This window comes from Desulfosporosinus fructosivorans, from assembly GCF_004766045.1.
Lineage (GTDB): Bacteria > Bacillota > Desulfitobacteriia > Desulfitobacteriales > Desulfitobacteriaceae > Desulfosporosinus > Desulfosporosinus fructosivorans.
In genome coordinates, this window is record NZ_SPQQ01000009.1 from 1 (window position 1) to 57671 (window position 57671).

Sequence of the window (57671 nt, forward strand, 5' to 3'; positions counted from 1 at the left end):
GTTACCTTTTAATAGTATTCCCTACCTAACATGCTACTGCTAGCCAATACCGTTCAGAATTAATGTCGCTAAATCCCTTGATGTCTGCTTCAACGATGTAGCTATACTTTCCAAAGTTTAGTTCATGGGTTAAATCTATTACTGCCTTTTGTGCTCCTGTATGCGGTCGGTATCCATAGCTATGGTCACTGAACTCCTGTTCATAGATTGCCTCTAGAATCTTCGCCGCCGCGCGTTGAATGATCTTGTCTGAGACCGTAGGTATACCCAGCGGTCTTTTCTTTCCGTTGCCTTTGTCGATATACACTCTGCGTACTAGCTTCGCACGGTATTGTTTGCTTTTTAACTGCTCTACTGCCTTGCCAAGGTTGGATTCCAATTCCTCTGTATATTCCTTGACCGTTATGTTGTCTATTCCTGCAGAGGCTTTCTTCTTTAGATCATGGAATGCTTCGCGCAGTGCTTCGACGGTAAACAGTTTATATAAGTTTCCAAACCGGTGAGTTTTGTTTTCTGTTGCCTTCTTTGCTATTCCCCGCAGGGAGGTTTGCCAGCATATTTCCGATCCGACATGTCCGGTGCTGGTTTCCTTTACAGGCTGCATACTCTTGTTAACCCCTTCCCCATGTAGCCGGCTCTCCCGACCTCAGAGTACTGTGAATTAATCCACTCCCTGCTGGTCTTCAGTCTTCCTCTTTTTCGATTGGTAAGTCTTACCGGTCTTTGCCGGAACCAACTGGGTCTCCCAAGTTCCTGATACTTCTCTCCATACATGCCATGTTCTCTGACCCCGACAGGCCCTCCGGAATCTCACCTTTAATGATTCTTTTGTATTGACTTCCGTGACGTTAAACACGTGGTCACCTGCACTTTGTCCGTTTCCGAACACACGTTAACGAGGCTGAATGTGCTTCAGGAGTTATGGTCCTCCTTATGGCCTATATGGTTCTCTGTGTACACTTCACCTTGCTGTTACCAGTTTTGGCGCAACACTCGATATGGGTGGCTGGTTAGGCCTTGCCCAACAAGGACTTTCACCTTGTAAGAAATACCAAGCTTACTTGGCGTACTAACGTCCCGAGAATTCCCGACGCGCCATTCCGCTTTCATCTTGGCAAAGTGTTGGGAATTCTCTGTTGTACGCCGTACGGCAGATACTGCATGTTATTAATAACCCAAAGCCAAAACCAAATGGTATTTGCATTCAATTATCTTACAAAAAAAGAGTTATAGCCTCTTTAATAATGATTTGATAATGATTTGGTGAAATGGCTTTACTGGTAAAAAATATATTTTACCCCAAATATTATTAAACCTTACAATCGTGGTCAAATAAATAAAACAATTTTGCTCACTTTTCTTTTTCATAACAGCTGTTCTAAAGTTTAAATGTTTATCATTTTCAGCCATAACAATTTCATTTTCGTTTCTGTCAATAACTGCAAAATAACCTGCTTTCGTTCCAATTGGATAATAAATTGATTCAGTAATATCCTTCTTTTTTCCAGTATTTAATCCAAACAACCTAACTAAAGAACCTCTAATCCTCATTAAAAAGTCAACCCATTTGGGAATCCTAAATATTTCTGTTGTGAGATTATCAATCGTCTCATCCGTGCTTTTTACGATTTGATATGAATCACAGTAATCGATTCTACCAAAATCTTTATTAATTAGTGATTGTTCAGGAGATACATGATATTTATATACTTTTGGCATATATGCTGCCTCCTTCAATTATTACCTAACGTCGTTTTATCTTGTCGATAAACTTTAGTCTAAGTCTTGTTAGTATTTCTAATCAATCTAATGCCTTTTTCCAATATTACATCCAAACCGAGTATGGCGTATAACAGTTTTTTTACGAACTTCGCTAATTATCTGTCTAATTGACTTAATACGAACCTGTTCGTATATTTTTCCTTTGGTTGACCAATGTCTAATCTTAATTTTCTCATCTTCAATCTAAATATATTCTTCATTAACTTCCAATTGGTAATATAAAAGCAACAAGTAAACGATCCCTACGGGTTGGGGGCGAGGATGCTACCCTAAATCAGGGGATGGGGCTTACCCAAAAGGAATACATACTATGAGCCACAGCCCTCGACCCATTGAAGCATCCGATGCAGGGTCCCATGTCAAGTCTTAACCCAGAGTGCTTGTGATATTGAAATGATTTTCTATAATATTTTTCTCAAATTATGGTTGATTTTTATTAGCAGGATTATCCTACCAATGCGTCACAGTATAAGAATTAGTGGAACTTGACTTGGGACGCTATAAAAGAAGATTGCGAAACAGACAAACATCTAACAACTTTGATAAAGAATACGGTCAACTACTTGAATCAATAGAATAAAATACATGCCTCCTCAGAGGACTGCCCTCAATAATATTCGGATGTTCAAATTCCATAACTTTTACCATGCCAATCTTTTTCATTACATTTTCAGATTGAACATTTATTTTCGAAGTGAAGCTATATATTTTATTGAATTCTAGTCTTTCTATTCCATATGTTAAACATGCCTTTGCCCCTTCTGTTGCAAATCCATTACCCCATGCTTCATATTTAAGTCTCCAACCTATTTCAATACAAGGAGTAAATTGAGAGTTGAAGTTTGCCCAATGGTATCCTATAAAGCCAATGAAACTATTACTATGACTCGATTCAACTGCATAAAGGCCATACCCATAATTTCTGAATTCATCTTTAATTATGTTGTAAAATCTATCTGTTTCCTCATCAGCAAGCGTTTTAGTAAAATATTTCATTACCCTGGTATCCTTATTCATTATCCGAAATTCATATAGGTCTTGTTCATTCCAATCTCGAAATACCAACCTTTGTGTTTCAAAATAAACCATGCTTTACCTCTTCTGAAAGGGCGATATCTAACGGTCTTTATATGAAGTTATAATAATTTTACAGAAATCAAAATAAGGCCTTACTTCGCAACATCCTACTGATGCCGTCAACACTGATTTTGTGGAACGCTTTCATACCTGCTGGGTTTAGACATTATTAATACTTATAATCTATTGACTCCACTTTTATCAAAATCAGGATTCATTGTCTAGTTGGTAATTGTAAACCTACCTTCGAGTAATTGTTACACCCTTTAAAATCTCCATATTTACCCTTTCTCGTGAGTAACTCCCCACCACATTTGGGATAACTATTAGCGCCAATTTGGTTCGCTAAGCTTCCTTTTTATGTATTCCTTCAACATGCTGAGTTCTGACTTTTTTATTACGTGGGTCACCCGTGAGCGGAAAATCTGGCATCCTATTTCTAATAGCGCATATAACTGCAAACACTTTCTATAGCCTAAATTCTTCATTATTCTGTTAAACCCTGCCAACAACTGTTCCTTTTTACAATATTCTTTATATTTTACCCTATTAACACGGACCTTCTGCTTGATAGTCTATCATGCATAGCTTACTCTGCTTAAAGCATAACGCTCAGCTCAGACAATTCTATGTTAAAAAAGGAGCGAAGCCTAAGATTCTTAGTTTCGCTCCTTTTCCCTGCATAGACTTTTTCACATCACACCACCAGTCACTTAGAATCCCTTCTTGATAACCCGCTAGACCAGTTTTAAGAAGATTTTCTTTGAGAGGAGCCTCTGTCGAGTTGTTTCAAGCGCTGAGGACTTAGGACCTGATCCGAGCGCGAAAGCAGATAATCTTCGAGGGTAATGCCAAGCTTTTGCTTGCCTGGGGTAGATCCGATTTCAAGACAGTCTCTTCCCTTCCGTCTAGCCATGACTATAGCTTATGCTTACTTGCCCTATTGCTTAGCCTATCAAGTGTCGAACTTTACCATCCCAACTATAGCGGATCACGGTCACGTAGGAGGCATTCTTAGGCCGCACCAGTTCTGCGATGGCAAATGAGATATGGTATCATAGTCACCCCAGAGGGCCTGGGAGTTCTTTATCGTCATAGTCGTTCATAACAAGAACATCACTCCGCTGAAAGCTCTTTCCGCTCCTTTTTCTGTCGTGCCTTATCCAGGCGTTCTTGATACATCTCTTGAATCCAAACGAAGATGATTTCATTGGGCGCATGTCCGAACTAGACTTCAATTATTTAGTGGGTGAAATCGAACGAATATATAATGATTGATAGACCTCCTTCACGGGGTCTTTTTCGTTATATCCACATTCAAAACGAGACGGAGCATGGCAGAAAGGGCATGTGCCACCTCTCGCTTCCTTACGGCGTATCTTCGCCAGGACGAGCTTGCCTGCTCCAGGTCTCATCCTTAAGCCACACATTCAAAAGCTCGTAAACTTTATTCTTATAAGTGATATACGTCTCCTTGTCATTGGGGGCGATTTGGAGCAGCTCATGCTTTACTTCCTTAATGGTTTTATCCAAGTTTTCACCGAGGAAGGCAATATGGTTGGCCTTGACCTTGAGCGACGTATTAATGAAGTTCGTTTTCATCCTCTCATAGCCCTTGGCGGATGAACTTTGTTGGAGCGACTCCAGCGAATCCTTCAACTGCCTGGCCGTTTTAACGAGTTCCGCTTTGGACGTCTTGACGTTCTCCAATTGGACCTTCAGATTGGCAAACTCCGTAGTCAGCTCGGTGATGATACCGCTTTGGTCTTCCACTGTTTTCTGGAGGTCCGCGTTCTCCTGCAGGGCCTAAAAGAAGCACCGCCTGGCTGTAGTTCAAATTCGGATTAATCCGAATTTGAGGAGGTAAGCTGTGCCTTGTCGTTTTGTTCCCGAATACTACAGTATTCTGCTAAGGTTCTGAATAGCCGCTTTCTCATGGATTGGCAAAACTCATTCAGGTTTTCCCGATCAAATTCATCCTTGTGGTTCACCAAGTTAAAGCACTTGAGGCATAACCTGACTGCCCAACACTTCCTGCATGGCTCATTAAAAAAAGCGTTATATTCATTCAGAAAATCTGCAATGACCTTGGGATCCAGTCCATGGGATACAGATCCAATCGGAAGCCTTCATAATCTATTGAAAATTATATAACCGCTTCTTGCAATCCATACCCCTCCAAAGTGCGTAACTGTTTCGTCAGCCTTAAAAATTTGGAGGAGGTCATCCACCGTAATGGTTCGAAGACAGTGGTGCAAATTGTTGCAGGCCTTCGCTCTTAAAAAGAGCATCATCCTTATATTGACATCCGATAAGTTACTTGATACACTGGAAAAACAAAAGCAAATTGTAATGCGATGATCAGGAGGAGTACATACTCCCGCTATTCAAGAGAGAAGATGGTTGGTGCGAATCTTCATGGAGGAAGTATGGAAGTAGCCTTTGAGCAGTGAACCGAACGAGAGAAATCTCTAGTAGACTTCAACGGAGTTTTCCACCGTTACAAGGAAAGCGGTATCGATCACAGTATTCGTGCTGATTTATTCAGTACCCTATTTGTTTTCCGTACCGACAGAGTGCAGAGGTCTTTCCTCTGAATTTAGGTGGTAACACGGAAGTAGATTCGCCCTAAGCTAAAGCAAAATTTAGCTTAGGGCTTTTTGTTTGCTTTTATAAATTTTTAAGGAGGTAACAAGACTATGCAACAAGTCAAAGGAACCAGTTTATTAGTAAAAGCGTTACAGGAAGAAGGAGTAGATACAGTATTTGGTTATCCGGGAGGACTGGTAACGGATATTTTCGACGAACTCTATCACCAGGAGGCAATTAAGGTTGTATTGCCACGACATGAGCAGGCACTGGTTCATGAGGCAGACGGTTATGCACGTTCGACAGGTAAAGTGGGCGTATGCTTGGTGACCGGTGGTCCGGGTGCGACAAACATGGTCACCGGAATAGCAACCGCTTACTATGATAGTGTGCCGCTGGTTTGCTTGTCAGGGCAGGTTGCCTCTAGCTTGATCGGAGACGATGCCTTTCAAGAGGCTGACATCATTGGTATCACGAGAAGTATTTGTAAATATGGAGTCATTGTTAACGATCGAAAGAATCTCGGCAAAATAATCAAGGAAGCTTTCTATATTGCCAGAACCGGGAAACCCGGCCCGGTATTAATCGATTTACCTAAGGATATTATGCTTGAGTTAGGCAGTGATGACTATCCAGAAAAGGTGAATCTCAGAGGGTACAAGCCAAGTACGAAAGTACACATCGGACAGCTTAAAAAGGCGGTGGATTTATTAAAAGCTTCCCAAAAACCGATTTTCCTGATTGGTGGAGGGGTAAATATCGCCGGAGCCTACGCTGAACTCACGAAGCTTGTGGAACTAACAAAGATTCCTGTCGTGACAACCATGATGGGAAAAGGAAGTATTGACACTAACCATGCCTATTATCTCGGCAATGTTGGCATGCATGGAAGTTATGCCGCCAATATGGCAATTACGGAATGTGATCTGCTATTTTCCATCGGAACAAGATTTAGTGATCGAGTTACGAGTAAAATCAGTGAATTTGCACGCAAAGCTAAAATTGTGCATATCGATATTGATACAGCCTCCATCTCCAAGAATATCAAGGTGGATATTCCCATCGTTGCTGACGCAAAAGAAGCTATTGAAGCCATGCTTAACTATGTAAAAGAACATGACACAACGGAATGGCTGAAGCAGCTTGAAACCTGGAAAGCATCACATCCCCTTACTATGCAGAAGAACAAAGGGCTAACCGCCAAAAAGATTATTGACCATATCAATGAAAACTTCAAAGACGCAATCATCGTAACGGACGTCGGGCAACACCAAATGTGGACAACTCAGTTTTTAGAGTTAAATAAGAATATGAAGCTGTTAACCTCAGGTGGTATGGGAACAATGGGCTATGGTTTGCCTGCTGCCATCGGTGCAAAAATAGGCAATGAAGATAAATTAGTTATTTGTATTTCCGGTGACGGGGGAATGCAGATGAATATTCAAGAGATGGCTACTGCTGTGGCAGAGGAGCTTCCTGTGATTATTTGCATATTTAACAACAGCTCTTTAGGAATGGTCAGACAAGTTCAAACACTCTTTTACGAAAAGCATTATTCCAGTGTATGTACAAGACGCAGGAAAGCATGCGATTTAAGATGTAGTGGTACAAGTGATCAATGTCCTGTCTATTCACCGGATTTTGTTGCCTTGGCTAAGTCTTACGGAGCGGAAGGTATCCGTGTGACAAGAGAAGTGGAAATTGGGACCGCCTTCGAACAGGCATTAAAGAACACGAAAGGTCCTACGATCATCGAATTTATCATGGACAAAGATGAACTTGTTCTGCCCATGGTCCAAGGTGGAAAACCATTGTATGACATGATTTTGGAATATTAAGGGAGGAATTAACCATGGAGAAACGCTGGATTTCACTGTTTGTTGAAAATGATATCGGTGTTTTGGCGAAGATTTCAGGTCTATTTGCAGGAAAAGCCTATAATTTAGAAAGTCTGACGGTGGGAATGACAGAGGATGAAACCGTTTCAAGAATGACCATTAGATTAAAGAGTGATGATGAAACTTTTGAACAGATCAAGAAGCAATTAAATCGTTGTGTAGAAGTTATCAAAGTCATTGATCTTACTAATAGTCCGATTCATATGAAGGAACTGCTCTTTGTTAAAATAAGAAAATGCTCAAAAGGTGATCAGGAAGCATTGTTCAGAATTGCTGAGGTCTTTGGTGTTTCAATCATAGATTACGATAAAGAAAGTGTCTTGATGGAATGCGTTCAAACGGAAAGCAAGAACAACGATCTGATTAATCTCTTGAGTAGTAATTTTCAAAGCATTGAAGTGGTTAGAGGCGGAAGTGTTGCAATAGAATCTATCAGTATAACAGAGCGGTGATCACAGGTTGCAGCCTAATGCACTCATTTTAATAACTCTTCAATATTCACGCTGAATTAGAGGTTACAAGAAATAACCGCAATCCTTGGCAGGGGCGGTTATTTCTTCTTTACATACTAAATGAATCTTTCAAGTAATATGTCTTCAATATTTCTTCTTGCATCGATGACTGCAAGATAAAGCCCTATACCTTTCCTTTAGCTTAGCTCCCAGTTACATCGGATTCAGAGAGCTGGAGAAAAATTCGGCGTTTCTCTCAGCGATAGGGTTTTTTATTATTGGTCAGTCCCACCAGATTCAGACCAACCGATAAAGCCCCCACCTAGAATTAGATGAGGGCTATAGCTATTTAACTTCCTCTAACGACTAATTGAGGGAAGTACGGGTCACCAGGGAGTTAATTTTCTTTTACATAAGGTACTCCCAATTTAGCAGGTACACTAAAGGATTTTCTGGAAATTGTTAAAACAATCGTCATAATATAGGGCAGCGCAATAAATAATTCATTGGGAAATAAGGCACTGTTCCCTATAGACTGCATATAAATAGCAATTGCTTCAGCAAATCCGAAAGCCAGGGTACCGATAACTGCTCCCTTGGGATTCCAATTGCCTAAGAAGCAAATAGCAAAAGCAATCCAACCACGGCCACCAATAATATTCGTCGTAAACATGCCCAGAAAACCAATCGAATAAAAAGCACCGGCTACTCCGCCCATAACCCCTGCTAAAAGCACCGTAAGAAAGCGGACCCTAAGAACATTGATGCCTGCCACATCCACCGCTTCAGGATTTTCACCGGCAGACCGTATCGTTAAACCGATAGAAGTTTTATAGAGCATGAAATACGAGAGCGGCGCCAACAAATAGATAATGTAGGTCAATATATTTTGGTTAAACAGGATTGGCCCAAGCAGCGGAATTTCTGAAAGCAGTGGAATTGGAATCGTTGCTAAAGGATTAACGGTTAGCGGAGTTATGGGAACTCCAAAAATGACCCGGTACAAAAATGAACAAAGACCTACTACCAAAAGGTTGATGGCCACCCCGGTAACCACTTGATGTTGCTTTAAATAGATACAAATCCAGCCATATAAACTTGCCACCAATAAACCGGCCAGCATGGCCGATAAAAATCCCACGATCAAACTACCGCTTAAATACCCTCCCACAAAACCGGCCCAGGCTCCCATTAAAAAGATACCTTCAATAGCCGTTACCATCATCCCGGTTCGTTCGGCAATGACTTCTGCTAGAGCTCCAAACAGCAATGGCGTCCCCATCATGATTGTACTGCTTAACAAATTGATCATTTTGCCACCGCCTTTTGTAATTTGCGTTTTTCCCGGTTATTTTCCAACCAGGTCCGAACAAAATACGAGAGAATGACAAAGACCATCACAAAGCCTTGCATCAATTCAATGATACTTGAGGGGATCCCTGACATCTGCCCCATAATAGTACCACCAACCTTCAGCGCACCAAATAAAATAGCGGCAAAAATTATGCCTATGGGGTTGCCATTGGCTAAAATGGCAATGCCGATCCCAGCTGCTCCAAGGTCCGGATTAAAGCCCTGAACCAGCATATGTTGTACCCCGTTAACTTCCGTGAATCCTGCCACTCCGGCTAATGCCCCACTGATAAAAAATGCCAGAATATAAAGTTTCTTGGCATTAATGCCTGACATTTCCGCGGCTCCCGCATTATAACCAACGGCACGGATGCGATAACCAAGCGGAGTCTTGTAAAGCAGAACCCAAACACCAACACAGGCCAGCACTGCCAAAACAAAACCAATATGCAGCCTGGTACCGGGGATGATACGAGGCAGCCAGACAGACGCAGCCAGTGCATCCGTTTGAGGGTATTCAGCTTTCCCTTCCATGAGAAACGTTCGCAGCAAATAATTCATAATGGCCAAAGCCACATAGGTCGACATCATACTAACTAAAAATTCATTGGAATTGTACCTGGCCTTGACAAAGCCAATAAATGCCCCCCAAAGGCCACCGCCAACAATCGTTAGGAGCAAGGTAATAATCAGTACCAACCAACCAGGCAGGATGTTCTGAAGCAACAAGGAGCTGGCGGCTGCAATTACCGCACCGATGTAAAACTGCCCTTGGGCACCAATATTGTACAAATTGGCTTTGTAGGTAAAAGCAAAGGCTAAAGCCGTGAACATTAAGGGCGTTGCTTTCACAAATATGTCCGCAAAGGTATATCCGTCACGCACCACCGAGGTGATTAATACGCCATAGGCGCTAAGGGGATTTTTACCCAGAAACAGAAGCATTAACCCACTGGCAATGATTCCTAAGACAATCGCCAGAATATTGGTGATCAGGAGATCTCTTAGCTTAGCCTGCATCGTTGCTCACCTCCCCTTCGCGAAATCCGGCCATTAACAGACCAATCTTTTCCGTGGTAAGCTCGGCACTGTTAAATACCCCTTGTATTCCGCCCTTATACAAGATCGCAATTCTGTCAGAAAGCGCAAAAATCTCCGAAAGCTCAGTAGATACCAGTAAAACACTTTTTCCTTTGGCACGTTCCTTAAGAATAACTTGGTGAACGTGGTTAACCGCGCCCAGGTCTAACCCTCTGGTCGGTTGATCGAAGACGATGACCTTCTCTCCATTATCCACTTCCCTGGCCAAAACCACTTTTTGTTGGTTGCCCCCTGATAAACCACGAGCAATAGTCTCCGGTGAAGGAGCCTTAATTGAATACTCCCGGATCTCCTGCAAGGTGTATTGATTAAGCTTTTGCTTGTCAATAAATCCGCGCTTTTGCCATTTTTTATCGTAACTACTCTTCAGCAGCATATTCTCGGCAATGGACATATCCATAATCATGCCATCACTGCTTCTGTCCGCAGGAACATAGCCAATTCCTAAGTCTATCCTGGCTCTGATTTTCCGTTCAGTAATATCCTCCCCATCCAGCAAGATTCTCCCCTTTGTCGGCAAAATAGCACCACACACTATTTCGCAGAGTTCCTGCTGGCCATTGCCACTGACCCCTGCAATCCCCAGAATTTCTCCTTTGTGCAACGCCAAAGAAATATCGTTCAAGGCTGGAACCCCGGTTTTCTCCTGCAGGGTAACATGTTGGATTTCCAAGCGCACTTCCTGATCAATCGATTCCTGCCGGTCATCTTTAGTTACCCACTTTAAATCTCTGCCGATCATCAATTTGGATAATTCCAGTTCGTTTGTCTTAACCCGCTTTATGTCCCCACAAACCCTTCCGGCCCTCATGACAATAATCCGATCCGCAACACTCATGACCTCTTTTAACTTGTGAGTGATAAAAATGACCGAATTACCTTGGGCGGTAAAATCTCTGACAAATCCCATGAGGTTTTCAGCCTCTTGAGGAGTGAGAACTGCAGTTGGTTCATCCATAATTAAAAGATTGGTTTTTTGATACAGAGCCTTTAAGATTTCTACTTTTTGTTGAACACCGACTGCCAAGTCGCGGATATAGTCATTAGGATTAAGCTCAAAGCCATAAAGCTCAGCCAGCCTTTTGATTTCTTCCCCAAACAACTTCTGATCAATTGTGCCATGAACATTGCCTAAGATAATATTTTCTGTCACAGTGTGAGCAGGTACCAGAGAAAAATGCTGTTGGATCATGGAAATCCCAAGTTCCATGGCCTCCTTGGGCGAATCTATTTTTATCTCACTACCATCTTTAAATAGTTTCCCTTCGTCGGCCTTGTATAGACCGTAGAGGATCTTCATAATCGTACTTTTACCTGCTCCGTTTTCTCCCAACAAAGCTAAAACTTCACCTCTTTGAATGGAAAAGGAAACATCTTGATTAGCAATAACTTTGGCAAAGTATTTACTGATCCCCCTAAGTTCAAAAAAAGCTGTCTCCACAATTTCACCACCTATTCAAAAAAATAGAGGCACCTCTCGGAACCGCTATTTTTTTGCTTTATTGATTTATTCTAAGTACCTTTATATTTAAAATGAACTTCTATTTATTGACAAACATTGCGTTAAAATCAACTTCACCTTTTTTAGCTTTCTCCATGCCTGCAGCTACTTTGTCTTGAACATCTTTACTAATGTTGGCTGTATAGATCGGCTTAAAGATATTCTCAGCAATTCCTGCTTCATGGACTTTGTTGCCATCTAAACTGCCATCCAGGTATTTTTGAATAGCCCAGACGTAAAAGGTTTCAAAATCAAACACCACCGAGCCGACAACTGTATTGGGATCAATCGTTGTCTGATCGCCCGAGAAACCGATGAATTTAGCCCCTTTTTCTTTGGTGGCCTGGATAGAGCCTAACCCAACCTGATTTGCATAAACAAACATCACATCGGCGCCATTATCAATCATTGTAGCGGCCATTTGTTTGCCTAAAGCTACATCATCCCAGCTATTGGCATAGGCACGAACTGCTTTGGCATTGGAAATTCCGCGCGCTTTAGCGAGATCCACGGCAACCTTTTCATAGACATCCAGCAAATGTTCCATAGCCTTATTGGGGAAACCGCCAATTGTGGCAAATTGACCGTTTTTGCTGACTTCTCCCGCCATTAAGGCAGCTATATAACTTGCCTCATATTCTTTGGGGAAAATTGGAGCGACATTTGGACCCTTGCTAACCATACCATTGACGACGCAAAACGTTGTTTTAGGATAGTTCGCCGCAACCTTATTGGCCGCTTCATCAAATTGAGTACCTGCTGCCATAATTAGGTTATAACCACGCTCTGCATAATTTCTAAAGGTAGACTCATAATCAGCAGCCTGTACGTTTTCGACGTATTCCATTTTTGTGCCCAGGGTTTTATTGGACTTAACCAACCCGGCGTAGTTTGTGGCATTCCAGCTTTGATCGTTAATAGGTCCGGGTAATATAAGAACCATTTTGTAATCCCCTACACCTTTTTTGCCTGAATCTACGGTGGTGGTGCCACATGCTGTCAGCAAAAACAGCATTAATACGGCCAAGACAGTCGCTGTCAATTTGGACCTTTTCTTTAACATTTCTCTTCCCCCCAATAAAATCTAGTTGCCTTGCCCAAAGGATTCGGGTCAGCCCTTCAAATCTTAGCCCTATTGTAACAAAAATAACCCGCTCTGCTAGTAACTGTCATGTCGAGTTTCTAGCACTATCTTGATACAAGAGTCTAACGTTTGTCACTTTCTTAACATTTTGCACTATTTTGCTTTAGGGCTGTTTTTTCTCCGCTCATCCTCCGGAGTAATTCCCATATACTTCTTGTAAAGTCTGGAAAAATAACTTGGATTCTGATAGCCTACCCTATACGCAATATCTGTAATTTTAAAATCTGTATTGATTAATAGGCTTCTTGCTTGGGTCAACCGATAATTGATCAGGTAAATACTAAAGTTTTCGCCGGTTACCTCCTTAAACAAGCGGCTGAAATACTCAGGAGATCGATACACCTGGCTGGCAACGTCGGCCAGGGAAATGGTTTTATCGAAATGTTCATGAATATAAATTAAGGCCTTTTCGATAAATTGATTGTTGTTGTCAAGGTGATCGCCGGAATACTCTGTCAGAGTTTTTTGGGCTGCACGTTCCAACTGATCCGCGATTCTTGGTCTGTCATATTGCGTAGAGCGATCCTCTTCAATCTTTGCCAGTATTTCAATTAATTCCGAGCTTCTTAATTCAGACTTTAAGATGTATTCCTTAGCACCGCAGCTAATGGCTTGTTTGGCGTAGGAAAAATCAGCGTAATTTGTCAAGATAACAAATTCCGTCTGAGGCAGTACTTTCTTAATATTTTTCATCGCCGTAATTCCATCCATTTTGGGCATCCTGATATCCATGATCACCACATCAGGCTTCTCTTTGACAGCCAGCTCCTGGGCCTGCAAACCATCTGAGGCAATTCCGACAATCTCCAGCTTGGTATTTTTATCTTTCAGACAATAGTTCAGCCACTCCCGAATCGGCAGTTCATCATCTGCAATGACAATTCTTAACATAATTCCTCCTATGCATATCGTAATTTAAGGATTACTTTAGTTCCTTCCGGCTCATTCTGTTCAATGGTCAGACCGTAGGCGCCTCCGTAAAGAATTCTAATTCGTTCATGCACATTTAAAATTCCTACTCTGCTCATTTGAACCTCTTTATTAAAGATCTCGGTAATTTTCTCCTGGCTCATTCCGATTCCGTTGTCGGAAATCGTGATATATAAATCATGATCTGCTAACTCAGCTTCCACCTTAATCACAATCAATCTATTGACCTGCAAACCGTAAAAAATAGCATTTTCGATAATTGGCTGCAGGATAAAGGAGGGGATCTGAACATTTAAGATGTTTTCATCCAGTAAAAATTCTACGAGAAAGGCGTTGGAATATCTCATCTTTTGCAGGGCTACATAGTCCTCCAAATGCTTAACCTCATCCCTTATCAGTACGAATTCATCTGCTCGGGACAGCACCCTGCGCAACAGCTTAGAAAAATGATAAAGCATCTCCTCTGCTTCTTTGTTTTTCCCCATTTCCACATAAAAGCGAATGGAGCTTAAGGTGTTATAGATAAAATGCGGATTGATTTGAGCTCGCAAAAAATCAAGCTCCAGCAAGCGTTTTTGTCGTTCATTGTTGATGTTTTCTTTAAGCAAAAAATTCACCCGCTGAATCAGTTCATTAAAGGAAATGGAGATTTCCGAAAACTCCTTATAGGTACTATCCTGAATTTGAATGGAAAGATTGCCATGATTGAATTCAGTCATTTTGTTGGTGAGTAAACTTAAGGGTTCCGCAATCTTTCTTGCTACAACGCTTAGTACCACACCCGTCAGTAAAGTGCATAAAATCCCAAAAGCAATTAGAAAAAGCTCAATTTTTTTGAGAGGCAGCATGGCGCTTGCTAAAGAAACAGACTCGACTATGTACCAGCCGTAATCGCTAATCGGTTGAAAAATAAAGAGCTTATCATCTTGCAAATAATAGTTATTCAGCTTGTTTTTGCTATTGGCTTCCACAAAGCTATTCAGTTTTTCATTGATTTTGTCTTTATCCCTGTGAGAAATGATCAGCCCATTCTGGTCAACAATAAAGAAATCTTTTTCTTCATTCGTCAAACGAATATAATTATCACCCAGTAGTTTTTCATTGACATTTAACAAGAGCACCCCATAGTTTTGTTTGGAAATATAGTCTTCAACTTTTCTGGCTACCTGGAAATAACAATTATATCCCCCTGTGGCGGTAAAGTAAGACTTGATGGGGAAAATTTCACTATCCTTGCCATTTTGCAGTGCTTTGTCAAAGGTTGCTAAGTCAGCCTCCTGATTGGAGGACATAGAATAGGAGGTGGAATAAGTATTTCCGCGATTATCAATCAAATGGGCGTCGATGAGCATGGCCGTACTTCGATAAGACCAGATGTAACCCGACATTATTCCTTCAATTTTCAGAAGCTGTTCCTTGTTGGCACTCTCTCCGCCTGAGCTTTTCTTCAGTGATTCAATAATACTTGTATCATAGGCAATGCGGCTGGCCAGAACTTCAACATCCTTCAATTCCTGATTGATCCTGATGGCAATCTGCTGAAGCATGTTAGTGTTGAGCTGGATGACCTCTTTGAGAATAACTGATTCCGCATATTTATAGGTCGAAAAAGCCAAAAACGTAATGAGGCATTGGAGAATTATGAACAGCATAATAAATAACTGGAGAATTAAGCTTCTTTTTTTCATTAATAATTTTCCTTTAACCTGGAATTCTTTGCGCAATACTACTTAAGAAACAAATTCGACAAGGCTTAGAATTACCCTGCCCCCCTTGGGGAAAAGTTGCAACTATTTGTGATTCTTAATATAAACGGCATCTTGCTTTAGACGAGTCCTTCAGCTGCCTGGCCGTTTTATCGAGTTCCGCTTTGGACGTCTTGACGTTCTCCAATTGGACCTTCAGATTGGCAAGCTCCGTAGTCAGCTCGGTGATGATACCGCTTTGGTCTTCCACTGTTTTCTGGAGGTCCGCGTTCTCCTGCAGGGCCAGGTCTTTTTCCTGTAAGACCTGGTCTTTTTCTTGCCGGGTCTTCCTCCGTTCATTGACCGCTTGCCTAAGTTCCTGATTGGTCATTCCCTCAATATCCATATCGATGATGAATTGCGCCCGTTCCTCCTTTGGGATACCTAAAAGAAGCACCGCCTGGCTGTAGTTCAAATTCGGATCCGGATCCGAATTTGAGGAGGTAGGCTGTTCGGCTCCGTACTCTTTGAAGATACGCATCAGTTTATTGGCCCTGCTCTGGGAGAAATCGACCGACTCCTCCAGCCACTTGCCCCATTCTCCATACTTGAGCAGGGCCTTAACCTCCGTCAGCCGCCTTCCGATCTCGACGGCGGCGGCCAGGTAGATCCTCTCAACGAGTCAAGACATCTATGATGTTAGGCTATCAGTTGTATTGTTCCGTTAAGCGCTTACCTCTATTTACGTATTTTGGTCAACTTATCTATTTACTCTCAGGTAATTAACACCGTTAATCTATGGACAGTCCCCTTTGGCGGAAAAGCGAATTGCGGACAAAAAATCGCCCCACACTTCCATAGTGTAGGGGATAGCTTTTTCTGATTCGACAGGCACCAGTGCTCCTAGGGCCCCCTATAGGGAGCAGACCCCTCTCTCGACCAGTAGTCTCAATCTTTTAGCCCTTTAACTTCGTCTTCCGTCATACCTGTAGCTTTAACTACCTTTGAAATCTCCATTCCCAAGTCCAGAAGATTCTTCGCAACTTCTGCCTTTCCTTCTGCCCTTCCTTCTGCCATTCCCTTCTGGATTGCTTCCCTCAAGCGGAGTTCTGCTTCTCTGACGGCCGCCTTCTCATCTAAAACTGCCTTGCGTCTCGCAAAGTACTCTTCTCTCACATTAGGATCATCACTTGACTTTTCCCACGCAGCTATGGCCTGGTGCAAAACGGGATCTTGCATTGCAATCTCCTCCAGTGTTCTTAAAATTTCCTGATTTTCCGAACCCTCCAGAAGCAATAACCATCGAACTAAACCATTCTCCCAAGGGCTAACCTCTCTTCGTCGCCACTTCGAGACCAATTTAGGCAATTCCATGAAGTGCATTTCTAAGGCTTCCGTAAGCTGGAATCTCTCTTCGTCTTCGTAAAGATGAAATACACTATGGTAGTTCTTCGTCTGATTCAAATAGTTAAAATCTAAAATGTTAATCGTGACCGCCTTCGCCAGTTCCTTGTAGGCCATCCCTTCTCGCATCTGCCTAGAGTACATTTCCGCCCAATAAAACAGTGAGCGTTTCTCTATGTCGTATTGATTGCTTAATTGAATTTCTATGTTAATCTGCATTCCTTCAATCGTCACAGCACGAACATCTAAAATAGACTTCTTATCGTCATGGTATTCTTTGTTCAATTCCGAATTCATAATCGTTATGCCTTCAATCCTACTTTTCTGTGGCAACTGCAGAGCGGCATTAAGAAATGCAATGAGAATCGCTTCATTCCCCTCTTTGCCGAAAATAAGCTTAAAGGCGTAATCGATCTTAAGATTGATAAGCTCTTTCACATTTCTCTCTCCGTCCTAACTCACACTTCATGGTACTCTGATATTATAATAATTTTGCCCCCAACTACCAATTTAATTATAATTAGAGTCGGTCCTTAAGCTCTATAGCCATATTATACCATAGGTATTAAGGCCTTTAAACCAGTAATTAGATTTATTAACCTCGATTATATCCAACTAATTAAATTCGCGTCCTGTAACGACCACTGTACTAAACCGCTGCGCGGTGGCTCTTAAGCACGAATAAATAGGTTTATGGAAAGAGGGCTACCGTTGCTTATCGGACCCCAAAAGAGAGGTTCTTTGAGAACGTCTCTCGGCGATAGTCAATACTTTGTCCGGTACCAGCATAGCTGTCACAAAGGGCAAAATAGATTCCACTATTCAGGATGTTTTTTATAGACAGTACCGAGTTCCTTAATAAGTAACAGCATCCTAAAGAGTCGCAAATTCTGTCGCAAATATTTTCTCTGCATCTAGAATAATAATCATTCTATTTTCAATTTTCCCGATACCTATAATGTAATTATCACTAACTTCACTAATAAAATTTGGCGCCGACTGCACCTGATCATCATTTAACTTAACAATATCCGTAACCTCATCAACAATGCATCCAATTGTTGAGTTATGGGCATTTAACATGATAAACTTACTCTCGTCGGAGATCTCCTTTTCTATTAAATTCAACTTCTTCCTTAAGTTGAAAATATAATTAACGCTTCCACGTAAATTTATCATACCTTCAATTGATTTATCTGTACCAGGCAAATTCTGTACTTTGAATTTTCTTGCCCGTAGAATACCGTTAACAGCTGTAATATTAATGCCATATTCTTCGCTGTCTAATTCAAATATAACTAATCGAATGCTCAAAAACGTCTCCTCCCTTCAATTGATTCCCATTTATTAGGCTTTGGTAAGATCATTTAATTGTTCCGCAAGACTTGAAATTTCCATTACGTTTGCTGTCACTTCTTCAATAGCAGCAGTCTGTTGCTCTATTGTGTTTGTGGTTTCATTGCCCATAAATACAGTTTTGTCTACGGACTCCTTTATGCTTGTGGTTAGCGCTTTGATCTTGCCTACAGTTTCCTTAGAATCGGCTGAGAGTTTCCTGATTTCTTGGGCTACAACACCAAATCCTAGTCCAGCTTCACCAGCTCTAGCTGCTTCAATAGCTGCATTTAAACCTAATAGCCTAGTTTCATCCGCAACATCTTTAATAAAATCCATTACTACATCAATTTTCCCAGTGACAATATTGACATTTTTTATCTCACTATTTAGAAGTTCCTGATTATCACTAACAATGACAGCCGAAGCCGCCAATTCCTCCATAGTTGCAGATATTTGTCCCAATCCATCGCTAAGTGTATCGGCCACATTTTTCAGTTTCTGTTGTTGGCGATAAGTAGTGTTCGACATATTATTAGCAACAATAAAGAGTACCATAGCCGCGGATTCTATGCTTTCGTGCGACATTTTTTTAATTTCTTGTACTGCTTCAACAAATCCATCCTCACCCACTCCAATCTCCTTTGCAACTTCACGGTACTTTGCTTCATTAGGAACATCCGTTAATACTTGTCCCCCCAAAATAGTACCAATCAGTTGCCCGTCTACCATAATCGGTGCCGCAAAATCGATCAGACCTGCATGACATTCATAGACTACTGGTTTTCCAGTCCGAGCAGCTTCTTCTCCCCCTTTGCGATGTGATTCCGCACAACGTTTATCACCACATTCTGTTGTTCTGGAACCCTTGCTACGTAAGGGTTCCAATTAATTAACTGTCAAACGCCAGCATGACGGTTCTCAACCCAAAGAAGTGCAAAGTTTCCACAAATCACAAGCCCCTGTATTCCACATTCGGGAATACAGGGGCTTGATTATTTTTGTCATTCAATGTAACGGTTCTTATATTGTGTTGTATACCAGGTTATAAGCCTTGCGAAACCAAAGGGCACCACGGAGGGCTGCCCAGTGTACCTCTCTTGGGTAAATCTCATTAAATCATGATTCATTAGCTTTGTACAAACCAATCTATTAAATGCCTAGCTATACTTCCGATGCCGGGTACCTTAGGGAGTTGATCGGCAGAAAACCATCCTGCATCCAAGATTTCTTTCTTATCCATAATTATGTCGCCACTCTCATACTCAGATGTAAAACCTACCATTATAGAATCGGGGAAGGGCCAAGGTTGGCTGCCAAAATATTTGATATTTTTAACTTTCAGGCCTACTTCTTCTTCTACTTCTCTTTGCACACACTCTTCAAATGTTTCCCCTGGTTCCACAAAGCCTGCTAAAACACTATAAAAATTGGTTTGAAAACTACTCCCCTTCGCTAACAAAATTTCACGTCCTTTGGTAATAGCCACAATAATTGCTGGGGAAATCCGTGGATAGTTTACAAACCCACAAGAAGGACAAAGCTTTGCCCTTTCATCAATCTTATTTTCTGTCTGTGCTCCGCACTGGCTGCAATATTTATGAGTATGATCCCAATGTAAAATTTGAAAAGCCTTACCTGCTAGGAAAAACAAATCATCTGGGATCTGACCAAGTAAGCCCCTTAGGTCGTAAAATAACATACCTTCCGGTGCAACCGTGTCCGCGGTAAGTTCAGCAACATAACAAGAACGCCCATCCACTCGATCAAGATATTGACTCTTGGCCATCTTCTTACTCAACTTATATATATTGATTTCTGGTAAAGTAAATTGCACTTTATCAATAAAAACGAGAATTTTATTTCCTTTAATCAACAGCCAATTTGCGGTTGCATCTCCATCACCGAGTTCATTTTCAAACAACACAAGTTATCCTCTTTTCTACGATCAAAAACATTTCGAAAATTACTATATTCTTTCCTTTTTACCAAGCATACGTTTGATTATATCTCGTCCCAAATTTACTGGCAACAGACTGAATACTACGAACAAATACATCATAATTTGAGGTCATTGACCTTGAATTATGATGTAAATTATTTTAATTTTTTGCATCCATAAGCTTTAAGCATTGCACTACGTGAATATCAGGGTTACATTTAAAATTCCGGATTGTTCTTGATAAAATTTTGCCACTTACATTTTGCACCTTCGTCAATTTCGTCTCTCGAAGCTCGTATGGTTATCTCGCTTCCAGCATAACCAATTTCTAAGATCCCATTTTCTAGCCCAGCAAACACCGCGTCAGCAAATTCGTTAACTGGGACACCGAATGTATGTAATCCTACACCGCCTAAATCTGTATTAATTGCATTGGGCATAATTTCTACAATATTTACATTTGTATCAGCCAATTGCAACCGGAGACTCATGGTAAACGAATGCATTGCTGCTTTGGTAGAACTATAAATGGGCAGCCAAGCAGCTGGTGTGACCCCTAAATTTGATGAAACATTGATAACTGTCCCTTCCTTTTTCTTTAGTAAATGCGGGAGGAACAGTAAAGACAAATGAATAGGTGCTTCCAGATTGGCAATAATTTCTTGGTGATAATAATTCCAGTCAGCGGTCACGCTCTGTAAGTTTACTCGTTGTTGAATTCCTGCATTGTTCACGAGTACATCCAGTTCTGGAAACTCATTGACAATGGATTCAAACAGTAACTTCCGGTCATCCTCATTAGCAATGTCACAAACAATAGTGTGTAAATCTGGAAGTCTCTCCAAGGCATCTTGCAATATTTCTTTACGTCGTCCGCAAATGATAACTTTATTGCCGGCCTTGTAAAAACGCTCTGCGATCGCTAAGCCTATTCCCGACCCTCCACCAGTTATTAAAACTGTTCTTCCACTCGTTTTCATAATAATTGCCTCCTTATTTTTGCATGTCGAAGTCCTTTTCCATCTCTTGTACTTTTTGATACAGCCATTCATTTGTCGGTGTTGGCACATGATATTGCCTTCCCAAGTAGATGGCTGTTCCTGAAAAAAGCCCTACCTCTGTTTTCCTGTTTGCTGCCATATCTTGACGCATAGATGGCATCCCCAAGGGATTTAACTTGGCTAGGACATTTAACCAATACGTTAAATCTGATTCGCCTAAATTAATACCCACCTTATGAGAGAGGGCGATAACTTCCCTCATTGCAGCTATCATAACCTCTCTAGCTTCACCCTCTACTTGAATACCACCATAATTTGTTGAAAATACAGCTACTGTTTGATTTACTCCTGTATTCAACATAAATTTCCCCCACAACCGATGATCCATATCTTTGGGAACTTCATAAGGAAATTTAAGCTTATCTAATAAATCTGCAACAACAGTTACTTTCTCAGACCATGTGGTATTTTCTTTTTCACCAAAGCAGATCATTCCCATGTTTTTATAGGTCAACTTGTTTTCAATTTTCACTGCATCCATCCCTTGTGCAACGCAATAAAGTATTTTTTCCATTCCCAATGTTTTTCCAATGATTTCTTCACTAGAAATTCCATTAAGTGCCGAAAGAATGATTGTATGCTCTCCCACTTGATACCTTGCGTCCTCAATAGCCTGCTGTAATTGATTGAATTTCACACAGAAAATTAATAAATCTGCAGGTTTTTGCTCGCTTTCAGGTAATACATAATTAAAATCACAACGCTCACCATTACAATAAATACCATACTTCTCATATCTCTGCCTACGACTTTGATTTACAATAACACGAACATCACCTTTTGGTAAATTATCAGAAAAATGCTTAGCAAATATAATTCCTAAGGCACCTAAACCTATAATCGAAACAGTTCTAATCGTCATCTGCACCCTCGCCCCTTGCCTCTTCTAAATATCTTAAGACCCTATGTATTAGCCTCAATCGCTGTTCTCTTTAAACAAAAAAATGATTAGGCGATGGACTAATCTTCAAAGAGCTTCCTTAAATAACGATTTCTATTTTCCAAAAACCCTTTGGTAATCTGGTAATGTGAGGTATTTTCGTACGTTGTTTGAGAAATCGGTGAAGTATCGAAATCAAGAATTTGTGCATCTGGGTAAGCCAAAATAATCGGAGAATGAGTTGCAATGATAAACTGGGATTGACCATCTGTCTCCAAGTCCTTTATGATTCTCAACAGAATGAGTTGGCGAGAGGGGGACAGTGCCGCCTCCGGTTCATCCAATAAATAGATTCCTTGTTTTCCAAACCTATTGGCGAATAGTGACAAAAATGATTCTCCATGCGATTGTTTGTGAAGGGATTTTCCTCCATATGGCTCATAAGCGGCTGGACCAAGACTGTCAATATGCGATGCAAAGTTGTAGAGGCTTTCTGCCCTTAGGAAAAAACCATTCGTGATTTTCGGTGCCCAGGAAAGCCTTATAAAATCACCCAACGCTGATTCTGAAGAATGGACTTCATAAAAGTTATTCCTTCCCCCACCAGCTGTGTTGAAATCACATTTATAGGCAATGGCTTCAAGGAGCGTCGATTTTCCTGAACCATTTTCGCCTACGAAAAATGTCACATTGTTACGAAATTCGATCGTTTCCAATCCCTTAAACGCACCTATAGAGAACGGATAGACCTTGTGACTTTGAATCCTTTCCTTTAGAAAACTCAATCGTCTCAAAAACATCCTTAGTCTTCTCCCATCGTAAACTCTTTCCAATATACAGGAATGGTCTTTTAAGTGATATAGATAATAACTACTGCAGCCAACACGCAAGGTATTCCGAAGAAGAATAATTTGGTTGACCAACCTGATCGTTCATTAAAATCTTTAGAATCAGAATAATTTCCTCTCACTCTATCACCACTCACATACGCCCCAGACAGGAAACCCGATATTATAATTGGAATAAATCCAATTATTAATAGAGCGTACATAATCATTTCAGAGTTATTCAAAAATAAAGAAAGAATTATGCCAATTACTCCAACAACTAAGCCCAGCATTAATGAACGCATACACCTTTCAACTCCTCACTCTTTTTATTATCACATATAGTATTTGCTAATAACTTCAACAAATCTGAGGATATCACCTTCTTTAAAGGATTGTATTTTACTCACAAATATAACCTTTGCCAAAAAAATTATAAAACCTCCTCTCTATTCTTCTGATATATCAGAAGATAAAAGGGTGAAAAGGGTTACACATCTTTCTTGCCTTCATTCCCTCTTAGTTATACTATTATCCGAGTAAAGCCAAAAAAAATCAGACCGTTCAAAAACGATCTAGGCAACTAATTTAGCTGGCTGAATATAAAATTCAATCTAACGGGCAGCAATAGAGAAGTTATTGTCGAAAACGTCCTTATTAGTGTTAGAGCTATCCGATTGATCCTAACGACACTTACCATTTATAATGAATATCAATCATAAATATATAATACGGAGGCACTAATGAAAGCTAATAATGAATTGACTCCTTCTACCCTTCCCCATTTCGCACAAGATTTTATTAATCACCTTGCGGTCATAAATAAGTCAAAAAATACTCAATATGCCTATACCAATGAACTTCGTTTGTTCTTTCAATTCCTATGTGATTCAACTCCTATCTTCCCCTCTTTTCCTGTTGAAATTAGTTTATTACATATGAGAAATATTGGGCATCGCGATATAGAAGCATATTTGAGCTGGGCTAGTATTAAACGCAACAATGGGGTGCGTGCTCTCGCCCGTAAACAAGCAGTCATAAAATCTCTTTATCGATATTTGCTACGCGAAGATATGATTTCTATTGATGTTACTATCAAGTTAGACCCTATAAACGTCAACCAAAAGCTTCCTAAAGCACTTGAGCCAAATCAAATTGCTGACCTTACTGACATTTTACAGAGCGGAACTGGTTTATCTAAGGAACAGCTCAAATATCATACTTATATAGAAAAACGCAATTATGCAATATTTCTTACCTTTATTGGGACGGGTTTGCGTTTATCCGAACTTTGTAACCTTAATCTCACAACAACCAATCTTAATAAAGGTTGCTTTGAAGTTATCCGCAAAGGAAATAAAGAGACTGTCGTATACTTTAATACTGAAGTAGCTGAGGCATTGAACGTTTATCTTCTAAATGAACGGCAACGCTATGCTCAGGGTAAGTCAGAAGCGTTATTTCTCTCTATGCAAGGAAAACGTATAAGCACAAGAGCAGTTCAAAATCTCATTGCGAAATATATGGGAATTCTCAAAACAATGGGCCATAATACAGACGGTTTTAGCGCTCACAAAATGCGTTCAACTTTTGCCACATTACTACTTCGCGAGACGGATAACCTCGCGATTGTACAAGACGCTTTAGGACATTCCGACCCTAGAACTACAAGGATTTATGCTAAGGTGCTTGATGAACAACTAAAACGTTCGGCTGCATTAATAAAGTTTAAGTAGGGATAATTCATTCTTAAAATGAAATCGCTAAGGTACTAGAAAAACAACTCCCCTCTAGGGTGGAGCCCTAAAGGGGAGTTGTTTAACTTTTTTAAATTACCAATCCACCTTGCTGACCTTTACGATTACACTGAGGTTGATTTAGAATTAACTCCACTTTGGATTTTGGATCCATCGTCGTGATTGGTTTCATTGATTTCGCCATTGCGAAGGAGTTTCGCATACCAAAGGGTATGGCGATGTTTGACATATTCCCAGCTAATTGATCCTGTAAACATTCCTGGAATTAGTGGTCGGTTTTCCTTGAGTAGAAATGCAGCTAGGTGCCCGATAACTCCGAAAATTATTAAGACCGTGCCAATATTATGCAATGCCGTGTTCCAATACAAAAGAGAGTGCGAAAAGTCAACGCCAGGAACATTCTTCAGAGTCTTAATCAAACCTGTAACTATTAAGAGGAGAAGACTTAGCCCAATGAACAGATAAGCTACTCGTTGTTCGGCTAGGTATTTATCCGAGGCTGGCTCTTGGCCTTTAGTCAGCATTGCTTTTATAATCTGATAGGATTCTTTCATATCTCCCTTACGGGGGAAAATATCAAACTCCTTGCGTGCGAATGCATAAACAATATGGAACGTTGCGGCAAATAATAGTCCAAACGCAGCCAAATAATGAAGGTTAATGGTTATAAAATAGTCGCCGAGCCATTCTGCACCGGGTAATTTTGTGACATTGTAGCGAGTATATAGCGGAAGTTGCCCTAAACCAGTGATGATTAGTAACAAAACCGAGAGGGCCGTTGTCCAGTGCACAAAGCGATTGGCAAGGCTTTGTCTTAAGATTTTACGAGGCTTGGGGTTATTCATTTCCTTCGCCTCCTTGATCATTCATGTCGTTCTGTAGTCGTTTAGCTTTATCCCCTTTTATGGTTCGATAAGCCGTTATGCCGGCAACTGCTGCTCCTGCGAATGGAGCCATTACAGCACTCAAGAACATTCCTTTTCCCGTAGATAGGTAATTTTCGACATTAACAGGCATACCAGGACGACCTGGGGCAACATCCTTTTTACTCGCTTTGTCTGCTTTGATCGCAGCATCAATTTTCTCGAATGGAACGGCCGAAATGTATAAGGTCGCAGTTCCTCCATTTTCTTTATCCCCGTAGACATAGCCACTAATTTCTTTTGCCTTTTTATAAGCAAGGTTTCTAACGTCTTCTCTCGGGCCAATCGAGATGGCACCCTTCGGACAAGTGCTCACACAAGCAGGTTGTATGCCCTCAGCTAAAAGGTCAACGCACATGTCGCACTTATACATGACTCCACCACCGGCTAAGTCTGGGGCAATATCGAGGTAGATTCCAACTCCAGCTTGTCGCTGGGGAATACCCCAAGGACATACATCACGACATTTAGCCCCTCCGAAGCATAATTCATCGTCAATCGACACCGCTCCCGATTGATCTTTAGTAATCGCGCTAAAGGGACATAGTTTTGAACAAGTCGGATTATCACAGTGCATGCAGCGTCGTGGAACGAAAACCTCTTGTTCAAGGCCATTATGTTCAACCTTAACATGGTCAACGAATGTCCAGTTATAAGGAGTTAAACGGCTTTTAAGATCTCTTTTATTTGACCAATCCTCAACCTTTTTCTGTGGCCAGTAATTTTTCAATGGTTTTTTGGGTTCAGGGAATCTTTCCTGGTTATGCTTGCCACATGCAACAACACAAAATGGTGAAGCGTGATCTTTACAGCCATCACACTTAGTTAAGTCAATTAAGGTACCCAGTTTACCACTACTTAGTCCTGTGGCCTGAACAGGCTTGTTTAGACCAGTTGCTGCAAGTACCCCTAAAATTCCAGCAGCAGTGGTTCTCTTGAAAAATGTTCTGCGCGTAATACTCTCTTTCATATGCCTACCCACTCCCCTACCCCGTATGGGTATAATTCTTATATTTAAGAATTTATCATATAAACCTAGATATTACAAGAAAAATATTACCCATACCACCGTAGGATAGGTGGTATGGGTAATCGATTCGATTCAATTTAAGTTAAGTTAAGTTAAGTTAAACCAGTTAACTATATATAATTATCAAAATATGTATAGATTAGGCCGAGAGAAGCTCTTCTTTGGAACTCCTTTTTATAATTTTAGTGCGTTCTTGTTCTCGACTCAATTTAGCGTAAAAGAAAAGAGATCCAATTACAGCAAGGAAGATTGCTAAAACAAAATAACCCGTTGCAACAGAGACATGAAAGGTGTCAAAGGTAGCTACATGTTCGGTCACTCCGTCCTTGATGGCCAACGTTTGTAAAAATCCCATTCCGTAAGATAATAATGAGGAAAGATAACATATGACTGTTAGGTTTGACATTATTGCACCTCCACACAAATGTAAGACTGCGATCAAATAATCTAGACTTCTGATATATCTTTTATCAAAACATACAAAACATACAATCTTCCTACTCCTACCCGAACAGTACACATATTTCAACAAAAGGAACATCTGTTCTTATTATAGCCGTATTGTCTGAGAATATCAATATATATCTTTTAATAGCATAGAAGATTCAGTAAGTAGTGGACAATAGACATTATGAAAAGTAGCGTCTATAATAACTAAATTGAATAATTAAATAGTCCAATGTCTCAAGGCGTGAACTCGTTCAACTAAAGATGAAGGAGTGATAAAGTGCAACCTATAAAGGAAAGCGAACTGGTATATGCGATTTTATTAGAAGATGGTTCATATTGGCTAGGTGGAGGGATCAATAACAAAGTTAAATTAAGATCAACACTTAATTTGAGTATGGCAGCTTATCTCCCTCTCGATAATGCTTGTAGTTATGTAGATCAAATTAGAGGTAAAGGCATAAAATGCGAAGTAGTTAAAGTTCTAATAACTGTCGTCCCGTAAATTCGGTATCACAATTAGAAAACTGATTTTAGAATAGTAATACAAATCCACAAGAACAAAATGTAGGCAAGAAAACATTTAACCCCCTCTCTACCCTTAGCAATAAGATTAAAAGAGAAGATTAAGACGATTACGATGAGGGTTAGATCTGTTAAAACATATTTAGTGAAGTTGGACAAAGTATCATTCCGGATGGATGCTAAGGATAAGTCTAATGAGGATAGCATGATAATTGAAAGTAAAAGAGTATTGGAGAGTGTCGTCCATTTCGACTTTAATGGTAGCCTGTTATTAACGCCTGATTGAGTGATTTCCATAATTGACATTGTTTATCCCTTCCCTCTTCGTAATTTGCATTGCAGCGTTCAGTTTCGTATTGGCTCTTAACCACTGATTTAACTATATCATTGCACTTAGACAAATTTTTGTAGACTAGTTTTCGAGGGTATGTCCTCGATTCTCACCGAAAATAAGAGAAGCCACCGCCCGAAATATTGGCGGTGGCTTCTCTTGAGCAGACTAGAGTGAACTAGTTTAGCTAAAGATAAATAAATGTTGGTATTATATCGTGGGTACACTATTTAAACTCTTATCTCATAGCCTTGTGTGTATAATAAACAATAGCAATAGTACCTGGACCTACATGCAAGCCAATGACTGGTCCAATACCCATAATATCTACATTAACTTTTAATTTATCTTTAAGCACCTTCGCTAGCTCTTTTGCTTCGTCCAGACAATTGATATGTTGAACCACAATCTCTCCTAAATCATAGGTGCTAATATCTTGCAACATTTTATCAATCATAGCCAAAACAGCATTTTTCTTTGTTCTTACCTTCATCAGAATTGTTGTTTTGCCGTTTTCCACAGTCAATATTGGAATAATTTTAAACAAGTTTCCCAGTAAAGCACCTGCGCCACCGATCCTGCCACCCTTTTTTAAGTATTCAAGATTCTCCGGTATAAATAAGAACCGACTTCTTTGGATATTTTGTAAGGCAGCTTCTTTAACCTGCTCTAGTGTCTTACCTTCTTTTGCTGCTCTCGCTGCCATGACGACAGCAAAGCCAAGCTGCATACAGTTGGACCTTGAGTCAACAATTTCTATCAAGGCATCCTTATACTTTTCCAATACCATTTCTTTTGCTATTTGGCCTGTTGATACAGTACCGCTCATATCCGCGGATAAAAAAATACAACACAGACTATCGCCTTGCTCGACCACGTTGATCATTTCATTATACAATTCTCCGACTGGAGGTTGGGAAGAGGTTGGAATTCCTTTTAAAGCCATCATTTTGTAAAATAGCTCGTTATCTATATCGATTTCTCTCATGCTGTCATTACCAAAGGAAAGATTTAATGATACCATTCTTATGCTGAACTTTTTAGTAATATCCTCCCCTAAGTAGCTTGTGCTATCGGTTAAAATCTGTACTGCCATCTCTTTCTCTCTCTTTCACTTTTTGCCCATTTTAAATGTTAAATTTAATGATTGGCAAAGATTATTATATAATAGCTTATTATAACCTTTATTGTAATATCGTGCTCAATGTTCGTTTCTAGTTGAAGTAGTTCATGTTTTCTGATGTGATTGTTATAGTGATCTAGCTAAAGGATTGCCTATATATTGCAGGGATAGTCTAGCTTTCACATCTTGAAAAGTAATATAATATATAAAGAAAGGTGGGATATTTTTGGGCAAGAATGATAATTTCGAGAGACTTCTGATATCCTATTCCTGTCATACGTTGTGCCCAGATCAAGACAGGCAATTCCATGCATAAACTGATAACTATTCTTAATATTTTTCTTCTGTTGCTACTGGCTACCCCCTTATATGCTGGAAGCAGTTTTCAGTATATAAGGCAAATCCAATCAGATAATTTGATAGGGTATAAATCGGTTGTTCTAGATAAAGATGTGTATGCCCATAGTAACCAACTCGCTGATTTAAGGGTTCTTAATGACCAGGATGAAGAAGTACCATATTTCATTGCATCGGTCCAAGACGCATCAACTGAGACAGCTAAAGAATCATTCATCCTCTTAGAAGAGGCACAATATGTCTCTACCCAAGAGGGAACGGATACAATTATCACGATTCAGGCAAACCACCTTAACGCCTTTCGCTTAGAACTTATCACTAATGATACAATCGAACGAACGTATGGTCTATTCGGTGTCACTGATCAGTCAACACATTATTTATCAGAAGGAGAACTTTCTAACCTCCCCCCCTCAGATTCCTCTATGAAAAAAGCCATCGATTGGACGAATACTCCCCCTGTTGATAAACTTAGGCTCATTGTCCATAATCGCGATGCTAAGCCCATTATCCTAAATTCTATAAAGGTTAAATACTATCTTACTAAACTCGTATATAAGGATTTGGGAAGCAGTGAATATCGCTTAGCTTATGGAAATGATACTCTTCGGTCCGCCATCTACGATGTACCCATCAATAAAGCGATTATAAACAAAGAAGTTATTACACAATCTACGCTGGGAGCGGAAATCTCAGCGCCTATCATAGCAGCTCCTCCTAAAACCTTTTTAAATCAAAAATTGCTTTTCATTATTCCCTCCTTAGTCGTTATCTTACTTCTGATGTTGGGGGTACGTCGGAAGCTAAAAAAACAGACTAAATCTTAGTCGACTGGTATATTGAGATTAAAATTTAGATAAAGAAGCCCCGTACGGCGTTTTGCGCCGTCGGGGCTTCCTCGTTTCTTGGACAGTAATAATTACTCTGGTTCTGCTAAACCTAAGGCGATCTCGAGCAAAGGACTGAGATGCATAATTTTCATACCGAGCTTGTAGTGTTTATTCATGTCGTTAAACTGGTCAATACAGTTATGACAGGGAATACATCCTATCGTTGCGCCAGTAGCCAGTAATTGATCGACCTTAGGTTTTGCTTTAATCATACGCTGTCCTTTGGTCGCAGCAACTGCTAGAGCGCCCCCACCTGCTCCACAACAAATGTTATTCTTACCATTAGGATTCATGTCGCGGAAATCCATGACAATATTCTCTAAGACATAACGTTGTGGTTCAGAGACTCCTTCTTTACGAACAGTATTACAGGGATCATGGAGGGTGACAGGCAATACATTTCTGGTTTTATCTGGTTTTAGCGTGCCATCTTTAATCCAATCGGCATACAGCTCAACGATGTGGCGTACTGGGAACTGCTTACCTTTCCAAAAAGTACGCGCAAACATTCTTGTTGAACGGAAAGCATGGCCACATTCTGTGACAATAATTTCCTTAGGGTTAAGCCGCTCCGCTTCTTCGAAGAGCGGACGTGAAATTTCTTGAAATTCATCATTTTTACCGGTGAACAAACAAATATTGGTCGCGTCCCAGCGCTTACTACTCAAGGTATAGTTAGCTTTAGCAGCGTGGAAAATATTTAAAATAGTTTGCAGTTCACTCGGATAATGCTTGATTTCTCGAGCATTGAAACCAAACATAAAATCTGCATTAGGCACGTCTAAAGGGATCTTAAAGGTAGGATCCTTCAGATCCTCCTGCATTAATTCCTCAATCCACTCGATCGTTTCATCATAATCGATTTGCTCAACTGCCATTTGGTTACCCGTGCGAATGTGGTCATCGGCAATAATCTGCAAATGGCCAGGTGGCATAGCAGTTTTACCTCGGAAGGCTCTCGTAAGAGCCGCAATATTTACACCCATTGGACATTCTACCGTACAGCGTTCACACATATTGCAATTCCAGACAAAAGGATCACTAACCAATTCTTCCCGCATACCTAGCGCAATTTTGCGGATAAATTTGCGTGGATCATGGTCTTCCATTAAATCACTATACACACAACCCGCGGTACACATTCCACAACTAAGACAATTGGAATAATCAAAACCTTTCATCAAGTCGGCTACTTCGTTACGCAAGGTTGGATCTAAGCTTTTAATTCTTATGGGTTCACCCATCTTACTATCACCTCCGTCAATCAAATTAATATTCACTTGGGAGTTCTTTTAATTGAGCCATGGTAAATACCGGACCATCTTTACATACGTATTCCGTCCCGATATTGCAACGACCACAGATACCTAAACCACACTTCATCCGCATTTCCAAAGAAGTGATGATTCGCTCTGGAGGGAAGTTCAGTTTTTCTAATACCGGCAAAGTGTACTTAATCATAACTGGTGGTCCGCAGACGACAGCATAGCTATTCACTGAAGAGGGTGCTACTTGTTCGGTTATGGTAGGAATAAAGCCTACCCGTTGACACCAGCCATCGCACTCTTTGTCAATTGTGGTGACGAGGTTAATATTAGGATTAGTTTCCCATTCTGCCAATTCGTCTTTGTAAAGCAACAAACCAGGGTTTCTAGCACCGTAAATAACGGTAATATCCCCATAGTCGGCACGATGTTTTTCATCCATCATATAGACGGCCAGGGAGCGCAGAGTAGTGAAAGCAAAACCCCCACCGATGATAACGACATTTTTACCTTTGAAGTCTTCTATCGGATAAGAATTACCCATGGGTCCTCTTACCCCAACCATCGTGCCCTCTTCCATAAGGTGCAAGGCATTGGACACGCACCCTACTTTAGCAACAGAAAACTTGAGAATTCCAGGTTCAGTTGGGGAGGTTGCGATACCGAACGGCGCTTCTCCGTGACCAAAGGCGCTAATTTCTGCGAACTGTCCGGGCAAATATTTGAAGTTTTCTTCATCTTGTTTATTGAGAAACTCCAAAGTGAAGGTATTGATATTTCTATCTTCAGTTTCCACTAAGTTTTTGATGAGTTTCATTTTAATAGGTAGATAAGGATTCTGTTCCATTAGTTCACCACCAATTCTGCTTTGTTAACCCCATCGATGACCTGCCGAATATCTAAATTAACTGGACAACTTTTGATGCAACGACCACAGCCCACACAGGAAATATCTCCACTGTTATGGACAAAATAGTTGAATTTGTGCATCATTCTCTGGCGCCAACGGGTTTTTTTCTTGTCCCGAGGGTTATGACCAGAAGCATGTAAGGTAAAGAGAGGAGCCATGCACCCATCCCAGGTTCTAACTCGTGTTCCCGCATTATTGCGCACTTCCTCGGAAATATCGAAGCAGTGACAAGTTGGGCAAGAAAATGTACAGGCATTACAACCGATGCACTTCTCTTGGAGAGTATCCCAATAGGAATGATCAAAAAACTTCTCAAGTTTACTCGTGATGGTTGAGACATCAACTTGACTGGTTGTCTGAGCACTCTTAATAGTCTCAACGAGGGTTTGATCCTCAGGTGATAGTTCTTCAAGTCCAGCTAAACCGGCCATCAAGGTCTTACCTTTTTCAGTAATAACTTCTACTTGATAGGAATTTCCTAGATCAATTAGGAAAATATCTGCGCCAGCACTGCTAGCCGGAGAAAAGCCCATTGAGGAGCAAAAACAGGTAGGGGCAATTTTATTACAGGCGAGTCCAATGACAACGGTATTATCACGACGCTCAAAATAATATGGGTCCGTAAACATATCATTTTTGAAGACTGTGTCTAAAAGGAGAAAACCTTTAGCATCACATGGTCTGATTCCAAAAAGAATCGTTTTTTCTACCTTCAGCTCGTTCTTAACTGTTACATCTTTGCCTTCTTTTACATAAGACAAAAGTTTTTCATGTTGAGGAAAAAAGAAGGATTTAGGAGGAAGCTTAGAATTTAGATAATTCTGTTTGACTTCGGAGAAGCTCTTTACTGCTTCGTAATTAACTCCTCCTGCATCGCTAACCGGAGCAATTACTTTATACTCAGCGGCTAAAGCATCGAATGATTGACCAAATTTCTCTTTGCTTATCTTCATTTTCTTCACCTCACTCCTTTACCAAGAATGTTTCTGGATCCTCAGAGCTGTATTCATTAAGAGCTGGTACAACAGTTTCGCTTATGCCAGCTTCATGGTGATACATTTCGAAGACATCTTTAGCAGACTTGCGGTTCATAGCTCGTATATCGACATCTTGTGGGCAGGCGCGAGTACATGCACCACAATCAACACACCGGCCAGCCAAATGGAGAACACGTCCAGCTTGAAACATGAGATTTTCCGCACGATTAACTCCACCAGTGAGCCATTTCGGGGAATTACAATCCACAAAGCATTCCGGGCAATAGCAGAGAGGACAGGCATTGCGACAAGCATAACAGCGAATGCATTTACTCATTTGTTCTTTAAAGTAAGCTTGACGCTCACTATCAGACTTGTTTTCCATTTCTATAACATCAGCGAACGGAGTCGATTGGGAAACTTCTACAGTCCCGCCAATGTGAGTATCTTCAATAACAGGATTAGGGTATCGGCAGGTTTGGCACGTTACGTCTTTAACCTCAGCAAAGGCATACTCTTTAGAGCCTTCCATCCCTTTGACGGAAATCATGCCATCGGCAATAGCAGCTTCGATGATTTCTCCTACTTCGGCCTCAATTTTCCGTTTATTGACGACGCCAGGACAGGAAACACCGATGATATAGAGATCCTCTCTGAGTACCTGATTTTCCTGCATTAGGACCACCAAAGACCGACTGTCACACCCTTTGGCGACAATGGCTTTTTTTCCTGCAGTATTAGCAACAAAGGACGCGAGATTATTTTCACACGTTTCGTCCCAGATCAAGCGATCAACATCTTGCGGAGTACGCACGAAGCAAGGTGTTGCTTTTAACGGTAAGGAACCTTTTTCATAGCCGATAACAACGTCAACTTTTCCATCAACCAGTAATTGGCGGGCTGTTTCTCGGATATCATTAATGATGTTATTCATCCGTTGCACCCCCGTCATCTACTTTAAATATCCCTTTATTAGGTCCTAATGCAGTAACACGCTCCGTAACCCCTTTGACAACCTCAGCAAATCGTCCACCTTCAGCAGCGGATACCCAGGAAAAACTGACTCGGTCATCTTCTAAACCAACATGCTTTAAAAGCGACTGGATTAGAGCAAATTTCCGGCGAGCAACGTAATTACCACCAATGTAATGGCAATCACCGGGGTGGCACCCAGAAACTAAGACTCCATCTGCTCCATTGGCCATTGCTTTTAAGATATATAAAGGATTGATTCTTCCCGAACATGGGACTCTAATCGTTCTAATTGTCGCTGGATATTGAATTCGACCGACACCGGCCAGATCAGCTCCTGCATAGCTACACCAGTTACACAAAAAAGCTGCAATTTTTGGTTTGAATTCACTAGTATCTGGTTGGTATACTTTTACCTGACATTCTCCCATAATCATCTACCTTCCCATAATTATTCAATTCTAGAAGGAGTTTAACATTTGTACAATTTGCTCATTTGTACACCCTCTAAGGCTGATGGCACCGCAACGGCAGCTTGAAGCACACGCCCCGCACCCTTTACACAGAGCATCATTCACCGAAGCCACGTGGTTCGCTAAATCGACAGTAACGGCTTTAGCTGGACAGATAGCTTCACACGTACCACAAGCAGTACATTTGCGTTTATCGACGAAAGCATTCAACCCTGCCGATTCTACCATTTCCTTAGACAATGCTACACCGGCGCGTCCGGCAGCTGCCTTGGCTTGAGCAATAACTTCTTCCATGTTTTTAGGACTATGGGCTAGACCAGCCATGAATACACCGTCAGTGCTGAAATCAACCGGGCGCAATTTCATATGTGCTTCTAAGAAGAAGCCTTCCGCATTTAAGGGAATTTTGAACCATTTGGAGAGTTTCCTGCCGTCTGCAGGAGCTTTAATCCCAGCTGCTAAGCATAGGATATCTGCTTCGATCTCCAAGGGGCGATCTAAAACGTGATCCCGTACGGTTACAACGAGAGTATTTCCTTCTTTGGTCAAGACAGGCTTATCATTCTCACTATAGCGAACAAAAATTATTCCACTTCGTCGAGCAAGTTCATAGTCCTCTTCAAAGTAACCATAGGTTCTCATATCGCGGTACAGAATGAAGACATTAGCTCCTGGATTTTTAGTCTTGACTTTCAGAGCTAACTTAACGGATTTTGTACAGCAAGTACGGCTACAATAAGGATTTTCTTCATTACGAGAGCCGACGCATTGGATAAAGACATAATTCTGAGCATTTTCAAACTTAGGATCATGCTTGACTAAGGCTTCGTCCATCTCGATTTGAGTCATTACGCGCTCATCTTCACCGTAGAGGTATTCCTTGGGCTTATACTCTTGACCACCAATGGTGAGAATTGCAACACCATGCTCAATACGTTCGTCATTTTCTAAAGTCGTAGTGAAGCTACCCAGGAAGCCTCCAACTTCTTTAATACCAACGCCGACATGAAGTTTGATTTTCGGGTGTTTGCTGACACTTTCAACCAGATCAGCAACGAAAGCTTTGACATCTTCGCCTCTGAATCCAGTAGAGAACCTTCTAGCGACACCACCCAAAGATGTGTCTTTTTCAACGACATGAACTTCATACCCTTGATCAGCCAACGACAGAGCACTTGTCATTCCCGCAACTCCACCACCGATAACTAGGGCAACATGGTTCATAGCCATAAATATGGGCTGAACTGGTTGTTGCATAGAAGCGCGGATAATGGCTAGTTTTGTTAAGTCTTTAGCTTTTTCAGTGGCTTGTTCGGGTTCATTCATATGCACCCAAGAACATTGGTCACGAATATTGGCCATGTCAAACAAGTGAGCGTTTAAACCGGCTTCTTTCAGCGTTTCTTGGAATAGCGGCTCATGCGTTCGTGGGCTACATGAAGAGACTACGACTCTGTTTAATTTTTGTTCACTAATCAGAGCTTTAATAGACGCCTGAGCATCTTGAGAACAGGCATAGATTTTTTCTGTAGCATAGACAACGGTAGGTAGTGTCTTAGCATACTCGACAACTGCAGGAACATCAACGATGCTGCCGATATTAACTCCACAGTGGCAAATAAATACTCCTGTCCTTATGACATCTCCGGTTACCTGTAATTCAGGGGGATATTGCTTTTCACTGACTAGAGTTCCTCGCTCATCCGCTAAGATAGCGGAAGCCGCACCGGCTGCTGCGCTAGCCTGGATGACTGTTTCTGGAATATCTCTAGGACCACTAAAAGCCCCTGCCGCGAAGACTCCTTCTTTAGATGTATTCACACCCGATAGAGTTTCAAGTTCAGCAAACCCGTATTTATTAACTTTAAGATCCAATAGTTTTGCTAATTCCTTGGAGCTATCTCCAGGTTCTATCCCGACAGATAACACGACCAAATCATATTGTTCTGAAAGTATTTGCCCATCCTCGGTAGAATACCGAATGACAGCATCGCCGGAGCCATCGACAGCCTCGGTTACTTCATAAACACGCGAACGAATGAAGTTCACGCAATGTTGATTCTTAGCGTTTTCATAATACTTTTCAAAATCTTTGCCATGAGTTCTCATATCCATATAGAAAATCGTCGTATCGACAGGAATATGACTGTGCTCTTTGGCAATGACCGCTTCTTTGATAGCGTACATACAACAAACACCAGAACAATAATTCTTATCAATCTTGGCGTTTCTCGAACCAACACACTGAATCCAGGCAATTCTTTGAGGTTCTTTTTGGTCAAAAGGCCTCACTAAATGTCCATCAAAGGGTCCTGAAGCACTTAGAAGACGCTCGAACTCTAGGCTGGTAATGACACTTTTGATTTTGCCATACCCATAATAATCCAGCTTAGAAGCATCGAATACTTTAAAGCCTGGGTTAAGGATCATCGACCCCACTTCGACTTCTATTTCTTTGTCTTCCATCTGGTGGTTGATTGCTCCAGCTTGACAAGCCTTTACGCATTTCATACAAATGTCTTTGCCTTTAGCTCTACCACGTGTTTGATATAAACAAGTCTTTTCATCGATTGCAAAGGCATTAGGGAAAGCTTGAGAATACTGTTTAAAAGCAGACTTACGCTTTCCTAAGCCTTGATTAAATTCATCGTCAACTTTCACTGGACAGGCTTCAGCACAGGCTCCACACCCAGTACATTTGTCGAGATCAATAAAACGAGCTTTTTGCTTAATAGTTACTTTAAAGTTTCCTGCTTCACCCTCAGATTTAACAACCTGAGAATTAGTATAGATACGAACATTGAGATGGCGACCACATTCCACCAATTTAGGGGACAGAATACACATAGAACAATCGTTAGTCGGGAAAGTCTTGTCCAACATTGGCATTGTACCACCAATTGCTGACGACTCTTCTACCAAGTGCACTAAGTAACCCGACTCTGCCAAATCAAGTGCAGCCTGAATGCCAGCAATCCCCGCGCCTACTATCAATACAGCACCGACTTTATTTTGACTCATTACAACACCTCTTCATCCTTACTCTCTCATAATAGAGATAGTTAATACAATCACAATGTATTAAATTCGCCATATATCTTGAAATTCCTGCCTCAAACAGACGAAATATTTTGGAAAAGTGTGATTAGTCTATTAAGAATTCTTATTATGGTCTCAAGTAATGGGATTAAAAGCACAAAATTTGATCAATTAAGTAGATTGTGCTTTATTTGGCAAACAAAGGAATGCCCGTTATCTGACTAGACTTGCGAACTTCATCCGCTATGGCTATCTCTCGTCCAAGTGTAAACGAATAAAGTGTACAGCCTGAGATCTTAATTTTAAGTAGGCGTTCAATCGCCAGAGCATAAAGTGAGAGCTGAAGTGTATATCGTTCTCGCAAGATCTCCTCTGGATCAGTTTTGCTGTTTTCTAGCTTGTCCGCACTACTGCTCCAAAAGGAATCCGTCTTATAGTCAAGAATCTCCGCGTGGATTTCTTGGTGTTCATCCCTACTAAGCAAAACAACATCGATGACACCTTGAACTAAAATATTCGTTTTATCAACTCGTGAGACTCCCACGAGTTCACTCTCAGACGGAAAGGTTAACGTAAAAGGAATTTCTCGAAGTATTTGCTCTGCGCTGAAGAATCGCTCTCCCATTTGGGAGTTTAGAAACTGAGCAATCTGGGCTGGTTTTATACTGGTTCTTTGTTCGCCACTTAAAATTTCACGCTGCATAAGCATATTCAAAAATTCGCTAACGTTATTAATCTGTTCCAGTTCGGATAAATCTCGCCACTTGGTTGCCCATTTTTCGAAGGGAAGATGTTGCATAGCTGTGTGTAAAGCAGTTCCACGCTCAGCCGCGGTAAGTTTCTGCTCTTCTTGAAGAAATTTGGGGCGTTTCAGAGAATCTGTGTTTTTTGGAAGCGTAGGAAGCGGAGTTGTTCCCTCATCAGCATGCCAATTGTATTGACGTTTCAATTCACTGACACTGGTTTTTGCTACTTTCCTAACAGCTTTGAGGTGCGGATACTGCCAGCTTAATCTTCGATCGATCTCGGCAAATAATTGATCCTTAGCTTTGCTGTTTGAATCTATTGGAATCTGTTCACTTTCAGCACTATTATCAGCGCTCATCACTAGGCCTTCGTCCTTGCCCTCTCCGAAGTTAGTCTCTTGATTTTTGTCTTTGTCCGCTGTTATGTTGCGATGTATCTGGATATCCCAGCGTGAATTAATTTCTGAAATGGCTAAAGTCGATCGTCCCTCAGTTTCGCCGAAGAGCTTTCTCGGATGGCGGGCTAACGCTGGACCAATCCAATCCAGAAAGCATTTGGCACTCCGGAGTTGACCATCTGGTAAGGCGACCTCTCCCCATTCTAGAGTTCGATACCATTTGAGGAAGGTCTTATCTAAGTTATCCATAGTCCCATAGAGGAACAATCGTTCTTTGGCACGAGTAAGAGCTACATAGAGAATACGCAACTCTTCCGCTAAAGCTTCTTGAGCTAAACGTTGTTTGACTGCGTACTGGATCAAAGAAGGGTAGCGTACATTATTTTCAATATCAATGATTGGCATTCCCATACCTAATTTGGAGTGCAGAAGTACTTTTCCTTTGAGGCTTTGGGTATTAAATGTTCGCCCTAGACCGACCATGAAAACGACTGGAAATTCCAAGCCTTTGCTAGCATGAACCGTTATCAAGCGGACGACATCTTCAGTTTCTCCTAACGCGCGAGCATTTCCCATATCCTTACCTTGCCCTCGGAAGCGATCTAGAAAGCGAAGAAAGCGGAACAAGCCACGATACCGCGTTGCTTCAAAACGACTGGCACGATCATAGAGTACCCGCAGATTAGCTTGTCGCTGAGCACCTGCCGGTAACGTTCCAACATAAGTCAAGTATCCTGTCTCTTCATATAGAGTCCAGAGAAGATCAGCTAGGGACGTACGGCGGGAGAGCGTTCGCCAGGTTTGCAGTTTAATCCAAAAATCTGTAATTTTATCCTTTATACCCGTTGCTGTTGCCAGTATTAGCCGAGCCTTTTCAAGCCGTACCTTCAGAGATTCTTCATAGAGTCCTAATATCTTTTGAAAATCCTTGGTTCTTTCCGGAGATAAATTTTCCTCTTCATGAACAATCCAAACTGCAAGAGTCAACGCTTCATAGAAATCTCCTTCTGGAAGAATCATGCGGATTTTACCTAATTCAGTTCCATTTAGGCCAACGAGGGGAGAACGCAGGACCGCAGCCAAAGGAATATCATTGCGAGGATTATCAATGACTTTAAGCAGGGACAACATTGTCTCCACTTCGCTAGCTCCGAAGTACCCAGTCGTCGTTTCGGCATAAACAGGGATGTTGGCACTTTGGAATTCTTCGACATAGATTGGAGCAACGGCTGAGTAGGTACGCATCAAAATCACAATATCTGAATATCGGACAGGACGAAAATTATTAAGTTTCCGATCATGAATCTGAAACTCTGCCCCTTGGACCAGGCGTTGAATTCGTTCACTGACAAGACGCGCTTCAATTCGAGCCTTATCGAGATCCTCCGAGGCTATAGCATCCTCAGCCCCAGAGATTAAATCATCTTCACACTCTGTGGCGCCCTGGGTAGAGGCGAATTCCGGATCGTCCTGAGCTTCGCTCGCACTTAAATTTACTAGATCTTTCTGTACCTCATCTGTGGAATCAAGGGCCAGCTGGTTTCTGATACTTTTGAGGTCGATTAGGTGAACTTCTATCGGGCCTTCAGCTGTGTTAATTTGATTCTGATCAGAAACATACGCTGCTCCGAATTGTAAGGCAGCTTGATCGTCATAAGGAATTTCCCCGGCACCTTTAGTCATAATCTGACGAAATAGAAAATTGACTCCCTCCACCACCTCAAGACGACTACGGAAATTGCGGTTCAGATCAATCACAATTTCCTTTGGAGTTGTGCTACTAGGCATTCCAGAGTGCCAATGCTGCAGAGTACTGTATTTTTCCAGAAATAAGCTGGGGTCTGCCATGCGAAAACGATAAATACTTTGCTTAACATCTCCTACCATAAAGAGATTGGGCGACTCCTCCTGCCTTGATACCAGTCGCAAAATGCGTTCTTGAACAGGGTTAATATCCTGATATTCATCCACCAGCACTTCTGCAAAATAATCCTTTAATTTTTGAGCAATCAAAGAGGCCTCTCCTTGTTCTTCGAGCAATTGGAGGGCAAAATGCTCTAAGTCCGTAAAGTCTAAGACGTTGCGCTGAGCCTTTGCCACAGCATAGACTCTCGAAAATTCACTCACTAAGGTGCCCAGTGTTTGGGCCATAGTCCCCATCTCTCTTAAGGCAGGAAGTTGGTCTATAATGGGAAAAGCAAAAACCTCATCGTGTAACGAATTGAGTTTCTTCTTAGCCTCATCTCTTAATTTCTTGCATTCCTCTTGTAAATTCTTTTGATAGGACTCCTCGATGCTAACTTGTTCTAAGGCAGCATCTGCTCCGAGTTCGGGATTTGAACTGTCCTTAGCACCCTTTTTCTTTGCTTTGGAGCGAGCAGCTGGGAGCCTCGGGTAATTAACAGCGGACCGAAACTGTGTTTCGACCTGTGCCCAATCCCCTTCTATCAATGCGCGCTTTAATAACTGGACACGGTTTTTATCATCTTGTAAAGTCTCTGAGTACAGGGCTGGCCCCCCTGGGCGCTGCGCAATTTCTTCAGCTCTTTCAAGTGAATTTAAACTTCCACTTACAAGGTCCAGTAGCCCTTGGCGAACGGCTTGCCCCCAATCGCTTTGCATCATGGTTTCGATATCTTCCCACACATAAGCCTGCTCTAGTCCCGCAAGCCAGATATCCGGTCGGGGTTGACTATAGGCGAAGGTAAAAAGACGTAAAACATGGTCCATCAAGGGTTGATCATCACGATCCGAACCGAAGGCATCGACGAGTTTCAAGAAGTCAAGGTCAACACCTTCGTAACGAGTTTCAAAGAGCTCTTCAACGACATCTTGGCGTAGAAGGTCAGCTTCTGCTTGATCCGCCACCCGAAATGCAGGATCAAGTTCAAGTTGGTAGAAATACTTCCGGATTAACTCTAAACAGAAAGAATGCAAGGTAGTAATGTTTGCTCGCTGAAGAAGGGTACGTTGGCGGATGAGACGATCAACGTCTCCAGGCACTTGGGCGAGAAACAAAGCTTCGTCTAAGGCCTTTCCAATACGTTCCCGCATCTCATTGGCTGCTGCTTTAGTGAACGTGACGACCAGAAAACGATCCACATCCTCAGGTTCATCGGGATTCGTGATGCGCTGAATTAAGCGTTCTACAAGCACGGCCGTTTTGCCTGAGCCTGCTGCAGCAGCGACCAAGAGTTGGCCTCGTAACGTGATGGCGGCACGTTGTTCCGCCGTCCACTGGGTTTTACTCACGTCATCTCTCCTCCCTTTATCTCTGAAGTCTTATTTGTGGTGTTTTTAACGGTAATTATTGTTAAGTCCTCAGAAATTTTTTCATCCAGCCAGTTTAAGACTAGCTTGTTTGATTCCTTTATAGTTGGTAGTGAAATGGAATCTGAGGGAGAGTTCGAAACAATTCGGGTGTCTTCTGCCGACTTTTCGATGCGTTTTAAAGCTTCCTCTGGCTTTAAGGCGGGCAGGTCTCGGTATTGGTTTTCTGTGAGGTAGGGGTCAAAGTGACACACAGGTTTATATGCACAATACTGGCATCCCGTACTCTTCCCTCGCCGGTAAGGGGAGAGTGAAATATTCCCGTCTAATATATCTTCACCGGTCCGCCGAAACCATTGATGAAGATAGTTACTTAGTAGGGTGAACTCATCCTCGGTAAGGACGTTGGCCCCTTTTGTGAAAGTACCATCCTTTTTCAATTTAAGACCAAGTAAATCAGAATGCCCTATGGAAAATGTTGAGTCCATGGCTTCTAACACGCGTGGGTTGGCTAATAAATATCCACCCACTTTGACAGCTTTGACGCGATGCTGTTCTAGTTCCTCCGAGCTGAGAGGGATTTTCTCCGCGAGCTGTGGTTCCAGTACCGGAAAATAAAGAAAACCTGCGGGAAGCTTCCGAGAAAGGACATGTTCGATTTCTTCTGTTACTTCACTACATGAGTTTTCTGGATTGGTTCCAAGAGAGGGCAAAGCTGTCGTCGTATTTAGTAAGACTTCAGCGCCTTGCAAGGCGACATCTAGGTAGGTAAGCAATTGGAGATTTAACCCATAATAGATTGAATCCAGAGCTAAGGATAATTCGCGGGATTTATAATCAAGGATACGCAAATACACTTTCCCATCTAAGAACGCTGCATCTACGCGGTCAATTTGTCCGCATAAAAGCAGTGAATCGCCCTCTGTTAACGGGATGTTGACCCCAGGGAGGGACTCTGTCGGGCCAAAGCCAACCTCAAGTTGGATCGGAATAAATACCCCTCGGCGAGCATGTTCTCCGAGTACTCGTACTGCATGATGAACGGTTCGTTTAAGTTTATGAGTTAAATAACGATAGCGTGCGCTACTTAGGAGGATCTCATGCTGAAGACTTGGGGCAAGCTGCTCCGCCAGTTCACTGACGAGAGCCCAAGATTCTTCTTTCGTCAATTTCCCCCAATCTAAGCCCTGCTCCTGTAGTTTGATTGCAAAATCATGTAGCAGAGTATGGAAGAATTCGCCCATATCAGGGCTCGAAAGCTGGTAGGTAGACCTTTCGCGAAGCTTCAGACCGTAACGAGCATAATGTCCAAAAGGACACTTGGCGAATTGTTCTAGGCGAGAAACACTGGCTTTCAGGCGTTTACCATATAAGCGGCGTGCTAGGGGGCGTTGAATTCTTGCTTCCTGATTTTGGGTCAAGAGACTGGTCTGTAACCGCTTTACTTGATTTTGGCGGGTAGGATCCTGTGTCAGCCACTTTTCAATAGCCTCCCATAATGGAGAAAGAGGTTCTCCCTGGCGCAGAGTGCGCAGCTGTTCGGCATAGGCATGGAGGGCAGAAGTTGCATGGCTAATGCGGCTAATATCCTCCTGATTTCCTACAAAGCTCTCCGAGAGCGTTGGGAAAAGATGCATAAGGCGTGTGACAACAGGCGAGACCACCAGCCCTTTCCCCTCTTCATCTGTCAATGGATAACAGACCATAAGTTTTTCTGTTGCACGGGTCAATGCACTATAGATAAAAAATTGTTCCTCATACGTCTGAGCCTTCCCTTTTGGGGCAAGAGTGACCCCTGCTATCTCTAATTGTTTCCGTTCCTCTTCGTCAAGGACTCCATCAGAAGCAGGCCTTGCAGGAAGTACGCCCTCATTAGCGCCGAGGAGAAAGAGAACCCGCACTTCCGGATTTCGTGAACGATCAAGTGATCCCACTAAGACCTGGTCGAGCCCGGGAGGAATCAACCCGAGTTCGATAGCCTCTATCCCTGAAGAGAGAATTAAGGCGTAGTCCTCAAGCTCGAGACATTCATCCCCCAGTCCAGCGACCATTTCATCCATGACTTGGATGACGGCTTCCCAGATTTGTTCGTGTAATTTGGCAGCGCTGAGCTCGCCTTGTTCCTGATCCCTCTGCGCCCACTTCGTTAAGGTTGCTGGAACATCAAGCTTTTCTAAGAAGGCATATAGCGCTTCAGTAACTTCCCTTACCGTTAACCGATCAGCTTTTCGACTAGGCCTGATTTTCTGAATAAATGGGGCCATGAGATCAAAAACAGTCTTCCTAGAAGAGTTGAGTTCAGTTTGAAACTTAATCTCGGTGGCAAGCTGGGCCTCGTTTTGCCCTAGAGACCATTGTCGATGGTATATCCACGGAGCGTTCTTATTCCAGCCTTCCCCATGTATTCCGTGTTCTAAAACATAGTTTTCCATACGGTCGATGCTATCCCTTTGAAGTGGGAAAAAGTCCGTCTTTAAACAGCGAAAAAGTGGTTCGTATGCCCAATAGCTCTCCGCCACTTCTGGTATGGATAGAATCAGTTCAATTAAGGGATGATGTAGGACGGAACGTTTATGATCTAAAAAATAAGGAATCTCATAAGCCGTGAACACTTGTGTAATCAGCTCATGATAGCTTGTAAGGTCGCGAGTCATGACCGCCATTTCATTCCAGATAAGTCCTTCATCCCTAGCTAAACGTCGCAGTTCCCGGGCAACACCTTCAACTTCAGCACGCCGGTTGACGGCAGAAAATATCTGAATTCCTTCCCCTAGCGGACTCTCTTCAACCGGAAATTCACTGAGTTTGGTCATTGGAGCGGAAGACTGACCTTCTTCATAAGCTACTGTCGGATAAGCTGAAAAATATCTTTCCAAATGCCAGAGCCAGGGATGTTTAAAACGCAATGTATTCTCAAGCAACGTCGGAGGGTGCAAGTAGGTACCAGTCTCCGAGGCAATGCGTTGTAAATCCTGATAAGTTTGCCAAGAGCCTGCAAATAGCTCTTCTCCCACTTTAAAGGTCCCTGATTCCAACTGGCGTTCATCTGCCTGTAAACCTGGATCAAGTGGAGAAGTTATCACAACTTCCTTAGCAGTGGTTAGGATTATCTTTAAAACTTCTAATTCCTGAGGGGTAAATCCCGTAAACCCGTCCACCCAAATCTGAGCGCCATGGATAAGGGGGGCAGCAGGGATCTTTTCTGCCAAAACTGATAGCTCATCATCAGGGTCACGGATACCTTGTCCTAAAGCAGCTTGAAATTCTTCATAAATAAAGGCTAAGTCTTGAAGTTTATCAAATAAAAGTCCAGTTGTATTTTTAACGTTACGTAAATCCTCCGGGACAATCCGGTAAGTTTTAAATTCTCCAATTGCTTGAGCAAGGAGATCCGCCATACCAGGTCTAGTAGCGGAACGGGCAAACACATTTAAATGAAGACGATGCTTTAAGAGGATCCGACGCAGGAGCATCCTCTTGCCTATAGCTCCGATCAGAACTTTTTGCCCTCCCCCAGTTTCAGAAAACACTCGCCAGCCCAGCCGTCGAAAGCTTAAGACCTGGGCTCGTAAACTTCCACCTAAATCGGGAGTATTAGCTAAGGCAACTTCCATCTGATAGGTTGCTTGCTCAGGGACGAGTAGGATCAAGGGTGCTCCCCACGGCTTTAAGCGTAGCTCTCTGCGTATTTCTTCCAAGCACAGGGTGCTCTTCCCCGTTCCTGCACGACCGAACACGAAACGCAAACCCAAACAAATCGCTCCTTTCTAGGACATGATCTTCATAATCACGGTTCAAGACCCAATAAGGTCACCGCGTTATGATAGAAGATGGCATTCATTTCTTCTTGGGATACTCCAAGTTCAGTACATACTTGGGTTTGGAGATCAAAGTACTTCTTTGCCCAACCGCGCGGGAACCAACTTGAATCTGTGCCGAAAATAATCCTCTTCGACCCCACCGTATCCAAGGCCCGAGCAAAGAGATCTTTTAAGGATAGCGGGTGGGGCATCCAGCGAATCCAATCATTTGATCCAGAGGTGTCTATATAAACATTAGGGCTCGACCAGGCTAAGTGAAGGAGGTCTTGAAAGTATCCTGCTCCGAAGTGCGGGATGACGAACGGAATATCCGTGTATTCTTGGGCCACCTCCGCTAGGGTAATCGGACTGATCCGTGGATGGCGAATAATTCCTCCAGGACCACCTAAAACACCAAAATGAATCAAAACAGGTACTTTGCGATCCGCTAATAAGCGCCAAAAAGGCTTCAACTCCGGCGACTCAAATGGTAGTGTGGTCATTGGTCCGAACCACTTATACCCACTCAAACCCAGTTCATCCAGCGCATACTGCATTTCCTCCACGGCATTAGGCGCACAGAGGTCATGATGGGCAAAGCCAAGGAATTCCTGCGGATGTTTACGTACAACCTCAGAGAGAACCTTGTTCCCTCCTCCCGTCATGAAAACGACCTTCTCCAAATGATTATTTTGCACTTCCGCCGCCCAACGCTCTCCTTGAGCTTGGATACCGCGCATCTTTCTCTCGGGTTCTGGAAAGTCGAACACGGTCCGCCACTGCTCTTTTAAATCTCTGGCATAGGCTTTAACCAAGGGGTGGAGTTCTCTCCTAGCTATACCAGTTTTTGCTGGAAAATGGGAATGAAAGTCTAAGATGCGATCGGGTTTCATGACAAAACAACTCCTTAAAATTCGATGTGCCTTACTTGGTCTATCGTGCTCAATAGAGCTGCTCCAACGGACGGTGTATAGATGGGCTTAAGTATTTGAAGGGTGGGAAATTCCACTGAAACTGTAGAATTAAAAGATGATTCAATATATCCCCATATATTCCCTATACCACCAACTATCCCTAACTCTAATGTTTTAGTTTTCCGTAAGAGTGCTCTCGTCAATAAGCCTAATCCCACGCCAGCCTCAACTAGAATCGATCTAGCAATGAAATCTCCCCTTGAAGCGGTTTCAACAACCACCGGAACTAAAGATGCAACTTCTTTATTTGTACGTTTAGCCTGATAAAGCCAGTCAATGATTTCTTGCACCCGCGCTAATCCCAAGTGTTTAGTTATAGTAGATTCAAGTAGACTTTTAGGACCATATTCATCGAAAGACGCTGCCATTGCTACCAGCGCTTTACGTCCAATATCATACCCTCCCCCTTGATCGCCGATGAGATGCCCCCATCCTCCAACCCGAATTACTCTACCTTCAGGGTTAATCCCCAACGCAACAGCCCCCGTTCCCGCAGCCAAAACGTTTCCGGAAAATTCTCCTCGAACGGACATCAATGCCCCGTAAACATCATTCTCTAGTGCTACTGGAATATCTTGAAAATTAACCCCCGTTTTCTGACCAAGTACCAATAACTCTCCCTTTAAATTATCAGCCATGTTCTTCCAATCCTCTGGCGTGTCAATACCTGCAAGACTGATTCCGATCCCTTGCACTGACTCCTCCTGCAAGGCATCGCGAATCCCCTCTATAATATTCTGAGTAGCTTGTTCCATCCCAACCAGATGGTAGTTACTTGCTGGTTTACGCAGATTCCTAAGCACTCGTCCCGTTTGATCTAGCGCCACAATCTCAGTCTTACTGCCTCCGCCATCCACACCGATTTTGATTTCCATCCTTGTCACTTCCTATTCTCATTGGATTTAATGTGAGCATGAATTCTCAGACTCAAACATGAGGCAACTAAAGTGCAGTGCAGAAAGTATTAAATAATGGTTGATATGCATGGAATGTCGAGTTCATCCATAGGTATATAGAAGCGATTTGGGGGTGAATGTTATGCGTATTTATGTGTTATCTCGCCGCAAGCTGGTTCTCTTATTTTTATTTCTACTCACAACCGGGGGGGTTCTCGCCATTACTCAGAGTTCTTTGACAGCCCCATCTCTGGTTCGGGCACCGGGAACTTATTACATGGCAAATACTCAGGAAAAAACCATTGCCTTGACCTTTGATGATGGGCCCGACCCAATCGACACTCCTGATATTCTGACTATCCTCAAAGAAAAGAATGTCCGGGCAACGTTCTTTGTCTTGGGGCAGGCAGTGCAAGCTAACCCTCACTTGGTTAAACGCCTAGTGATGGAAGGGCATGAAATCGGAAATCATAGTTTTAATCATGATTATCAGCAGCGTCGTTTAGTTGAAGAGATCAAGCAAACAGATCAAGAGGTCTTTGCCTCAACTGGTGTACACACATATTTTTATCGCCCTCCCGGGGGGTTCTTATCCAAAAATCAACTGGAAACCGTTAAAAAAAATGGGCATATCGTAGCCTTGTGGAGTGTGGATAGCAAAGATTGGCGTAATCCAGGCGTAAAGCAAATTGTGGATAATGTTATGAAAAACGTTTTTCCCGGTGCCATTATTCTCTTGCATGACGGGGGTTATCAACGTACTCAAACTGTTAAAGCGTTAGGCCCAATTATTGATGCTCTCCGCGATCGAGGTTATCGCATGGTCACCCTGAGTGAGCTGAAAATGTTAGATTCTGAAATTAAGTAGCCCTCGTTCACTTAATGAACTATCAGCAATCATGTACGGAAATTTAATCGTTGGAAACAAACCCAGAACCGAAAACTTCTCCAGCATTTTGGACAATCATAAAGGCTTTAGGATCTACATCCCGAACTGCCTGTTTTAGTCGACCGATTTCGGGTAGACTGACGACACAGATAATCACGTCTTTGGGTTCGCAAGAGTACGCTCCTCGGCCATGTAAAAAAGTTGCTCCTCGGCCCAAATCAACCATAATTCGGTTAACTAGCGCCTCAGATTGATCGGAAATGATAATAATAGATTTCGTCGGAACTCCGCTCTGTATTAGATCGAGTACTCGGCCGTAGACGAATATCGTAACCAAAGTATAAAGCGCTGCTGTTGAGCCGAGTATGAACCAAGATATCATGATAATAACGGCATTAATAGCAAGGGACGATGTTCCCATGGGAACTCCATACTTACGTTGAATAACTTTGGAGACAATGTCTGTCCCCCCTAAACTGCCACCGAAGTGAAATATAATGCTTGAAGAGATCCCCGAAATCACCCCTCCATAAAGAGCTCCCAGAAAAATGTCGTTGATATTTATTGTCTGAATCCCTTTAAACAGATCCAGAGATAATGAAAAAATTACCAATCCCCATATTGTCTTAAAGACGAATTTTCTATTCACCTCACGCCAGGCTAAAATAAATAAGGGGATATTTAAGAGGAAGGTCATAATTCCAATAGGCAGGTTTAAGGTATAGTAGAGTAACAAGGCAATCCCACCAACCCCACCTCCGCCTAACCCAGAAGGGACAATGAAGCCCTGTATGCCGAAAGCAGCAACTATAGACCCTATCGTAATCGCTAAAATCCCTAGAACAGACCTTAAACGCTTTGGAATTTTCAAATGCATGCCCTCCCATTAATATGCTAAAAAACCTCCCCCACCGGGGAGGTTTGATGTTAATATAATTGATCCTATAATTAGTATACAGAGATTTTCAGTCACAGTAAAGCATTTCTATGATCTATTTCGTTTTCTCCAGACTTGGTAAGCGACCCATCCCAAAGCACTGATGATTAAATAAGGGAATGCATAACCGATCCCAACCACGAGATAATTAAGGAGATTCCAGGAACTACTTATTGTTTTCAACACGGCATTTTGGGTGGCTTGCCAAGTATTACTCCAGGAGATTGGCTGCCAGGGGTTATTGACATTGAGATTTGGACTTTGGACAGTAACCAGTTGAAGGTTCACTGTGGAGTACTCCACAATATTGTTCCAAAGTTTAAGCTGGCCCTTTAGCTGTTCGATCTGCTGACGAATGTTGCCTAGTGCGTTTTCCACTTTTAGAACGTCTTCAACAGTCTTGGCCTGGTTTAATATTTCGAGGTATCTCTTTTCCTCAGTCTCAAGCGTTTGGAGACGAACTTGGGAATCATAGTATTGATTGGTAATGTCATTGGCTACCATGTGTTGATCCAAGATTTTGCCCCAAGTTGAAAAAGAATCGTGTAACCCCGCAAGCTTATCGGCCGGGATCTTTAGCGTCAGATGAGCGGATGATTGACTATCCGATCCGTTTTGTTGAGATTCAACGACATACCCTCCCAGCTGTTGAATTTCACGGTTAATTAGAGTAACTGAGTCATTGATGTCAACGACTTCGAGTGTTAGGGTTAAATCCTGTGTGATCTTGCGAGGGATTCCGGCATCAGCGGGTGGAACAACCGCTGCGTCAGGTGGGACCGGTAAGGTTTTGCCAAACAAACTCTTAGAAGAAGAGTTAGCTGTATCATCTGTAGTGGAATATTGAGGCGCAGTCGCTAAATCGTTTGATGTCATACCATCGTTAGGAGCATCACGCTTGGACTCACTACCACCTGCCCTCATCGTGTTAGGATCCTGTTGGATTATATTGGATTGGATTGATTTTTCTTGGCTCCCCATACGCGGGAGAACATTATAGGAACCATTCATAACCTCTTGCCCAAGGATCACCAACATCGCTACTACAACGACCGAAATACCTAGTTTCCATTGCCGTGGTCCTAATATAGTACGTAATCGTGTACGCATCCGTTGCATAAACCCGTTCTTGGAGGGTACTGGCAATGTCACACGTTCTTCTGTTGCCATTATATCAAGGGCTTTTTGCTTAATACTTTGCTTGATTTGCTCGTTCCCTTCTGAATCTGACTGGATTGTATGGAAGTATGTTTCCATTCGCTTCAAATCACCATCTTCTTCCCAGAGGGATGTGAGATCCGTCCTTTTCATAAACCTCTTCATCAGCCTCTTCCTCCTTTGCCTGGGTTCCCTTGGTAGATTGATCGGAACCCTTTCTTCGCCCGGTATAAAAGGCTGTCAACTGCCTGTTGACTTGTTCCTAAGATCTCTGCTACTTCTCCAGCACTAAAACCCTCGATCAAGCGGAGCTGAATGACATTAACCTGCTGAGGAGAGAGTTTTGCCAAGGCTTCTCCAACACTTAATAGAGTTGCCCAGGTCTCACTTTGATCGGATTCCTGAGGTAGGGGCCTAGATATCTCTTCTAAATTCATGGCAGGGGCGCGCTTATGAGATCTGTAATAATCGACAATTTGATGGGTTGCAATCTTTAGCGCCCAAGATTTCAGCGCGTTTTTCTTCTCTATATTAGGCAACCCCCGCCAAACTTTCACAATAATTTCGGCGGATACATCTTCCACATCCGCCTTAGGTACGCGGATGGATACAAATCGGTAGATTAAAGGGAAAATTACTTCATAGGTTTTATCAAATGACAAATCGGCTTCCACCTGGTCGTCAGTCTCCTTCCGTCACGCTACTGCACGTTACGTTAACTTAATAATTATATCCTTACTATTCTATAGACGTATACCAGATGCCTTTTCTGATGTTGTTAACTAATATAAAAAAAGATTTTACAATCCAGACTAGGGACTGTTACGAAACTTGAGATTATTTAAGCCGGTGGTGCGTTATCCCAAAAAAGAGGATTGTACACCTTTGAAGTAGTGAACAATCCTCTAAATATATAAGGAATTAACAAATATAGTAGGACTGTAACAAACTGGAAAACATGTTTAGTTACAGCTTGTCTGCTAGTCAAGTCAAAGTTAAATCGCTCTCACTTGCTAGAAGTGGGAGTCTCACGATTAGATGAAGTGTCTGAACTATTAAATATTAATAAGAGATAAAAAATAGTATTCATAAAACAGGCGAGAACAAGCGGGCACAACTTTCTTTGAGTCGGGCAGAGACAGGGCGGGCTTGAAAGGTTTGAAGAACGAGTTCAATACTGTCGTGTAAGTCCTGCTCAAAATCTACTTTTAGCCTTTCAACTAAGGCCCGGTCATAGACAAAGGCACAGAGCTCAAAATCAAGTAAATAACCTCGATGATCCATATTAGCAGATCCTACTGAAGCTAGCTCATCATCGATGAAGAATACTTTAGCGTGAAAGATCCCTTTCATATATTGAAAAATTTTCACACCCGCTTGCAGTAATTCTTCGAAATAGGAATACATTGCAAAATATGTTAGTTTGTGTTCTGGGATCCCTTGCACAACAAGGCGCACGTCTAAACCGCTAAGCGCTGCAGTTTTGAGGGCCATAATCAGGCTTTCATCTGGAATAAAGTATGGGGTTTCGATGGAGACACTGTGTTTAGCCATTGTAATCGCGTTGAAAAACCCGTGCCAAATTGACGTCCAGTTTGAATCAGGCCCTCCACCAACAATTTGAATTGGTTGTATCTGCGAAATGTTATTTTGCGGGAAATAACGCGCATCAGTATACTCTTGACGAGTCACAAAATACCAATCGTTCAGAAAAATGGCTTGAAGAGTTTGGACGGCTTCCCCTTCAATTTTTATATGAGTATCTCGCCAAAAACCAAGTTTAGAGTCGCGAGACAGGTATTCATCTCCAATATTTAGCCCCCCCATAAAGCCAATACATCCATCCACTACAACGATTTTACGGTGGTAGCGCATGTTAAGCCTGGAGGTTATATAAGGAAAACGAATCGGGAAAAACCATTCGACCTGAATCCCTGCTTGACGCATGCTTCTTATAAATCCGCTTGAAGTCGATATACTTCCTATTCCGTCAATAAGGACCCGAACTTCCACCCCTTCATCAACTTTGCGTGCTAAAATCTTAAAAACGTCTCCTCCTATTTCATCATCATTAAAGATAAAATAGCTAAGGTGTATGTGATTGCTAGCTCCTTCTAAAGCGTTGAATAAGACTTGGAATTTCTCTCCTCCATTTAAAAGGGTTTCAACTCGATTGTAAAGAGTTAGTGGGGCAAAGCCACTTTTCATTAGAAGGCTAACAAGCTTATGATGAGAATCAAAGTGTTGAGGCAACAGGGCGCTATGATCGTAGTCAATTTGCTGTCGCAGCGTTTTAGCTAATCGATTATCGGGAATATGTTTATTACGAAATAAGTCTCGATGTGTCTTCTGACCAAAGATTATAAAAATGATACATCCCAAGATTGGCAGAATTCCAAGAATACAGATCCAAGCGATAGTCTCTGCTGGTCCTCTGTTTTCTAAGAGTATCACTACTCCAATCAGAACTACCTGAAGAATGCTTATTGATAGCAGAATAAACCATATCATAATATCACCGCCCTAAACTACTGATTAAGTAATCCTATCTAATAATGAGAGTTAGTAACATAGTTTTATTGATAGAATACTTTCTCTAGTATGCACGGCTACAGCTTATTTTAGCTTAAAAAAAGAGGAGCAATTTATTACTCCTCTTTCAAATAGTATGCTTTTAAACCCTCAATAAGCCGCTGCATGGCGAGGACATCTTTGATCGCTACCCGAATAAAGTCCCCAGGAAGACCTGTAAAGTTGGCACAATCACGAACAAGAATCCCTTGCTCTCCCAAATGTTGAATCAATTCTCTGGAGGTGTGATTTAAAACCTCGATCAAAGCAAAATTTACAGTGGTTGGCCAAAGTCGTAAATGTAAGAAACCACATTGAGTAAATTCTCGGTAAAATACTGACCTGCTCTCCCCTAACTTTTCCCGAACAACTTCTGGAAACTTCGAATCCTCTAGTGAAGTAATCCCGGCATGCTGGGCAAGCACATTAACGGACCAAGGATCGCGGTATTGATCGAATTTAGCCAGTAAAGACGGATGCGCAAAAACTGTGCCTAAACGCAAACCTGGTAAACTGTAGAATTTTGTCAACGAGTACAAGACAAGGAGGTGTTCGTTGGTTTTAAGATAAGTGCGAGAGGACTGGCGTAACTCGTCCGGTAGGAAATCAAGGAAAGATTCATCGAAAAGAATACGACATCCTAACTCTTTCGTTAGACGAAGAATTCGTTCAAACATATCTTTATCGAGTAGACTCCCCGTCGGATTATGGGGGGAACAGAGAAAGAGTAAATCACACCCATTAAGGTATTCCCGCCACAGTTGGTCAAAAGAATTCTCGTCACTGGAGCTATTTCTGCATCCACTGAATTTATCCCAGCCCTCCGGGCCTAAGGGGATATAGCTCACTTCAGATCCAACAGAGCGTGCAGCCCGTTCGTATTCACTAAACGTGGGGATGGGGATGACTACTTTTTTAGGTTTTAACGCTTGCACAATTGTGAATATCAAATCCCCTGCTCCGTTACCCACCATTATCGAGTCAATCGGTATTCCAAGATGGTTGGAAAGTGTTTTTCTTAACACTCGGCTTTCAGGATCGGGATAATTAACAATATCGACCATTCCTTCTTGCAAGGACTTCCAAACCCCCTGTGGCGGTCCAAAAGGATTAATGTTGGCAGAAAGGTCAATAAATGAATCCAAACCATATAATTCTTGAGCTTTGCGGAGATTTCCACCGTGCATAGTTTCACCCCGTATTTTCAGTTTTTTCCTTCTTTGGTACCACAATTCCACCAGAATGACTGTTGAAGATATCAAGGTACGCTGGGGTAAACTGTTGATTTACCTCAAGTCTCAAGTTCTTGCGAATCTCGGAACTGGGAAAGTCATCAATTGGAAATACTCCAGCCAACAGTGTTCCACTATGAGCTGTAACAACACCGAGCCCTCCTTTTTGAAGCACCCAGCTTAAGAAGGGCTCAAATTGCGATTTCATATTAATATCTAAATTACAGCGTGCACTGATCGTTCCGGCGACAGCTAATTTTTCCAAGTCAGTTTGTTCTATGCCTTCACGGGCTAAGGTATAAGCCCTTGTAATTTCGGCTTCATTAAATCGATAATGCTCCGCTAATCCCGGCCTGGCATTAAAGACTTTTGTATCGATTGCTCCACCCCAATCTAAGGCGAGAAACAGGGCGGGGACAGCGGGCCCCAGTACGCGGTGGTTGTGTCTATGCACATGTTCAATCTCCGTGATTCCAGGGAACATCACACTATCGCTCGGTTCAATTCGCAATGCAAAATGTGCCAAGCGATCAGGAACGGGAGCTTCTCCTAGGGCAATCAAAGCGGCAGCAACTACGGCAGTAATGTCGGCCGTTGAGCTAGCCATCCCTTTACCCTCCGGAAGCTGCTGTAAAAATTCTACTTTACCGCTTAACGCAGGCAGACCGAGGTCCTCTTTAAGCAATTCCAAGACCTGTAAGGATTTTAATTTACCAAGAGGAAGATCCCAGCCCGTGGCATGCATATTCAAGGCCACTTTGGCCTCGGAAAAACGATCAATGGGACAATCAAGGAGAAATGGGATTCCTTTTCGAGCCCCTTGTACCCATTCTCCACACGTCCCTGGACAGCGGGCCAACCCGATAGCGAAATCCATTAGCATTCAATCCCCCTACGGTTGTTAACCCAATTATCAGTATATCTTAACATCTTATCATACCCCAATTTTTCTAGAACACGAAGCAAACCAGTGCTCAAGTAAACCAGATTGTCCAGAAAAATGAAGATGAAGATATGAGGCGACGATATTATCCCGGGCATATCCCTCCATACGGTCAGGGAGGTCTCCTCTGAACAATTCATAGGCCGGCGGGAACTCGTGATCATAGGTCACCCGTGAATAATGAAACTCATGCCCTTGAACCGTTGTTCCACGGGGGCCTAAGAACGTATCTTCGCGAAGGACCCCTTTTCGATACCCAATACCTTGTAAGCGTCTTGTCATTTCTGCTTTCATGGGAATGAGACCTGCAAGTGGGACTTCTCTTCCTTCAAAATCCGTTATGGACCGTCCAAGGTACATGTATCCTCCACATTCGGCATACAGAGGTTTGCCGCTCGCAGCGTATGATCGAAGAGAATCAAGGAAAGCAATGTTCTCGCTCAAACGGTCTAAATGAAGCTCTGGAAACCCCCCGCCAATGAAGATACCATCAAGGTCCGGTGGAAGTGCAGCGTCGTGTAAAGGGCTAAACGGTACAATCTCAAAATTCAAACGTTTTGCGAGGTCTAAAGCATCCTTGTAGTAAAAAAGGAAGGCCTCATCTAATGCCAAGCCTAAGCGAAATTGAGGCTTCTGAGCCATCAAATCACCTTCAGTATTAACGATAGCATTTGGTTTTACAAAAATAGACTCATCGAGATCTGGTGCACCTAACATAATGCGTTCGACTTGCTCTAAATCGACGTGTTTAGTTACAAGCTCTGATAGTGTCTCAATAAAGCCCTCTAATAATCCACTCTCCCCCACCGGAACCAATCCTAAATGCCGTTCAGGAAGATGCAGTGCGGCTTCTTTCGGGAGCACCCCGAGGACAGGAATCTGCAAATCATTCAGGGACTCTCTAAGTATTTTTTCTTGGGCAGTCGATTTAACGCGGTTAAGGATAACTCCTTGAAGGCTTACATTAGGGTCATATGTATTAAATCCGTGAACTAAGGCCGCCACGCTGCGGGACATCGAGGAGGCATCGACAATGAGAATAATGGGAGCTTGAAGGAGTTTTGCCAGATCAGCTGTACTTCCAAAACCCGCTGTTCCACTCATACCATCAAACAAGCCCATTACTCCCTCAATCACCGCCCAAGAATTCTCAGCGCTTTGAGCAAAGACGGAAGGGAGATGATCACCGAGAAGCCAACGGTCAAGATTGCGGGAAGGTCTACCCGTTGCTGCCGCATGATAACTAGGATCGATGTAATCCGGCCCAACCTTGTACCCTTGAATCGGGCGTTCGCGCTTTTTCAAGGCCGCCATTAGACCCGTAGCAAGGGTCGTTTTTCCTACTCCGCTATGCGTTCCCGCTAGAACAATCCGTGGAATCTTCATGCTATATCTCCTTTCCAATTCGTGGTTCATCGTTCGTATTTTCGTAGTTCGCATATTCGTGATTCAAAGTTCACGAAGTGTATATTCCATTCGCGCCTCGTACTTCGAGCCTCGCTAAATTAAGTAAGCTATTATAAGAGCGGGTAAAAGAGATAACCAAGTCGCCGTACGTACCAAATGACGACATCGCACAATGTCTAAGGCGTTCACGGGATGAAGAACATCCCCCATCTCTGCGCGATGATGAGGCTTCCCATGATAAATATTAATGCCCCCTAGCTGAACGCCTAATAACCCAGCAACAATACTTTCAGGATTACCGCCGTTTGGACTAGGGTGACCGGAGGCATCACGTCTCCATATTCGATAAGCCTGACGGACCGGCATCCGCCTCAACCAGCCTGCTAAAAGTAAGAGGAAGACCGATAACCGTGCGGGTACATAATTAGCCCAATCGTCCGTCCGGGCAGAGAACCAACCAAACTCCTCAT

General features: G+C 42.3%; 47 protein-coding genes, 1 pseudogene and 1 other annotated feature (1 of these 49 running past the window's edge). Of the genes and pseudogenes, 6 read left to right on the plus strand and 42 right to left on the minus strand.

The genetic code is table 11. The annotated features are described in order from the left end of the window. Positions 1 to 25 precede the first annotated feature (25 nt). The 5 genes from E4K67_RS21135 to E4K67_RS21160 all read right to left on the minus strand — a co-directional run bounded on the left by E4K67_RS21135 (position 26) and on the right by E4K67_RS21160 (position 4632). Complete coding sequence (locus E4K67_RS21135; protein ID WP_135550359.1) at positions 26 to 604, minus strand: reverse transcriptase domain-containing protein; 579 nt, start codon at positions 602 to 604, stop codon at positions 26 to 28. A 623-nt stretch (positions 605 to 1227) separates the two neighbouring features. Next, positions 1228 to 1719, minus strand: a complete 492-nt coding sequence (locus E4K67_RS21145; RefSeq protein WP_135550362.1) for a DUF2867 domain-containing protein — start codon at positions 1717 to 1719, stop codon at positions 1228 to 1230. Between the two features lie 618 nt (positions 1720 to 2337). After that, complete coding sequence (locus E4K67_RS21150; protein ID WP_135550364.1) at positions 2338 to 2871, minus strand: GNAT family N-acetyltransferase; 534 nt, start codon at positions 2869 to 2871, stop codon at positions 2338 to 2340. Positions 2872 to 3073: 202 nt separating this feature from the next. Then, positions 3074 to 3196: a topoisomerase DNA-binding C4 zinc finger domain-containing protein gene (locus tag E4K67_RS31615; RefSeq protein WP_420841573.1), complete on the minus strand. Its 123-nt coding sequence runs from the start codon at positions 3194 to 3196 to the stop codon at positions 3074 to 3076. Positions 3197 to 4227: 1031 nt separating this feature from the next. After that, positions 4228 to 4632, minus strand: coding sequence for a hypothetical protein (locus E4K67_RS21160; RefSeq protein ID WP_243454570.1), 405 nt, complete (start codon positions 4630 to 4632; stop codon positions 4228 to 4230). A 575-nt stretch (positions 4633 to 5207) separates the two neighbouring features. Then, positions 5208 to 5493 (plus strand) — a binding site (T-box leader). Positions 5494 to 5558: 65 nt separating this feature from the next. Here E4K67_RS21160 and ilvB point away from each other — a divergent pair. Both ilvB and ilvN read left to right on the plus strand, forming a co-directional pair. Next, positions 5559 to 7286, plus strand: a complete 1728-nt coding sequence (gene ilvB / locus E4K67_RS21165) for a biosynthetic-type acetolactate synthase large subunit (RefSeq protein WP_135550366.1) — start codon at positions 5559 to 5561, stop codon at positions 7284 to 7286. 14 nt (positions 7287 to 7300) lie between these two features. After that, a complete protein-coding gene (ilvN, locus tag E4K67_RS21170; RefSeq protein WP_135550368.1) occupies positions 7301 to 7798 on the plus strand; it encodes an acetolactate synthase small subunit in 498 nt (165 codons plus the stop codon). A 397-nt stretch (positions 7799 to 8195) separates the two neighbouring features. On the opposite strand, the gene E4K67_RS21175 is transcribed toward ilvN, so the two are convergent. From E4K67_RS21175 to E4K67_RS21245, 15 genes and pseudogenes are all read right to left on the minus strand, one after another. Continuing rightward, positions 8196 to 9110: an ABC transporter permease gene (locus E4K67_RS21175; protein ID WP_135550369.1), complete on the minus strand. Its 915-nt coding sequence runs from the start codon at positions 9108 to 9110 to the stop codon at positions 8196 to 8198. Beyond that, positions 9107 to 10171 (minus strand): ABC transporter permease, encoded by a 1065-nt coding sequence (locus E4K67_RS21180; protein WP_135550372.1) that lies wholly within the window; start codon positions 10169 to 10171, stop codon positions 9107 to 9109. Before E4K67_RS21180 ends, E4K67_RS21175 begins: the two co-directional genes overlap by 4 nt. After that, complete coding sequence (locus E4K67_RS21185; RefSeq protein WP_135550374.1) at positions 10161 to 11693, minus strand: ABC transporter ATP-binding protein; 1533 nt, start codon at positions 11691 to 11693, stop codon at positions 10161 to 10163. The genes E4K67_RS21180 and E4K67_RS21185 overlap by 11 nt, the downstream gene beginning before the upstream one ends. 100 nt (positions 11694 to 11793) lie before the next feature. Then, positions 11794 to 12816 carry a BMP family protein gene (locus E4K67_RS21190; protein WP_135550376.1) on the minus strand — a complete coding sequence of 341 codons (1023 nt, stop codon included), beginning with the start codon at positions 12814 to 12816 and terminating at the stop codon, positions 11794 to 11796. Positions 12817 to 12990: 174 nt separating this feature from the next. Continuing rightward, positions 12991 to 13788, minus strand: a complete 798-nt coding sequence (locus E4K67_RS21195; protein ID WP_135550378.1) for a response regulator transcription factor — start codon at positions 13786 to 13788, stop codon at positions 12991 to 12993. Between the two features lie 8 nt (positions 13789 to 13796). Next, positions 13797 to 15515 (minus strand): cache domain-containing sensor histidine kinase, encoded by a 1719-nt coding sequence (locus tag E4K67_RS21200; RefSeq protein ID WP_135550380.1) that lies wholly within the window; start codon positions 15513 to 15515, stop codon positions 13797 to 13799. 142 nt (positions 15516 to 15657) lie between these two features. Further along, a pseudogene (locus tag E4K67_RS21205) lies at positions 15658 to 16182 on the minus strand (DUF3102 domain-containing protein); the annotation flags it as partial. Between the two features lie 278 nt (positions 16183 to 16460). Continuing rightward, the gene (locus tag E4K67_RS21210; RefSeq protein WP_135550382.1) at positions 16461 to 17354 is read right to left on the minus strand and encodes an Rpn family recombination-promoting nuclease/putative transposase; all 894 of its coding nucleotides are present in this window, start codon (positions 17352 to 17354) and stop codon (positions 16461 to 16463) included. 435 nt (positions 17355 to 17789) lie between these two features. After that, the gene (locus E4K67_RS21215; RefSeq protein WP_135550384.1) at positions 17790 to 18230 is read right to left on the minus strand and encodes a chemotaxis protein CheW; all 441 of its coding nucleotides are present in this window, start codon (positions 18228 to 18230) and stop codon (positions 17790 to 17792) included. A 33-nt stretch (positions 18231 to 18263) separates the two neighbouring features. Beyond that, positions 18264 to 19139: a PocR ligand-binding domain-containing protein gene (locus E4K67_RS21220; RefSeq protein WP_243454571.1), complete on the minus strand. Its 876-nt coding sequence runs from the start codon at positions 19137 to 19139 to the stop codon at positions 18264 to 18266. A gap of 241 nt (positions 19140 to 19380) precedes the next feature. Further along, positions 19381 to 20178 (minus strand): NAD(+) diphosphatase, encoded by a 798-nt coding sequence (nudC, locus tag E4K67_RS21225; protein WP_243454572.1) that lies wholly within the window; start codon positions 20176 to 20178, stop codon positions 19381 to 19383. 233 nt (positions 20179 to 20411) lie between these two features. Continuing rightward, the gene (locus E4K67_RS21230) at positions 20412 to 21173 is read right to left on the minus strand and encodes an SDR family oxidoreductase (protein ID WP_135550386.1); all 762 of its coding nucleotides are present in this window, start codon (positions 21171 to 21173) and stop codon (positions 20412 to 20414) included. Positions 21174 to 21186: 13 nt separating this feature from the next. Next, complete coding sequence (locus E4K67_RS21235) at positions 21187 to 22116, minus strand: ketopantoate reductase family protein (protein ID WP_135550388.1); 930 nt, start codon at positions 22114 to 22116, stop codon at positions 21187 to 21189. Between the two features lie 98 nt (positions 22117 to 22214). After that, positions 22215 to 22934 carry an AAA family ATPase gene (locus tag E4K67_RS21240; RefSeq protein ID WP_135550390.1) on the minus strand — a complete coding sequence of 240 codons (720 nt, stop codon included), beginning with the start codon at positions 22932 to 22934 and terminating at the stop codon, positions 22215 to 22217. Between the two features lie 50 nt (positions 22935 to 22984). Further along, positions 22985 to 23266 carry a DUF5316 family protein gene (locus tag E4K67_RS21245; protein ID WP_135550392.1) on the minus strand — a complete coding sequence of 94 codons (282 nt, stop codon included), beginning with the start codon at positions 23264 to 23266 and terminating at the stop codon, positions 22985 to 22987. A 438-nt stretch (positions 23267 to 23704) separates the two neighbouring features. On the opposite strand from E4K67_RS21245, the gene E4K67_RS21250 reads away from it, so the two are divergent. Further along, positions 23705 to 24697, plus strand: coding sequence for a tyrosine-type recombinase/integrase (locus E4K67_RS21250; RefSeq protein ID WP_135550394.1), 993 nt, complete (start codon positions 23705 to 23707; stop codon positions 24695 to 24697). Between the two features lie 125 nt (positions 24698 to 24822). On the opposite strand, the gene E4K67_RS21255 is transcribed toward E4K67_RS21250, so the two are convergent. The 3 genes from E4K67_RS21255 to E4K67_RS21265 form a co-directional block, all read right to left on the minus strand. After that, the gene (locus E4K67_RS21255) at positions 24823 to 25563 is read right to left on the minus strand and encodes a formate dehydrogenase subunit gamma (RefSeq protein ID WP_135550395.1); all 741 of its coding nucleotides are present in this window, start codon (positions 25561 to 25563) and stop codon (positions 24823 to 24825) included. Beyond that, the gene (locus tag E4K67_RS21260) at positions 25556 to 26611 is read right to left on the minus strand and encodes a 4Fe-4S dicluster domain-containing protein (protein WP_135550397.1); all 1056 of its coding nucleotides are present in this window, start codon (positions 26609 to 26611) and stop codon (positions 25556 to 25558) included. The genes E4K67_RS21255 and E4K67_RS21260 overlap by 8 nt, the downstream gene beginning before the upstream one ends. Before the next feature lie 199 nt (positions 26612 to 26810). Beyond that, the gene (locus E4K67_RS21265) at positions 26811 to 27077 is read right to left on the minus strand and encodes a hypothetical protein (RefSeq protein ID WP_135550398.1); all 267 of its coding nucleotides are present in this window, start codon (positions 27075 to 27077) and stop codon (positions 26811 to 26813) included. A 321-nt stretch (positions 27078 to 27398) separates the two neighbouring features. Between E4K67_RS21265 and E4K67_RS21270 the strand changes: the two genes are divergently transcribed. Continuing rightward, positions 27399 to 27623 (plus strand): hypothetical protein, encoded by a 225-nt coding sequence (locus E4K67_RS21270; RefSeq protein ID WP_135550400.1) that lies wholly within the window; start codon positions 27399 to 27401, stop codon positions 27621 to 27623. A 589-nt stretch (positions 27624 to 28212) separates the two neighbouring features. Here E4K67_RS21270 and E4K67_RS21275 read toward each other — a convergent pair. Then, on the minus strand, positions 28213 to 29070 hold the full coding sequence (locus tag E4K67_RS21275) for a DegV family protein (protein WP_135550402.1): 858 nt from the start codon (positions 29068 to 29070) through the stop codon (positions 28213 to 28215). Positions 29071 to 29405: 335 nt separating this feature from the next. Here E4K67_RS21275 and E4K67_RS21280 point away from each other — a divergent pair, with 335 nt between their 5' ends. Further along, positions 29406 to 30281, plus strand: a complete 876-nt coding sequence (locus tag E4K67_RS21280) for a hypothetical protein (protein WP_135550404.1) — start codon at positions 29406 to 29408, stop codon at positions 30279 to 30281. A 92-nt stretch (positions 30282 to 30373) separates the two neighbouring features. On the opposite strand, the gene E4K67_RS21285 is transcribed toward E4K67_RS21280, so the two are convergent. The 10 genes from E4K67_RS21285 to E4K67_RS21330 form a co-directional block, all read right to left on the minus strand. Continuing rightward, positions 30374 to 31588, minus strand: coding sequence for a (Fe-S)-binding protein (locus E4K67_RS21285; RefSeq protein ID WP_135550406.1), 1215 nt, complete (start codon positions 31586 to 31588; stop codon positions 30374 to 30376). A gap of 25 nt (positions 31589 to 31613) precedes the next feature. Continuing rightward, positions 31614 to 32456: an FAD/NAD(P)-binding protein gene (locus E4K67_RS21290; RefSeq protein WP_135550408.1), complete on the minus strand. Its 843-nt coding sequence runs from the start codon at positions 32454 to 32456 to the stop codon at positions 31614 to 31616. Next, complete coding sequence (locus tag E4K67_RS21295) at positions 32456 to 33472, minus strand: 4Fe-4S dicluster domain-containing protein (protein ID WP_135550410.1); 1017 nt, start codon at positions 33470 to 33472, stop codon at positions 32456 to 32458. The genes E4K67_RS21290 and E4K67_RS21295 overlap by 1 nt, the downstream gene beginning before the upstream one ends. Positions 33473 to 33482: 10 nt before the next feature. Next, the gene (locus tag E4K67_RS21300; protein ID WP_135550412.1) at positions 33483 to 34430 is read right to left on the minus strand and encodes a ferredoxin family protein; all 948 of its coding nucleotides are present in this window, start codon (positions 34428 to 34430) and stop codon (positions 33483 to 33485) included. Continuing rightward, positions 34423 to 34899, minus strand: coding sequence for a hydrogenase iron-sulfur subunit (locus E4K67_RS21305; RefSeq protein WP_135550414.1), 477 nt, complete (start codon positions 34897 to 34899; stop codon positions 34423 to 34425). Before E4K67_RS21305 ends, E4K67_RS21300 begins: the two co-directional genes overlap by 8 nt. 30 nt (positions 34900 to 34929) lie before the next feature. Then, positions 34930 to 37962 (minus strand): FAD-dependent oxidoreductase, encoded by a 3033-nt coding sequence (locus tag E4K67_RS21310; RefSeq protein ID WP_135550416.1) that lies wholly within the window; start codon positions 37960 to 37962, stop codon positions 34930 to 34932. 205 nt (positions 37963 to 38167) lie between these two features. Further along, a complete protein-coding gene (locus E4K67_RS21315) occupies positions 38168 to 42376 on the minus strand; it encodes a UvrD-helicase domain-containing protein (RefSeq protein WP_135550418.1) in 4209 nt (1402 codons plus the stop codon). Next, positions 42373 to 46146 carry a helicase-exonuclease AddAB subunit AddB gene (gene addB / locus E4K67_RS21320; RefSeq protein ID WP_135550420.1) on the minus strand — a complete coding sequence of 1258 codons (3774 nt, stop codon included), beginning with the start codon at positions 46144 to 46146 and terminating at the stop codon, positions 42373 to 42375. The genes E4K67_RS21315 and addB overlap by 4 nt, the downstream gene beginning before the upstream one ends. A gap of 35 nt (positions 46147 to 46181) precedes the next feature. Beyond that, on the minus strand, positions 46182 to 47087 hold the full coding sequence (locus E4K67_RS21325) for an amidohydrolase family protein (RefSeq protein ID WP_135550422.1): 906 nt from the start codon (positions 47085 to 47087) through the stop codon (positions 46182 to 46184). 14 nt (positions 47088 to 47101) lie between these two features. Continuing rightward, positions 47102 to 48043, minus strand: coding sequence for a BadF/BadG/BcrA/BcrD ATPase family protein (locus E4K67_RS21330; RefSeq protein ID WP_135550424.1), 942 nt, complete (start codon positions 48041 to 48043; stop codon positions 47102 to 47104). 163 nt (positions 48044 to 48206) lie between these two features. Here E4K67_RS21330 and E4K67_RS21335 point away from each other — a divergent pair, with 163 nt between their 5' ends. Then, on the plus strand, positions 48207 to 48932 hold the full coding sequence (locus tag E4K67_RS21335; RefSeq protein WP_135550426.1) for a polysaccharide deacetylase family protein: 726 nt from the start codon (positions 48207 to 48209) through the stop codon (positions 48930 to 48932). A gap of 43 nt (positions 48933 to 48975) precedes the next feature. Here E4K67_RS21335 and E4K67_RS21340 read toward each other — a convergent pair whose 3' ends face one another. From E4K67_RS21340 to cbiB, 8 genes are all read right to left on the minus strand, one after another. After that, positions 48976 to 49824: a YitT family protein gene (locus tag E4K67_RS21340; RefSeq protein WP_199242621.1), complete on the minus strand. Its 849-nt coding sequence runs from the start codon at positions 49822 to 49824 to the stop codon at positions 48976 to 48978. Positions 49825 to 49938: 114 nt separating this feature from the next. Then, entirely contained in the window at positions 49939 to 51213 is a 1275-nt protein-coding gene (locus tag E4K67_RS21345) for a DUF4349 domain-containing protein (RefSeq protein ID WP_135550430.1), read from the minus strand. After that, positions 51213 to 51722, minus strand: a complete 510-nt coding sequence (locus E4K67_RS21350; RefSeq protein WP_135550431.1) for an RNA polymerase sigma factor — start codon at positions 51720 to 51722, stop codon at positions 51213 to 51215. The genes E4K67_RS21345 and E4K67_RS21350 overlap by 1 nt, the downstream gene beginning before the upstream one ends. Before the next feature lie 412 nt (positions 51723 to 52134). Continuing rightward, positions 52135 to 53559 carry a cardiolipin synthase gene (cls, locus tag E4K67_RS21355; RefSeq protein WP_135550433.1) on the minus strand — a complete coding sequence of 475 codons (1425 nt, stop codon included), beginning with the start codon at positions 53557 to 53559 and terminating at the stop codon, positions 52135 to 52137. 137 nt (positions 53560 to 53696) lie between these two features. Further along, complete coding sequence (locus E4K67_RS21360; protein ID WP_135550435.1) at positions 53697 to 54806, minus strand: pyridoxal phosphate-dependent aminotransferase; 1110 nt, start codon at positions 54804 to 54806, stop codon at positions 53697 to 53699. Positions 54807 to 54810: 4 nt separating this feature from the next. Continuing rightward, positions 54811 to 55734, minus strand: coding sequence for a GHMP family kinase ATP-binding protein (locus E4K67_RS21365; protein WP_243454573.1), 924 nt, complete (start codon positions 55732 to 55734; stop codon positions 54811 to 54813). Between the two features lie 51 nt (positions 55735 to 55785). Further along, complete coding sequence (locus E4K67_RS21370; protein ID WP_135550439.1) at positions 55786 to 57180, minus strand: cobyrinic acid a,c-diamide synthase CobB; 1395 nt, start codon at positions 57178 to 57180, stop codon at positions 55786 to 55788. A gap of 114 nt (positions 57181 to 57294) precedes the next feature. Then, on the minus strand, positions 57295 to 57671 hold the end of the coding sequence (cbiB, locus tag E4K67_RS21375) for an adenosylcobinamide-phosphate synthase CbiB (protein ID WP_199242622.1). The gene runs 595 nt beyond the window's last position; 377 of the gene's 972 nt are visible here — the last part of the coding sequence; the start codon falls outside the window, past its right edge — the gene reads right to left on this strand; its stop codon occupies positions 57295 to 57297.

Coding starts and splice junctions, on each gene's coding strand:
- E4K67_RS21295 (WP_135550410.1), bottom strand. CDS start 33,472: ATGAAGATAAGCAAAGAGAAATTTGGTCAATCATTCGATGCTTTAGCC.
- E4K67_RS21300 (WP_135550412.1), bottom strand. CDS start 34,430: ATGAATAACATCATTAATGATATCCGAGAAACAGCCCGCCAATTACTG.
- E4K67_RS21195 (WP_135550378.1), bottom strand. CDS start 13,788: ATGTTAAGAATTGTCATTGCAGATGATGAACTGCCGATTCGGGAGTGG.
- E4K67_RS21345 (WP_135550430.1), bottom strand. CDS start 51,213: ATGAAGAGGTTTATGAAAAGGACGGATCTCACATCCCTCTGGGAAGAA.
- E4K67_RS21310 (WP_135550416.1), bottom strand. CDS start 37,962: ATGAGTCAAAATAAAGTCGGTGCTGTATTGATAGTAGGCGCGGGGATT.
- E4K67_RS21230 (WP_135550386.1), bottom strand. CDS start 21,173: ATGAAAACGAGTGGAAGAACAGTTTTAATAACTGGTGGAGGGTCGGGA.
- E4K67_RS21370 (WP_135550439.1), bottom strand. CDS start 57,180: ATGAAGATTCCACGGATTGTTCTAGCGGGAACGCATAGCGGAGTAGGA.
- E4K67_RS21265 (WP_135550398.1), bottom strand. CDS start 27,077: ATGTCAAACCTAACAGTCATATGTTATCTTTCCTCATTATTATCTTAC.
- E4K67_RS21290 (WP_135550408.1), bottom strand. CDS start 32,456: ATGGAACAGAATCCTTATCTACCTATTAAAATGAAACTCATCAAAAAC.
- E4K67_RS21240 (WP_135550390.1), bottom strand. CDS start 22,934: ATGTTTTTGAGACGATTGAGTTTTCTAAAGGAAAGGATTCAAAGTCAC.
- E4K67_RS21150 (WP_135550364.1), bottom strand. CDS start 2,871: ATGGTTTATTTTGAAACACAAAGGTTGGTATTTCGAGATTGGAATGAA.
- E4K67_RS21190 (WP_135550376.1), bottom strand. CDS start 12,816: ATGTTAAAGAAAAGGTCCAAATTGACAGCGACTGTCTTGGCCGTATTA.
- E4K67_RS21180 (WP_135550372.1), bottom strand. CDS start 10,171: ATGCAGGCTAAGCTAAGAGATCTCCTGATCACCAATATTCTGGCGATT.
- E4K67_RS21360 (WP_135550435.1), bottom strand. CDS start 54,806: ATGCACGGTGGAAATCTCCGCAAAGCTCAAGAATTATATGGTTTGGAT.
- ilvB (WP_135550366.1), top strand. CDS start 5,559: ATGCAACAAGTCAAAGGAACCAGTTTATTAGTAAAAGCGTTACAGGAA.
- E4K67_RS21135 (WP_135550359.1), bottom strand. CDS start 604: ATGCAGCCTGTAAAGGAAACCAGCACCGGACATGTCGGATCGGAAATA.
- E4K67_RS21275 (WP_135550402.1), bottom strand. CDS start 29,070: ATGGCAGTACAGATTTTAACCGATAGCACAAGCTACTTAGGGGAGGAT.
- E4K67_RS21365 (WP_243454573.1), bottom strand. CDS start 55,734: ATGCTAATGGATTTCGCTATCGGGTTGGCCCGCTGTCCAGGGACGTGT.
- E4K67_RS21285 (WP_135550406.1), bottom strand. CDS start 31,588: ATGGGTGAACCCATAAGAATTAAAAGCTTAGATCCAACCTTGCGTAAC.
- E4K67_RS21330 (WP_135550424.1), bottom strand. CDS start 48,043: ATGGAAATCAAAATCGGTGTGGATGGCGGAGGCAGTAAGACTGAGATT.
- E4K67_RS21235 (WP_135550388.1), bottom strand. CDS start 22,116: ATGACGATTAGAACTGTTTCGATTATAGGTTTAGGTGCCTTAGGAATT.
- E4K67_RS21305 (WP_135550414.1), bottom strand. CDS start 34,899: ATGGGAGAATGTCAGGTAAAAGTATACCAACCAGATACTAGTGAATTC.
- cls (WP_135550433.1), bottom strand. CDS start 53,559: ATGATATGGTTTATTCTGCTATCAATAAGCATTCTTCAGGTAGTTCTG.
- E4K67_RS21145 (WP_135550362.1), bottom strand. CDS start 1,719: ATGCCAAAAGTATATAAATATCATGTATCTCCTGAACAATCACTAATT.
- E4K67_RS21255 (WP_135550395.1), bottom strand. CDS start 25,563: ATGAATAACCCCAAGCCTCGTAAAATCTTAAGACAAAGCCTTGCCAAT.
- E4K67_RS21280 (WP_135550404.1), top strand. CDS start 29,406: ATGCATAAACTGATAACTATTCTTAATATTTTTCTTCTGTTGCTACTG.
- E4K67_RS21335 (WP_135550426.1), top strand. CDS start 48,207: ATGCGTATTTATGTGTTATCTCGCCGCAAGCTGGTTCTCTTATTTTTA.
- E4K67_RS21245 (WP_135550392.1), bottom strand. CDS start 23,266: ATGCGTTCATTAATGCTGGGCTTAGTTGTTGGAGTAATTGGCATAATT.
- E4K67_RS21250 (WP_135550394.1), top strand. CDS start 23,705: ATGAAAGCTAATAATGAATTGACTCCTTCTACCCTTCCCCATTTCGCA.
- E4K67_RS21325 (WP_135550422.1), bottom strand. CDS start 47,087: ATGAAACCCGATCGCATCTTAGACTTTCATTCCCATTTTCCAGCAAAA.
- E4K67_RS21260 (WP_135550397.1), bottom strand. CDS start 26,611: ATGAAAGAGAGTATTACGCGCAGAACATTTTTCAAGAGAACCACTGCT.
- ilvN (WP_135550368.1), top strand. CDS start 7,301: ATGGAGAAACGCTGGATTTCACTGTTTGTTGAAAATGATATCGGTGTT.
- E4K67_RS21175 (WP_135550369.1), bottom strand. CDS start 9,110: ATGATCAATTTGTTAAGCAGTACAATCATGATGGGGACGCCATTGCTG.
- E4K67_RS21200 (WP_135550380.1), bottom strand. CDS start 15,515: ATGAAAAAAAGAAGCTTAATTCTCCAGTTATTTATTATGCTGTTCATA.